Genomic DNA, 57671 nt, shown 5'->3' with positions numbered 1-57671 from the left:
CGACCGCGGCACGGATGTGGCCCTGGCGAACAAGGAATCGCTCATCATCGGCGGATCCATTGTGCTCGACGCCGCTCGTGCCTCCGGCGCACGACTCGTACCGGTCGACAGCGAGCACTCCGCCATCGCCCAGGCGCTGCGCGCCGGCACGCACGGAGAAGTCAGCAAACTCATCATCACCGCCTCGGGCGGGCCCTTCCGCGGCATGACCCGTGATGCCCTGCGTCGGGTCACTCCCGCTCAGGCGCTCAACCATCCCACCTGGTCGATGGGGTCGATGATCACCATCAACTCCGCAACGCTGGTCAACAAGGGCCTCGAGGTCATCGAGGCCCACCTGCTCTTCGACATCGACTTCGACCACATCGAGGTCGTCGTCCACCCGCAGTCGCACATCCATTCGATGGTCGAGTTCAGTGATGCCTCGACGATCGCGCAGATCTCACCACCGGACATGCGCCTGCCGATCTCCTATGCTCTGGGCACGCAGGATGACGGGACGACGAAGCGTCTGACCTCAGGTGCCGTGGCCAACAACTGGGGCCAACCCATGCACTGGTCGTTCGAACCCGTCAACCATCTCGCCTTCCCGGCCCTCGGCCTGGCCATCGAAGCCGGGCGGAAGGCCCGCAGCTTCCCGGCCGTGCTCAATGCCGCCAACGAGGTGCTCGTGGCCGCGTTCATCGCCGGCGACATCCCCTTCACGGGAATCGACAAGGGACTGGCCCGAGCGCTGTCGGCTCATCAGCCGGCCGCCGAACACACCGTGGACACGGTGCTCGCCGCCGATGCGTGGGCGCGCGAATTCGCCGCCGCCGATGCCGCGGAACAGAAGGCCGCCCAGAATTCCGGACAGAAGAGGGGCCGCGCATGACCGTTGTCCTCTACATCATCGGGATCATCCTCTTCCTCATCGGCATCTCGATCTCCATCGGCCTCCACGAGCTCGGCCATCTCACCCCGGCGAAGAAGTTCGGTGTCAAGGTCACCCACTACATGGTCGGCTTCGGACCCACCCTCTTCTCCTTCCGCCGCGGGGAGACCGAGTACGGGGTCAAGGCGTTCCCGCTCGGCGGGTTCATCGCGATGCCCGGCATGTATCCGCCGGAGGAGGCGACGACGAAGCGCGTCGAGAAGGTCGGAGCCGCAGCGAACGATTCCGGCAGTCTCGACGGAACGGCGGGCCGCCTCGGTGAGGGTGAGCCTGACGCGGACGGCGGCGTCGACGGCACGGCGGGCCGCCTCGGCGAGGGTGAGAGCGCTGCTCCGCGCCGATCGCGGGGCAGGCAGCGCAAGGGTCGCCTGTTCGAGAACACGATGGCCGATGCCCGGGAGTTCTCGAATCAGGAGATCGAACCGGGGGAGGAGCACCGGACGTTCTACGCGCTCAGCGTGCCCAAGCGCCTCGTCGTCATGTTCGCCGGGCCCTTCGTCAATCTCATCCTCGGCATCCTCATCATGGCGATCTCACTGCTTGGCATCGGCGTGACGACACCGACGACGACCGTGCAGACCGTCGTCGAATGCGCCGTGCCCGCCTCCGAGGCGCAGCAGCGTCCTGCTTCGGAGCAGAACACGTGCCGCGACGACGATCAGCTCACCCCCGCCTGGGAGGCGGGAATCAAACCCGGCGACGAGATCACCGCGATCGCCGGCGTCGAGACGAAGGACTGGGACCGGCTGTCCGCGGTCATCAAGGACCATGCGGGTGAGCGGGTCGAGGTCGACTTCATCCGCGACGGCAAGGCCGAATCCGTGACAGTGCCGATCATCTCCAGCGAACGGCAGAAGTTCGACGAGAACGGCAAGGCGCTGATGAATGCCGACGGCACACCGCAGACCGAGAGCCAGGGGTTCCTCGGCATCGGACCCGTGCAGGAACGCCAGCCCCTGCCGATCGGCGAATTCCCCGGAGCCGTCTGGGATCAGGTGAGCGGCGTCTTCCATGCGATCATCACCCTGCCGGTCAAACTCGTCGACATCGGCGAGGTCGCCGTCGGCACGAAGGACCGCGACGCGGAAGGCCTCGTCGGCATGGTCGGCGTCGGCCGCATCGCCGGCGAGATCGTGTCCACCGACAAGATCGACGTCCTCGACAAGGCGCAGATGGGGCTGGGCATGCTCGGCTCGCTCAACATCTTCCTCTTCGCGTTCAATATGATCCCGCTGCTGCCGCTCGACGGCGGGCACATCGCCGTCGGACTCTACGAAGGCGCGCGTCGCCGCATCAACCGGTGGCGCGGACGCGGACTCATCGGCCCCTTCGACACGGCGAAGCTGCTGCCGCTGACGTACGTGTGCATCGGGCTGATGCTGTGCATGACGGCGCTGCTCGTCTACGTCGACCTCGTCAAACCCATCACGCTCGACGCGATCTTCAACTCCGGCGGGTAGGTGCGCGGGCCGGTCAGGGCCGGCCAGGTTCGCGGACCGAGGTTCGCGGGCCGATGCGCGGTTCGGGGATGTTCAGTCGCTGAGGCTGATCGTCTGCACCTCGCCGAGGTGGTTGAGCGCAACCGTGATCGTGGCCTTCGCGTCGCCGGCAGACGTGGACTCCGCGTCGCCTGAACCTGGCACCGTCGCCTCCGCCATGTCCGAGCCGACTGTGAGCTTTCCGCGCAGCGGGGAGACCATGGTCAGGTCCGCCTCGGTGAGCGGGGCCGTGACCTCGTGTGCCGCCCGCCACCGGGCGAAGCGCTCACGCCGTTCGTTCCGGGGTTCGTCGAGGTCCATGTTCATCGAGAAGATCTCATCGGCGGTCTCGTCGTCGAAGTCGGTGACGAGGTTCGCTGCGGCCAGGACCGTATCGATCTGGGCCTGCTGCGCGGCAAAGCGGGGCACCGGCGCCGAGGTGGTCGTCCGGCTGAGATCGACATCGTTGCGTCCCGTGGCTGCCGCCCATCCGATATCGAGTGCGTCCTGCACCAGGCGCTGCGCCGGATAGTACGTGGTGTTGCCGAGGACGACGATGCTCAGTCCCAGTTCGGGGAACCAGCGCATATGGGAGCCGTACCCGGGGTAGCCGCCGGAATGGCAGACCACGCGCCCGAACCGGGTGTCCAGGCGCGTCTCGAGACCGAAACCGTAGCTGAGCGCCTCAGCATGGTGGGCCGAGGTCTGGATCTCCATGGACCGGTGGGTCTGCTGGTTGTCGGCCAGGATCCGCGACCACGAGCCGGGAGCATAGGTGTCGAAATGGTCGAGGGCATCGAGGTGCGTGTTCATCCAGGTGCCGATGTCTCGGACCGTGGAGATCACCCCACCGATGGGGGAGAAGACCCCGGGCCCGGTGAGTTCGGCCGGATGCAGCCCGCCGTCGAGGTCGACGCGGCAGCCCGGTGCCAGGTCGGGGAAGTCGGCGTGGTCGAAACCGGTGCGCGTGAGTTCGAGGGGTTCGAGGATCTCCGTGGTCACGATCTCGATGAACGAGCGGCCGGTGACCGCCTCGGCGACCATGCCGAGCACCGCATACCCGAGGTTCGAATACTCGTACCCGGTGTCTGCGGGCGCCGTGGCGATGGCGCCGCGGCGCAGCCAGGCGGTGAGCTCGTCCGGAGTCATCGCCTCCATCCGGTCCGCCCACGGGTCATCCTTCGTGAACCCGGTGCCCATGGTCAGCGCCTGCCGGCATGTGCGATCAGCGATCGCGGTGTCGGCGAGTTCGGGCACAAGACGCCCGAACGGCATGTCGAGGTCGAGGCCGTTCGCGGCGAGGAACCCGATGGCGGCGGCAGTGAACGATTTCGTCATCGACGCGATCCGGTACGGAACATCGGCATTCACGGCTCGCGCGGGGCCACCTCGGCGAAAGATTCCCCAGGCCAGGGACCCACCCTTCTCGGCCAGGGAATTCGCTTCCGCATCCAGGGCCGCAGTCATCGCATCGATGTCGGGGAATGCGCCTTCGCTCACGGGTCCGCTCCTTCTCACAGTCGGCAGGTCACCTTCACACTACCGGTCAGATGCGGGCTCGAGGGGCAGGGCGGGCCCGACGGCGACGGCCCCGACGGACAGGGCGGACAGGAATCGGGGACGGAACACGCAGCCAGGACCCACCGCTGAGGACCTACAATGGTCGTGGTTTGCACAATCCGGCCGCAACGAAGGGCCACCTCGGCGTCGGCAGGATCATCGTGGCTGGTCACCAGCCCGAATGAAGGGATCGTCTCAGTGACAGCAGTCAACCTCGGAATGCCCGCCCCACCTCCTCCCGTGCTTGCGCCCCGGCGGAAGACCCGGCAGATCGGGGTCGGCAAGGTCGGGGTCGGCTCCGAATCTCCGGTCAGCGTGCAGTCGATGACGACGACACCGACGACCGACATCAACGCGACCCTGCAGCAGATCGCCGAGCTCACCGCCAGCGGCTGCGATATCGTGCGCGTCGCCTGCCCGACGGCCGACGATGCCGCAGCCCTGCCGATCATCGCCGGCAAGTCCCAGATCCCCGTTATCGCCGATATCCACTTCCAACCCAAATACGTCTTCGCCGCGATCGATGCCGGGTGTGCGGGAGTCCGCGTCAACCCGGGCAACATCCGCAAGTTCGACGATCAGGTGCGGGAGATCTCGAAGGCCGCCGCCGAGGCGGGAGTGTCCATCCGCATCGGCGTCAACGCCGGCTCCCTGGACAAGCGGCTGATGGAGAAGTACGGCAAAGCCACCCCGGAAGCGCTCGTCGAATCCGCGCTGTGGGAGGCCTCCCTGTTCGAAGAGCACGGGTTCTACGACTTCAAGATCTCCGTCAAACACCACGACCCCGTGATCATGGTCCGCGCCTATGAGCTGCTCGCCGAACGCGGCGACTGGCCGCTGCATTTGGGCGTCACCGAGGCGGGGCCCGCCTTCCAGGGCACGATCAAATCCGCGACCGCCTTCGGCCATCTGCTCGCCGAGGGCATCGGCGATACGATCCGGGTGTCCCTGTCCGCGCCTCCCGCCGAGGAGGTCAAGGTGGGCAACCAGATCCTCGAATCGCTCAACCTCAAGCCCCGCAAGCTCGAGATCGTCTCCTGCCCGTCGTGCGGGCGCGCACAGGTCGACGTGTACACCCTCGCCGACGAGGTCACCGCAGGGTTGGAGGGCATGGAGGTGCCGCTGCGGGTCGCGGTCATGGGCTGCGTGGTCAACGGTCCCGGTGAAGCCCGGGATGCCGACCTCGGCGTGGCCAGCGGCAACGGCAAGGGACAGATCTTCGTCAAGGGCGAGGTGATCAAGACGGTGCCCGAATCCGAGATCGTCGAGACCCTCATCGCCGAGGCGAACCGCATCGCCGAGGATGCCGAGAACGGATCGGACGGAGCCTCAGGGACTGTGTCGGGGCCGCCTGAGGTCGTCATCGGGTGAGTGCGATACCTTGAGACGTACGAGTTCATCGTCCGGGTCTCCACCGTGTGAAGGGTGAGACCACGGACAGCGTCAGGGAAGAGTGCACGGTCAGATGGTGCTGAGAATCGCGCGACTGGAACATCAGCATACGCAGTGGCTGACGGACCTGCTTGCGCGCAGACCCTGTGAGAACGTCTACCTCATCTCCCTGCTCGAGGTCACCGGAACCGCACGCCTGGGCTCACCGGCCGGGACTCTCTACGGGATCTTCGACGGCGACCGACCCGTCGCCGCCTACTGGGTGGGCGGGAACATCATCCCGGTCGCCGCAACACCGGCGACGAACGAAATCCTTGCCCGCAAACTCAATGCCGACGGCCGTGTCTCGTGTTCGCTCATCGGGGACCGGGCCGTCATCCTCGACCTCAACAGTCGCCTCAACTGGGGGCAGCCACTCGGGATGAGGGACCGTCAGCCGCTGCTGGCGATCAGTTCGGATCCGCTCGTGGCCCCGGACGAACACGTTCACCGGGTGACCCTCGATGACCTCGGGGCGGTGTTTCCGGCCAGTGTGGACATGTTCACCAAGGAGGTCGGGTTCTCTCCCATCGAGGACGGCACCGCCAGCTACCTGTCTCGGGTGCGCGGGATCATCCGCGGCAAGAACTGCTACGCCAGGATCTCGGCGACGCTGCCCGGCGGTGCCGCAGTGCCGAGGTGGCCGGCCACGGAACAGGACGAGCAGGTGCTGTTCAAGGCCGATATCGGCATTCGCGCCCGCCGCATCGTCCAGGTACAGGGAGTGTGGGTCCACCCCGAGGTGCGCAACCAGGGACTCGGCGCCGCCGGAATGGCCGCCGTCGTCAAACGCACCCGCGACAAGGGCCACTCCACCGTGAGCCTCTATGCCAATGACTACAACGAGACGGCGCTGCGGATGTACGCCCGCGTCGGCTTCGAACAGGTCGGAACCTTCGCCACCGTCATGTACTGAGGTTGGGCCGAGTATCAGTCGCGGCGGTTGCGTGACTGGGGTTTGGCCAGATCGCCGAGGAACTTCTCCATCTCCCGACGGTCCTTCTTCGTCGGACGGCCCAGCCCCTTGTCGCGCCTCGGCACGAACCCGCGCAGCGCCGGATCCGGTGGGGGAGTGAGATCCTCGTAGCACTGCACGGCGATGGAGGCCTGCATCCTCGTGGGGATGAAGCCGGTGATCTTCCAGATGAACTCGGAACCGGCCTTGCGCACCCGCACCTCCTGGCCGATCGTCACCTTCTGCGCGGCCTTGACCCGCTGCCCGTCGACCTGCACATGCCCGCCGCGGCACGCCTGCGTGGCCAGGTTGCGGGTCTTGAACATCCGGGTCGTCCACAGCCACACATCGACGCGCATGTGTTTGCCGGCGTCTCGGTTGATCTCGGTCATCTCATCACCCTCATCACCGTGCTCATCACTGCGGGCCTTCGGGCGCCTGGATGCGGGAGTCGGCGCGCAGGGCCAGCTCGGACCGGCGCGTGAACGTCTGCGCGGGGCGGCCCCGTCCCTGGGTCACCGCCTGCCCGGTGGGATCGAGCAGCGGCAGCATGGTGCGGCGGAACGTATCGGCCTGCAGGCTCTCCCCGGCGACGACCTCGTGGAGTTCGCGCAGCTGACGCAGGGAGAACTCGGTCTCGAGCAGACCGAAGGGGTCCGGGGTGCGTTCGTGCAGCGCCCGCAGCCGGTGGACGGCGACGCGGACGATCTCCCGATGCTCCTCACTGAGCTCATGGACCTCGTGCACGGGCACGAGCTTGCGATGATGGGCGGGGGAGTCCGCGTAATCGGAATCCCGGGCGGAGGATGAGACGTCGTCGGCTTCCTCGGCGGGGGAAGCGTCATCGGTGAGGGACGCGTCCTTGGTGGGGGAGGCATCCTCGGTGAGGCCGACGTCGGCGGCCGAGAGCACATCGAGGTGGGCCACGGAGATCACCCACCCGCGATCGTCACGGTCGGGCTGGTCGAAGACATGCAGCTGCACCGGGGCCCGGTCGACGAGCCGAGCCTTCTCCCGCAGGCACCGGGCGACCGCCTCGGCGAGGCGTTCCTGCGGACGCAGAATCGACCCGGGCAGCTGCCATACCCCGTCTCCGGGATGGGTCATGAGAACATGCAGACCGCGGCCGGGCACGGGGCAGAGGACCGCGGTGTCGACCGCGACCGAGGGCCGCGGGAACTGCGTGAGTTGGCTCGGATCAGGCATGCTCTTCGTATCGTTCTGGCTGGACTTCTGACTGGTGGTCTGGCTGGTGTTCTGGCTCTGTTTCGGTGGCGTCTGTGCTGGTGGAGGGCGAGGATCCCAGGGGACCCGCGCGGTGCTGGACGTGTGTGGCGCAGGCACCAGTCTAATTCTCTTCCGCCGGGTGACGAATCCAGGTCCGCACCGATTCCCTGACCCTCGCCCGCGTGCGATAGTGTTCGAGCAGAGTCCTGACAAGTTGAGGAGAAACACCCATGGCCCTGCGCATGTCGTCCCTGTTCGTGCGAACCCAGAAGGAGGACCCGGTCGGCGCCGAGGTGGCCAGCCACAAACTGCTGCACCGCGCCGGCTACATCCGCCGGTCCGCCCCGGGGATCTACACGTGGCTGCCGCTGGGCCTGGCCGTGCTCGGCAAGATCGAGGCCATCGTGCGCGAGGAGATGGCTCTCGCCGGCTCCCAGGAAGTGCACTTCCCCGGCCTGCTGCCCGCCGATCCGTACAAGACCTCCGGCCGGTGGGAGGCCTTCGGACCCGACCTCTTCCACCTCAAGGACCGCCGCGAGAACGACTACATCCTCGCGCCCACCCACGAAGAGGTCTTCACCCTCCTGGTCAAGGACCTCTACTCCTCGTACAAGGACCTGCCGCTGTCGATCTACCAGATCCAGACGAAGTACCGCGACGAGGCTCGCCCCCGCGCCGGACTGCTGCGCGGACGCGAATTCATCATGAAGGACGCCTACTCCTTCGACGTCGACGATGCGGGACTCGACGCCTCCTATGAGGCCATGCGCGTGGCTTACCTGCGTGCCTTCGCCCGCCTCGGTCTGCCCTGCCTGCCGGTCAAGGCCACCCCCGGTGCGATGGGCGGATCCGGCACCGAAGAGTTCATCTACCCCTCCGAGGTCGGCGAGGACACCTTCGTGCGCTCGCCGGGCGGATACGCCGCGAACGTCGAGGCCGTGACATCGATCGTGCCCGAGGCGATCCCGTACTCGGCCTCCCCGGCCGCCCACGTCGAGGACACCCCCGACACCCCGACCATCGACACCCTCGTCGCCGCTGCGAACGCCGCGCACCCCCGTGAGGACCGGGAGTGGACGGCTGCGGACACCCTGAAGAACGTCGTCTGCGCCGTCACCCACCCCGACGGCACCCGCGAGATCATCGTCATCGGACTGCCCGGCGACCGCGAAGTCGACCTCGACCGGGCCGCCGGCACCGGGATGCTCGGCGACGGCGAGGTCGACCTCGAAGCCGCCACCGCTGAGGATCTCGCCGCTCACCCGGAACTCGTCAAGGGCTACATCGGACCCGGCAACTCGCTCGACGCGCCGGTTCTCGGCCTCGAAGCGCCGTCGAAGATCCGCTACCTCCTCGACCCCCGCGTCGTCGACGGCTCCCGGTGGATCACCGGCGCGAACGAACCCGGCCGCCACGTCTTCGACCTCGTCGCCGGACGTGACTTCGCGGCCGACGGCACGATCGAGGCCGCCCAGGTCGTCCTCGGCGATCCCGCTCCGGACGGTTCGGGACCGCTGGAACTCGCCCGCGGCGTCGAGATCGGTCAGATCTTCAAGCTCGGCCGCAAGTACGCCGAGGCACTCGACCTCAAGGTGCTCGACCAGAACGGCAAGACCGCGACCGTGACCATGGGCTCCTACGGGCTCGGCGTCACCCGCGTCATGGCCTGCATCGCCGAGGAGTACCACTCGGAGAACGGGCTGCTGTGGCCGCAGCACCTGGCCCCGGCCGACGTCCACATCGTCGTCGCCGGCAAGGGCGAGGAGATCGCCGAGGCGGCCGAGACCATGACCGCTGAACTCGAGGCCGAGGGCATCAGCGTCCTCCTTGACGATCGGAACAAGGTCTCCCCGGGCTTCAAGTTCGCCGACGCCGAACTCATCGGCATCCCCACCGTCATCGTCGTCGGCCGTGGACTCGCCGACGGAGTCGTCGAGGTCCGTGACCGTCTGGCCGATGCCAAGAGCGACGTCCCCGTCGCCGAGGTGGTCCCTTCCACCGTGGCCCGCGTCCGTGAGGCGTATGCGAAGGCGAACGCCGCAGCCGATGCGGCTGTGGCAGCCGACGGCGCGGACTCCGGCGCTGCCGCTGCGAACGTCTGAGCCACCTCGGTGTTCGAAGCACTCACCGGCGGCATCGATGTCACCGTGTCCATGGTCCTGTGGCTGCTGGCCGCGGGAGTCCTGGCCGGCTGGATCGATGCCGTCGTCGGCGGGGGCGGGCTGATCCAGCTGCCCGCGCTGCTGCTCGTGCCGGGCATGACCCCGGTGCAGGCGGTCGCGACGAACAAGATCGGATCGATCGCGGGAACGACCGCCTCGGCGATCACCTACCTGCGCAAGATCACCCCGGACAGGTCGGCGACGATCCCGGCGGCCGCCTCGGCGTTCCTCGGTGCGGTCATCGGGGCGAAGCTCGCGACCCTCGTGCCCAGTGAGGCCTTCACCCCGATCATCCTGCTCGCGCTCATCGGAGTCGGCATCTTCACCGTCCTCAACCCCAGCCTCGGCGCGGATGCCACGCTGCGGTTCGGGGAGTCATCGAAGCGCCACCATGCGCTGTCATGGCTCATCGGCCTCGTCATCGGCGTCTACGACGGGGTGCTCGGACCGGGCACCGGATCGTTCCTCGTCATCGCGTTCGTCTCGCTCATCGGGTTCTCGTTCCTGCAGGCCTCGGCCACGGCGAAGGTCATCAACTGGGCGACGAACTTCGGAGCCTTGGTCTACTTCGTCCCCGACGGGCAGGTCGTGTGGCTGCTGGGCATGGTCGTGGCGGTCGGCAACGTCGCCGGCGGCATCTTCGGAGCCCGCACCGCGCTGGCGAAGGGTTCGGGATTCGTCCGCGTCATCTTCGTCGTCGTGGTCTCGGCGATGATCCTCAAACTGGGCTACGACGTGATCTCCAGCCTCATCCACTGACACTTGCTACCCGACGGGTCCCCAACAACCCGGCGCCACCACGCTGGGGGTCCGTCAGGTAGCAATAACTAGCCGATGGGTTTGAGGGCGTGGGCGTTGACTCCGGCGACGTCGGCACCCGACAGCGCGCGGGCCACCCACAGGGACCTTGCCGCATCGGCCAGCCCCGACGTCGACCCGCCGGTCGCCGACCGCAGATACCAGAACATGTTCGTGATCTCCCGCGCCACCGTCGCACCCATCCCGTACTGCGGGTCGATGCCCGCGCACAGGGCCAGATCAGTGGCGAAGCCGCGCAGCCAGGCCGCCTGCGCCTGCGGATGATCCGAGGGGATCTCCGCCAGTCGATTCCACAGCACCGGAGCCAAGGTGTAGGCGGTCGGCCCGGCCAACGGCTGCGGGTCGATGGCCTTCCAGGTCGAAATGCCCGTGGGATCCGGGTTGCCGGCGAGGATGTTGTAGTAGTGCAGGTCGGCGTGGATGAGCCAGTTCTCGTCTGAGGCGGCCAGAGTCTGCATCCAGTTGCGGGCGAACGACAGCAGCAGCGAGTCATGCGGGCCTGCCTCCGACCAGCCGTTGAGCAGGCCGGCATCGGCTTCGAAGCTGTTCAGCCACCCGGCGACGACGTCTTGGACGCGCAGGAACTCCGCACTCGCGGGAATCTCCAGGGACCGCTGCAGGGCACCCCAGACGGGCGGCACATCGGCCAGGGGCAGCACCGAGAGATTGTCCTTCGTGCGCAGCCGCTCCTGCAGTGTCACCCGGAAGCTGCGATCATCGCGGATGACCCGGACGGCACCGTGCCCGTTCCACATCTTCAGCGCCCGCAGCACCTGCGCATGCGCGGCCGTATGCGCCGAGGTCGGCGCGGCGAAGCGCAGCACACCCTGATAGTTCTCCTGCGTGAGCACCGGAATGACCAGTGATTCGCAGCCGGCCCACGGGGACCCGGGCACCTCGTCGAAGCGCAGCTTCCACCGGTCGAGGAGCTCATTGGCCATGAAATCCAGTGCCGCGACCCAGGCATCGGTGCGATATTCGCCGATGATGTCGCGCGTGGCCCGGTAGAGAACCGGTGGAACCTTCACTTCGTCGCCTCCGCCTGTCCGGAATCGTCATAGGTGAACCGCAGCGGCTGCGGGGCTGCGAAGCCCGAACGCGCCCGCGCCGATTCCCACAACCGCAGGATCGCCGCAGGTTCCCCGTCCAGCCACGGCAGCACCGAGGCGGCCACGCCGTCCTCGAGATTGAGCGCGAGTTCCTTCGCCGAGGCGGCATCGACCGGTGTGGGATCGAGCTTCCATGCCGAGGCGTTCGGATCCGCTCCGTCCTCGCCGAGGAGTTCGAGCATCTCCCCGGACAGTGATCCCAGGGATTCGATCCGGTCCAGCGCTCGCGTGCGTTCGGGGGACTTCGTCTCGAAGTTCACGGCGAGACGCTCATAGCCGTAGGCCGCCGCCCGGGACTGGTTGAGGATCGCGTTGAACATGGCCTGGCGATCCTGCGTCCCGTCGTCCGAGCCGTCGCCGTCGGAGCTGTCCGAGCCGCCGGAACTGTCTTTGGACGAGTTGTCGGCACCGGCCATGTCCTCACGGCCGGTGCGGATGAGGTCATCAGCGGTGGTGATGAGCTCGGGCTTCTTCGTCCCCGCGGTCAGCGTCAGCCCCACTGCCACATCGGACAGCACCGGGATGAGACCCGAACCGAGCTGGGGCGCAGCCTCGAACACGGCCTTGAGCACCACCTCGGCGGCCTCGACGAACGTCCGCTCCTCCGCGGTCGGGGGAGGTTCGGTGGCGAACTCGGCCGGCGGTGCCCAGACCGGGCCGATCGCCGCCGTGAAATCAGCAAGGTCCTCACCAGCCGTCGCAGGGTCACCGGAACCGGGGGAGGTGGCGTCGAGGATGCGTGCGATGCGATTGCGCAGCTGCTGCGTGGAATCGAGGGTGGGAATGTCCGGATCGGAATCGATGCGCAGCCCACAGGCGGTCAGCAGCCCCAGACTGACCCCGCCGACGCCGGCGGTCAACAGGACGCGGCGACTGACGGGAAAACGCATACGGCAATCCTATCGGATGCTGTCCCGCCTGCACGGACGCTCAACCCGCGGCCCGGATGCTTAACGTCGGGCGATGGTGTCGCTTAGGGTGGGGTGAAACGGTCGCCCGGGCACCTGCACGGACCACCGCACCCACCTCAGCCGCCTCGGCGAGGGGGCCGCCCAGCGAAGAGGAGGAGATATGGACGAGGACGTCGATCGGATCAAGGGTCTGCTCGCCCCGCCCCTGCAAGCGGCGGGATACCACCTGGAGAACGTCAAGGCCGTCGCCGCAGGGCCCCGCCGGACCCTGACAGTCGTCGTCGATCTCGACGAATCGAGCACCGATCCGATGTCGATGGAGAAGATCGCGGAATCGACGAAGATCGTCGGAGACGCCCTCGACGAGGTCGAGATCTTCCGGGACAAGCCCTACCAGCTCGAGGTCACCAGCCCCGGCGCCACCCGGAAGCTCGAGACCCCGCGCCACTTCCGGCGGGTGATCGGTCGACGGTTGGAGATCACAACGAAGAAGGACACGTTCAAACTCGACCTCGCCGAGGTGGGGGAGACGTCGATCACGGGAACGAACCCTCAGAGCAGGGAAATCACGCAGGTGCCGCTCGACGATATCCGCAAGGCGCAGGTGGAGCTGAAGTTCCGCTGAGGTGAAGCTCACGTCCCGCGAACGCCGTCGGTGAGGCATCGCGGGCCGACAGTGAGGCATCGCCGGCCGATCGTGGGGAATCACTGACAGAATGCGGGCTGGGACTGGGATAGACTGTTACGCCTGCATAAGTGAACACAGACAATTCAATGCTCGAATGAGCCGGAGAGGACATAGGCATATGGACATCGATCTCAATGTTCTGCGCATGATCGAACGAGAGCGGGAGATTCCGCTCGGCACCCTCATCGAACTCATCGAACAGGCACTCTTCCTCGCCTACCAGAAGACCGAGGGCGCCTGGCCCGACGCCCGCGCCGAACTCGACACCTCCACCGGCGAAGTGCGCATCCTCGCAGTCGAATTCGACAACGACGACAATCCGATCGGCGAATTCGACGACACTCCCACCGGCTTCGGCCGCATCGCCGCCCAGACCGCCCGACAGGTCATCCATCAGCGCCTGCGCGATGTCGAGGACGAAACCCTGCTGGGCGCGTTCAAGGGCCGTGAGGGCGAGATCGCCTCGGGCACCATCCAGCAGGGCAGGGACCCGCAGATGGTCCAGGTCGACCTCGGCGATGTCGAGGCCGTCCTGCCCCCGCACGAACAGGTCCCCGGCGAGGAGTACACCCACGGCACCCGCCTGCGTGTCTACATCGCCGATGTCCACAAGGGGCAGAAGGGCACCTCCGTCACCGTCTCCCGCACCCACCCGAACCTCGTGCGCCGCCTCTTCGCCCACGAAGCCCCGGAGATCGCCGACGGCACCGTCGAGATCGTGTCCCTGGCCCGCGAGGCCGGCCACCGCTCGAAGCTCGCTGTCCGCGCCACGAAGCCCGGAGTCAACGCGAAGGGCTCCTGCATCGGCGAGCTCGGCTCTCGGGTGCGCGCGGTGATGAACGAACTCGGCCAGGAGAAGATCGACATCGTCGACTACTCCGACGATCCGGCGAAATTCATCGCCCACGCCCTGTCGCCGGCGAAGACGAAGCGCGTGGAGATCCTCGACGCCGCAGCGCAGGAGTCCCGCGCGGTCGTGCCGACCGATCAGCTCTCCCTGGCCATCGGCAAGGAAGGGCAGAACGCCCGTCTGGCCGCGAAGCTCACCGGCTGGAAGATCGACATCGTCGCAGGCGACTGACTCGTATCGTCGAGGGCGACTGATGCACATCGTCGCAGGCGAGTAGCCCGACGCAGTGATTCTCACCACTGGCCCCCTGGCGCGCGTCGGGGTGCTGGTGCTGTAGAATCATTCATTGTGAATGTTGGCGATGGACCCGTAAGGACGTGCATCGCCTGTCGGCAGAAGGCCGATCGGAGCGAGCTGACACGGTTCGTGTTCCGCCCCGATCAGCACCCCGCCATCGTCCACGACGTGTCAGCGACACTGCCAGGACGCGGCGCCTGGGTGCACCCTGTTGAGAAGTGCCTGGCCAAGGCGCGGACCGCTGCCCCCTTCGCTCGAGCGTTTCGAACGAAGATCACCGCCTCGGACCTCCCGAGGCAGGACACCGAACCCAAAGAGAACGGGTAAGCCGAATGGATGACAAGTTGTGAGTGTCGCACGATGACACCCAAACGGAATTCGAGAGAGCAGTGAAATGAGTACTGCTCTTCATTGATGAGGTTCTTTCCTGACCGGGAAAGAACCCGGACAGGAGAACTGTGGCAAAGCCCCGTGTCCATGAGCTCGCAAAAGAGCTCGGCACAACAAGTAAGAACGTCCTCGAGAAGCTCCAGGACATGGGCGAATTCGTTCGCTCCGCTTCCTCGACGCTCGAAGCGCCCGTCGTGCGCCGAGTGAGGGAAGCTTTCGCCGATTCCGCACCTTCTTCCGGCGAGAAGTCCGCCGGCGGTGCCGCGAAGAAGTCCGCAGCCAAGCCTGCGGCGAAGCCCGGAGCCCCGAAGCCCGGTGCGAAGCCCGCACCCAAACCCGCCGCGAAGTCGACGCCCAAGTCGAGCCCGGCGAAGCCCGAAACCCCGGCGAAGTCTGCTACCCCGGCGAAGACCGAACCCGCCGAGGCGGTCGCCTCCTCAGCGAAGTCGGCTCCCAAGCCGGGCGCCAAGCCCGCAGCATCGGCTGCCCCCAAGGCCGAGGCTCCCGCCGAAGCCCCTGCTGAGGCACCTGCTGCCGAAGCGGAGTCCGCAGGCACTTCCGCTTCCAAGCCCGGAGCTCCGAAGCCGGCCGCTGCACCCAAGCCGGGTGCACCGAAGCCCGGAGCTCCCAAGCCCGGCGGTGCCGCCAAGCCCGGTGCCCCGAAGCCCGGTGGACGTTCGGCCCGCCCCGGCAACAACCCCTTTGCTCCCTCGCAGGGAATGCCGAAGCCCGGTCGCGGTCCCAAGCCCGGCGGTCGTTCCGGCGGCCAGGGTGGTCAGGGCGGCCAGGGCGGACGCCCCGGCAACAACCCGTTCGCTCCTTCGCAGGGAATGCCGAAGCCCGGTCAGAAGCCGCGCGGCACCGGTGAGGAGTCCTCGGGCGGTCCTCGTCCGGCACCGCGTCCGGGCGCACCTCGCCCGAACCCGTCGATGCTGAAGAACTCGGCCCTGAACAAGCCCGCTCCCGGCCGTGGTCGCGGCGGCGGACGCGGAAACGCTCCCGGCGGAGCACCCGGTGCACCGGGCGCTGCTCCCGGCGGCCCGCGTCGTGGTCCCGGCGGCGGTCCCGGCGGTCGCGGTTCAGGTCGCGGTCGCGGAAGCACGCAGGGCGCATTCGGCCGCGGCGGCGGTCCCCGTCAGAAGGGACGCAAGTCGAAGCGGGCGAAGCGCGCAGAGCTCGAGCAGATGCAGGCTCCGTCGGTCGGCGGCGTCAGCGTTCCGCGCGGAGACGGCAATACGCCGCTGCGCCTGCGTCGCGGCTCCTCGCTGGCAGACTTCGCCGAGAAGATCAACACGGATCCGACGAACCTCGTGACCGTGCTCTTCCACCTCGGTGAGATGGCGACGATCACGCAGTCCCTCGACGAGGCGACCTTCGAGGTCCTCGGTGAGGAGCTCGGCTACAAGATCGAGATCGTCTCACCCGAAGACGAAGACCGTGAGCTGCTCGAGACCTTCGACATCGACCTCGACGCCGAAGCCGCCGAGGAAGACGACGAAGACCTGCAGGCTCGTCCGCCGGTCGTCACCGTCATGGGTCACGTCGACCACGGTAAGACCAAGCTGCTCGACGCCATCCGCTCGGCGAACGTCGCCTCTCGCGAGGCCGGCGGCATCACCCAGCACATCGGCGCCTACCAGGCCGAAGTCGAACACGAAGGCCAGGATCGCAAGATCACCTTCCTCGATACCCCGGGTCACGAGGCGTTCACCGCCATGCGTGCCCGCGGTGCGAAGTCGACGGACCTCGCGATCCTCGTGGTCGCCGCCGATGACGGTGTCATGCCGCAGACCATCGAAGCTCTCAACCACGCCCAGGCGGCCGATGTGCCGATCGTCGTGGCTGTGAACAAGATCGATAAGGACGGGGCGAACCCGGCCAAGGTCATGCAGCAGCTGACCGAATACAACCTCGTGGCCGAAGAGTACGGCGGCGAGACCATGTTCGTGCCGATCTCCGCGCTCAAGCGCGAGGGCATCGACCAGCTGCTCGAATCCGTGCTGCTGACCACGGACGCCGCGCTCGACCTGCGGGCCAACCCCGACAAGTCCGCTCGCGGCATCGCGATCGAAGCCAAGCTCGACAAGGGCCGCGGCGCCGTCGCGACCGTGCTCGTCGAGTCCGGCACCCTGCGTCAGGGCGACGCGATCGTCTGCGGCACCGCCTACGGACGTGTGCGTGCGATGTTCGATGAGAACGGCGCCCTCGTCGAGGAGGCTGGTCCCTCGCGTCCGGTCCAGGTGCTTGGTCTGTCGTCCGTGCCGCGTGCCGGTGATTCGTTCATCTCCACCGATGACGATCGCACGGCCCGTCAGATCGCTGAGAAGCGCGACGCCATCGAGCGCAACGCCGCTCAGGCCCGCGGTCGCAAGCGCATCAGCCTCGAGGACTTCACGAAGGCTCTGGCTGAGGGCAAGGTCGACATGCTCAACCTCATCCTCAAGGGCGACGTCTCCGGTGCTGTCGAAGCACTCGAGGATTCGCTGCTCAAGATCGATGTGGGCGACGACGTCGACCTGCGGATCATCCACCGCGGCGTCGGTGCGATCACCGAGAACGACATCAACCTGGCCACGGTCGACAACGCGATCGTCCTCGGCTTCAACGTCCGTCCGGAAGCGAAGGCTCGCGACCTGGCCGACCGCGAAGGCGTCGATGTCCGCTACTACTCGGTCATCTACCAGGCGATCGACGATATCGAGTCCTCGCTCAAGGGCATGCTCAAGCCCGAGTACGAAGAGGTCCAGACCGGTACCGCCGAGATCCGCGAGGTCTTCCGGTCCTCGAAGTTCGGCAACATCGCCGGTTCGATCGTCCGCGATGGACACATCAAGAGGAACTCGACCGCACGCGTCACCCGCGATGGAGTCGTCGTCGGCAACAACGTCAGCATCGAGTCGCTGCGCCGGTTCAAGGACGATGCCACCGAGGTCCGCGAGGGCTACGAGTGCGGTATCGGCCTCGGCAAGTTCAACGACCTGCGCGTCGGAGACATCATCGAGACCTTCGAGATGCAGGAGAAGCCGCGCGACTGAGACAGTCGCAGGCTTTCGACGTGAGTCGGATTCGTCGGCTCCGGTCGGACCCCGGTACAGGGGACCGGCCGGAGCCGGTTCGATTCCACGTCTAAAATAGGGCCAGAAGAGAAGCTTCGGCCCCGAACCAGAAGGACAGCACCATGGCAGACCCCACCAGGGCTCGCAAGATCGCCGACCAGATCAAGGTCATCGTCGCCAGCACGATCGAGCGTCGGCTCAAGGATCCGCGCCTCGGCTTCGTCACCGTCACGGATGTCCGGGTGACCGGAGATCTGCAGCACGCCGACATCTTCTACACCGTCTACGGCGATGACCAGGACCTCATCGGCACCGGCAAAGCGCTGGAATCCGCGAAGGGATTCATCCGCTCCGAGGTCGGCAAGGGCCTGACGATCCGGCTGACACCGAGTCTCGAATTCATCGCCGACGCCGTCCCCGAGGCGGCCGCACGACTCGACGGACTGCTCGCTCAGGCTGCCGCCGACGATGCGCGTGTGGCCGGTCTGGCCAAGGACGCACAGCACGCGGGTGAGGCCGATCCGTACAAGAAGAGCGAGACCCCTGACGACGAGTGACCCTGGACTTCGTCACGATGGTCTTCGTCACGAATTCAGAAAAACTTCTCGTAACAGTTTTGTTATCTTTCCGAGATGTCGTAGACTTTTTCCGGTAACGAAACGATTACGACTCTGTTAAGGGAATTCTGCATTGGGTAAGCACTCTTCACCGAAGCCGTCGTTCGCGAAGCAGCTCGTCCGGGATCTGACTCCCGGCAAGCGCCCCGCGGGCCGACGCGCAGCGACCTCGCCGTCGACGGCGACCTCTGTGCTGGCGACCGTCAAGCAGCGTCCCGTCGTTGCCGCCATCGCCGTTCCGGCGGCAGCGACCGCGGCCGTGGTCGGTTCGACCGTCGTGATGGGTCCGCCGGAATCCGGCACCGTCACCAGCGAAGCCGCGAGCACCACTCCTGAGCAAGCGACCCCGTCGTCGGTGAGCCAGGACGAGATCGACGCGCAGCGGGAGAAGGCCGGCGAAGAGTACCTCGAGAAGGTCAAGGACGACCCGAAGTACAAGAACAAGTCGTCGAAGACCACGCTTGAGGTCAAGGCTCCGCCGAAGCCCAAGCCCACCGCCGAATCCTCGGCCGAGAGCAGCGAGGACTCGTCCTCGGGTTCGTCGGACGAGAAGTCCTCGGATGACTCGTCCTCGAAGGACGAAGGCGCCTCGAGCGACACCTCCGCACCGCCGTGCAGCGTGTCGTCGTCGATCGAATCCGGTCTGCTGCCGAACGCCGTCAACGGCTACCGTGCCGTGTGCGCGAAGTTCCCCGAAGTCAAGACCTTCGGCGGACGCCGCCCCGGCACCGGTTCCGATCACAACACCGGTGAAGCCATCGACATTATGATCAACCGTGCGACCGGCGACCGCATTGCCGAGTACCTCATCAAGAACCAGGGCAGCCTCAACGTCAAGTACGTCATCTGGCAGCAGCGCATCTGGATGCCCGGTCAGGGCTGGAAGAGCATGGAGGATCGCGGAGACGCGACGGCGAATCACATGGATCATGTGCACGCCTCCTTCAACTGATCCCTGCCTTCGTGAGTGATTCTTCCCCGCAGGGCATCCTCGTCTGCGACAAGTCGCAGGGTCTGAGCTCCCACGGCGTGGTCTCACGCATCCGCCGCTGGTTCGGCACCAAGAAGGTCGGCCACGCCGGAACGCTCGATCCCATGGCCACGGGAGTGCTGGTGCTCGGCCTCGGCCGCGGTACCAAGCTGCTCACCTACATCACCGGGGTCTCGAAGACGTACTTCGCGACGATTCGTCTGGGCTCGTCGACCCCGACCGATGATGCTGACTCCGAACCCGATCGCTTCGCGGATCCGGCCGATCTCTCCGGCGTGGGCGCCGCCGCCATCGAAGCCGCAGTGGCCAAGCTGCGCGGTTCCATCGACCAGGTGCCCAGTGCCGTCTCGGCGATCAAGGTCGACGGCAAGCGCTCGTATGCGCGCGTGCGCGCAGGCGAGAACGTCGAACTGAAGGCCCGCCGCGTCGAGGTCTCGGCGTTCGAGATCATTGACATCCGCTTCGCCGCAGACGAAGGCTTCATCGACGTCGATGTCGAAGTCGACTGCTCCTCGGGCACCTACGTGCGGGCACTCGCCCGCGACATCGGCACCGACCTCGGCGTGTTCGGTCATCTCACGGCGCTGCGCCGCACCCGAGTCGGCGCCTTCGACATCGACCAGGCCGTGACCCTGCCCGAGGATCTCGACGTCGCCGCACCGGAACTCATCACCTTGGCCGAGGCGGCCCGCACCCTGCTGGCCGTCGTCACCGTCACCCGCGACCAGGCCACCGCCCTCATGCAGGGCAAGACCGTCGAGGCCGATGACTGGTCCGCCGGTATCGGCTCGGAGGACGTGACCGGCAGGGAAGTCGCCGTGGTCTGGGAGAACGAACTCGTCTCCGTGGCCGAGGTGCGATCCGGCGGCGGCCTCAAGTCTGTCACGGCTTTCGCCATCGACCTCGCATAAACAATCTGTTTCGTTGTAATTGACAAATACAATCAAAACACTTGTATTGCAGTCTGCGATCTGCTGTACTGGTCCCATGTTCGTCTTGACCATCGACCAGCAGGATTCGCGCACGAGCAACGATGCCGTGCCCGAGGCCCTCGCTGTTCTGTCATCCATCCCGACGCTCGTGCCCTTCGCCCGGACGATCGGCGATGAGGTCCAGGGCGTCCTCGATGATGCGCATGCCGTCGCCGAGGCGGTGCGCCGGCTCGCGGTCGAGGCCGGGTGGCACATCGGCATCGGCATCGGCGCCGTCGACGAACCGCTGCCCGAATCGACGACCGAGGGTCGCGGCCCCGCCTTCTACGCCGCCCGCCAGGCCGTGGAAGCCGCAAAGACCGCTCCCGCCAACCTCATCGTACGCTCTGACCCGAGCGCCGGGCAGAGTGCGGCGTCGGAGGCTGCCGTCAACCCGGGGTCGGTTGACCCAAGCGCCGAACAGAGCACCGCACCGGACGCTCACCGTCGTCTCGCCGAGGCGAGTCTGCGCCTGCTCGTGAGCACGCTGGCAGAGCTGCGCGTCCACTCCCGCGGCTACGTCAACTACCGTCTCGACCACCCCGAGGCGACCCAGAACGAGATCGCTGCCCGCTTCGACGTCTCCCAGCAGGCAGTGTCCCGGGTGCTCGCTCCCGGCATCGCCGAGATCGTCGCCGGCGCCGAGGATCTCGCCCGCCATCACCTCGGGCTGGCAGAAGGAGCAGACAATGTGGACTGACGTGCTCATCGCCGTCGCAGCGGCCGTCGTCGCAGCACTCATCGGCTGGCCGCTCGTGCCTGCTTTCCTGCGGCTGACCCATGCGGGCCCCGGAAGCAAACCCGAGCGCACCGGGGCCGAAGACGTCGAGGTCCTGCGCGGGGGAATGTGGATCGGCATCGTCGAACGCGCCCTCATCGCCGGAGCGATCGTCCTCGGTCGTCCCGAACTCATGGCCGTGGTCATCGCGGTCAAGGGGCTCGGCCGGTTCGCCGAGATCAAATCCTCTGCAGCGGCGGGGGAGCGGTTCATCATCGGCACCTTCGTCTCCATCGCCTTCGCCTCCCTCATCGGGATCATCGGGTGGGCGATCATCACCTGAGATCGGGGTGGACCGCCTCGGCGAGGTGCGGGTTAGGAGGCGCGAGGTCTCTGCGATAATCTGAATCGGTGCACGGAAGGAGCGAACGTCTGGTGGAGCTGTATCACGGACTCGATGAGGTCGAGGTCGACGCTGTCGGCACCGTCGTCACCCTCGGCAACTTCGACGGCGTGCACCGCGGACACCAGACCGTCCTGACGACCGTCGCCGAACTCGCCCGCCAGAACGGGCTGCGCTCGATCGCGATGACCTTCGACCCGCATCCGCGCACCGTCCACCGCCCCGCGGAACCGACCGTGATGATCACCTCCACCCGGCAGCGCGCCGACCTCATCGCGGCCACCGGCATCGATGCGCTGCTCATCCAGCCCTACGACCTCGACTTCGCCGCTCAGACGGCCGAGGAATTCGTGCGCACCTACTTCGTCGAAGCCCTGGCCGCGAAGATCGTCGTCGTCGGCGACGACGTCCGCTTCGGCCGTGACAACGAAGGCACCATCGACACGCTGCGCCGCCTCGGCGAGGTCTACGGCTTCCGGACCGAGACGATCGACGAAGTCGGCCGCGGAGGACGGTATTCGTCCTCGCGCATCCGCGAACAGCTCACGGCAGGCGACGTCGCCGAGGTGGCCGATCAGCTTGGCCGCTACCATGCCCTCCACGGCACTGTCGTCCACGGCGACGCCCGCGGACGCGACCTCGGATTCCCGACGGCGAACCTCTCCGAGAACCCCGAAGGGCTCGTCCCCGCCGACGGCGTCTACGCCGGCTGGGCGACGTTCTCCGGCGAGGGCCAGCCGTACCCGGCGGCGATCTCCGTGGGCACGAACCCGACATTCAAAGGCAGCGAACGCCGCGTCGAAGCCCATGTGCTCGATAAGGAATTCGGCGCATTCGACGTCTACGACCGTGAGATGACTCTCGAATTCGTCGCCCGCATCCGCGGCCAGGTCGCGTTCACCGGGATGGACGACCTCATCGTGCAGATGCATGAGGACATCGCCGATGTGCGCGAGGTCCTGCACACCTGATAAGCTGATCTCTGCCGTTTTCACCGGCCGCGGTCCCATAGTGCGAAGACTTCAGGTCTTCGCGCCGCGCAACGATACGAAGGAGAACTCCATGGCTCTCGATACCGCTGTGAAGCAAGAGATCATCAAGGAATATGCAACTCATGAGGGCGACACCGGTTCTCCCGAGGTTCAGGTTGCACTGCTGACCCGCCGGATCACCGATCTGACCGAACACTTCAAGGATCACAAGCACGACCACCACTCGCGTCGTGGCCTGCTGCTCCTCGTCGGCCAGCGTCGCCGCATGCTCAAGTACCTGCAGAAGGTCGACATCGAGCGTTACCGTTCGCTCATCAAGCGCCTCGGCCTGCGCCGCTGATCCAGCCCTGCTGATCGGCTTACGCTGATTCGACCGCATCGAATCGCTTCGACCGCGTCGGATCTGCTCGGAAGCGTCCCACCACTCGGTGGGGCGCTTTCGTGCTTCTGCGGTAGACTCATGCGTGGACGCACATGCCATGGACGTTTCGGTCTTCGGTAGTGGCCTCCGGAGGATTGTGCGCTGACACCGGCTTGCAGAGGCAAGCGGCTGGCAGCTCCGGTTCCGTGGGCCCCGATCGATGACCGGCGTGGATCCATGCATCGTCCACAGCCAATATCCCGCCGGAAGGGCGCGGGGCCTCGCGCTGCGCAATGCAGAGCGATGCCTCCTGGCGTCGAGGGACCTTCCTCGAGCGCTGCAGGCCTTGCGAGAGCCGCCGCGCACCGGCACAACAGAGGAGACTACGTGGGACTCAACCCTGAATCCGCCGTTGCCCATATCGACAACGGCAGCTTCGGCAAACACACCATTCGCTTCGAAACCGGACGACTTGCCCAGCAGGCCGCCGGATCCGCCGTCGCCTACCTCGACGACGACACCATGCTGTTCTCGGCCACCTCGGCCGGAAAGAACCCCCGTGAGGGCTTCGACTTCTTCCCCCTGACCGTCGACGTCGAAGAGCGCATGTACGCCGCCGGCCGCATCCCCGGCTCGTTCTTCCGCCGTGAGGGACGCCCCTCGACCGACGCGATCCTCACCTGCCGCCTCATCGACCGCCCGCTGCGCCCGTCCTTCGTCAAGGGCCTGCGCAACGAGGTCCAGGTCGTCGTCACCGTGATGTCGGTCAACCCCGACCACATCTACGACGCCCTGGCCATCAACGCCGCCTCGATGTCGACCCAGCTCTCGGGTCTGCCGTTCTCCGGCCCCATCGGCGGTGTGCGCATCGCGCTCATCGACGGTCAGTGGGTCGCCTTCCCGAACCACTCACAGCTCGCTGACGCCGTGTTCAACATGGTTGTCGCCGGTCGCGTGGTCGGTGACGACGTCGCCATCATGATGGTCGAGGCCGAAGCCACCGACAACGCCATCGACAAGATCAAGACCGGCGCTGCGGCCCCCACCGAGGAGGTCGTGTCCGAAGGTCTCGAAGCTGCGAAGCCGTTCATCGCCGAGCTCTGCCGTGCGCAGTCCGAACTCGCCGATCGCGCCGCGAAGCCGACCGTCGAATTCCCCGTCTTCCGCGACTACGAGGACGACGTCTACGAGGCCGTGAAGGAACTCGCCGAAGCGAAGCAGACCGAGAACTTCCAGATCGCCGACAAGCAGGAGCGCGAAGCCGCAGGTGCCGCCCTCCTCGACGAGCTCTTCGAGAAGCTCGGGGAGCGCTTCGAAGGCCGTGAGAAGGAGATCGCGAACGCGCTCAACGCGCTGACCAAGCAGGTCGTGCGCAAGCGCATCCTCACCGAACAGATCCGCATCGACGGTCGCGGTCTCAAGGACATCCGTCCGCTCACCGCCGAGACCAACGTCATCCCGCGCGTGCACGGTTCGGCCATCTTCGAACGCGGCGAAACCCAGATCCTGGGTGTCACCACGCTGAATATGCTCAAGCTCGAGCAGACCATCGACTCGCTCTCACCCGAGACGTCGAAGCGCTACATGCACCACTACAACTTCCCGCCCTATTCGGTCGGTGAGACCGGTCGTGTGGGCAGCCCGAAGCGCCGCGAGATCGGCCACGGCGCACTGGCCGAACGTGCCCTCGTGCCCGTTCTGCCCAAGCGCGAGGACTTCCCGTACGCGATCCGTGAGGTCTCCGAGGCCCTCGGTTCGAACGGTTCGACCTCGATGGGCTCGGTCTGCGCCTCGACGCTGGCCATGCTCTCGGCCGGTGTGCCGCTGCAGGCGCCCGTCGCCGGCATCGCCATGGGTCTCGTCTCCGACGTCATCTCCACCGACCAGGGCGAGCAGACCGCATACGCGGCTCTGACCGACATCCTCGGTGCCGAAGATGCCTTCGGCGATATGGACTTCAAGGTCGCCGGTACGCGTGACTTCATCACCGCGATCCAGCTCGACACCAAGCTCGACGGCCTCCCCGCCTCGGTGCTCGGTGCCGCACTCAAGCAGGCCCGCGAAGCACGCATGGTCATCCTCGACGTCATCGCCGAGGCCATCGATGCCCCGGCCGAGATGGCTCCGACGGCTCCGCGGATCATCTCCGTGAACATCCCCGTCGACAAGATCGGTGAGGTCATCGGGCCCAAGGGCAAGATGATCAACCAGATCCAGGAGGACACGGGCGCGGATATCAGCATCGAAGACGACGGAACCGTCCTCATCGGTGCCACCGACGGACCGGCCGCCGAGGCCGCCCGCTCGATGATCAACGCGATCGCGAACCCGCAGGTCCCCGAGGTCGGCGAACGCTACCTGGGCACCGTCGTGAAGACGATGAGCTTCGGCGCCTTCGTCTCCCTGACCCCGGGCAAGGACGGTCTGCTGCACATCTCCGAGCTGCGCAAGCTCAATGACGGCAAGCGTGTCGAGGACGTCGAGGACGTCGTCGGCGTGGGCCAGAAGGTCCAGGTCGAGATCACGAAGATCGATGACCGCGGCAAGCTCTCGCTGGCCCCGGTCACCGATGAAGACGAGAAGTCGGACGACGAGGGATCAGACAACTGATACTGAATAGTTCACACACCGGGGAGGGCAGCCGAATCGATCGGTCTGTCCTCCCCGGTGGTTTGACGCTGACCACCGAATTCATGCCGGGCCTGGCCTCGGAGACGATCGGGATCTGGGTCGCTGCCGGGTCCCGCGACGAATCCGCCGAGACCGCAGGCTCGACGCACTTCCTCGAGCACATGCTGTTCAAGGGCACAGGCACCCGAGATGCGAAGTCGATTGCCGCGGCCTTCGACCGCACGGGCGGGGACTCGAACGCGATCACCGCGAAGGAGCTCACCTGCTACTACTCCCGGTGTCTGGTGACCGATCTGCCGGACATCACCGGGCTGCTCGTCGACATGGTCTCGAACTCCCAGCTCGATGTCGAGGAGTTCGAACGCGAGCGCGGCGTCATCATCGAAGAGCTCGCGATGTCGGCCGATGACCCCGGCGATGTGCTCTTCGACGACTTCGATGCGCTCGTCTTCGGGCAGCACTCGCTGGCACGGCCGGTGGGAGCCACGAAGGACCAGATCCGGGTGCTCGGCCATCACACGGTCATCGACCACTACCAGTCGACATATATTCCGCCGCGGCTGGTCATCGCTGCCGCAGGTGGGGCGACTCATGAAGAAGTGCTCGCGATGGTCGAGGAGGCCCTCGCCGAGGCGGGGCTCGGGTCCCGTGCCGACGTCTGGTCGGGCGCCGGGAACAGTGTTCACGGTCCGGGCCCGGTGGGCACGGGCGACTCGAACGACGGAGCCGCCTCGGTGGCGAAAGGCTCGCACCTGGCTGGGGCCGCACGTGTGCGTCCGGACTTCCAGGCGGGCGTCTCACACACCGTCAAGGACATCGAGCAGCTGGGCATTCTGCTCGGCTGCGAAGGCCTGCCAGAAGGGGACGATGACCGGTTCATCTACTCGGTCATGCTCACCATGCTCGGCGGCGGAATGTCGTCGCGGCTGTTCCAGAGCGTGCGTGAGGAACGGGGACTGGCCTATGCGGTCAACTGCGTGGCCAGCCAATTCACGGATACCGGCACCTTCGGCATCTACGCCGGCTGCACGGCGGAGAATGCTCAGGCAGTAGTCGATCTGGCGCTGGAGGAGTGGGCCCGGTTGGCGCAGGAGACCCCGAGCCAGTTCGAACTCGATGAGATCGTGTCTCAGTTGGCGGGGTCGATGGTGCTCGGGCTCGAATCCTCGGCAGCGCGCATGAATCGTCTCGCCCGGTCGGAGATCTTCGGTCTGCCGCTCGAATCGCCGATGGACCTCATCGACCGCGTCCGTTCGGTCACGGCTGAGGAGGTCAGTGCGATGGCCGGCCGTCTGCTCGAGCGTCCCAAGGCTCTGGCCATGGTCGGACCGGCCGCCGAGATCGTCCTGCCCTGAGTTCTCCTCGTCATGCCGGGGCTGTGTCCCGGGGCGTGGGATGCTGGAGGACAGGGCGCTGAAGGGAGGCTGGGGAGATGGCACGAAAGAATGCAGCCGTGCGTCGGGAGGAGATCCTGGCGGCGACGGTCGAGGAGATCGACGCATCCGGACTGCGGGCCCTGCGCGTCTCCGACGTCGCGGCACGGCTGGGCTTGAGCGCCAGCCTCGTCATCTACCACTTCGAGACGAAGGAAGCCCTCGTCTCCGCGGCCTTCGACTATGCGGGACGTCAGGACATCGAGCATTCCCGTGAGATCGCTGCAGGGCGGGTACGGAACAGTGCTGCGGAACGGGCGTGGGACGGTGCAGCCGGTATGGACGGGGCGTCACCACTGTCACCTGCACGCAATCGCCTGCGGGACGTCGTCGGCTGGTACATGCCCAGCGGGTCCTCGCGCAGTTGGAAGATCTGGATCGACGCATGGTCGGCCGGTCTCTTCGATGAGGCCGTTTCGTCGACCTACGCCGCGCTCGACCGCGAATGGAAGTCCGTGCTGCGCGGACTCATGGACGAAGCGATCGCGGCAGGGGAGTGCCGGACCCCGACCGGCGGCACCGAGGCGTGCGCGACTCGGATCCTCGCCTACCTCGACGGTCTGGCGATCCAAGTGATGGTCAACCCTTCCGCGGTCGACACTGCCGTGCTCGCGACCTGGGTCGACGACTTTCTCAGCCACGAACTCGGGTGAGGGCTCTGCCAGGACTGCCTTTCGGGCGTCAAGGTGGATTCTCCGGGCCTCGGTGACCTGGGGCAGCGCGTGCCCTTGACGCGGTGTCCCGGCCCCGTCAGACTGGAAGCACACCGTTACTGAACCACGATTCAGTAAAGGACGAATGCTCCGCCTCAACGCCCCTCCTGGAGGCCCCATGTTCATGGACATCACGTGGCAGGACCCTGTCACCGGCGCACACGGCTATGTCGTCATCGACACCCTCGTGCGCGGCACGGCCTCCGGCGGACTGCGCATGCGCAAAGGCTGCACCCTCGAGGAGGTACGCGGACTCGCCCAGGGCATGACCCGCAAGGAAGCCATCCACCTCCGCGACGGCCGGGCCTACGTACCCGTCGGCGGCGCCAAGGGCGGCATCGACTTCGATCCCCGCGCACCCGGCGCGAAAGACGTCCTCGAACGCTTCCTCGTCGCGGTCAACCCGATCATGCACGCCTACTGGGCTCTCGGCGAAGACCTCGGCGTCCGCCAGGACGACATCGACGAAATCCTCGCCCGCCGCGAACTCGGCTCCGGACTCTCCGCCGTGGCGAAACTCGTCGATGACTCGGACGCCGTCGAAACCCGCGCGCAAACCGCGTTCTCCACCATCGTCGACGGAATCGCCCAGGACGAACTCGTCGGCGGACTCGGCGTGGCCACCTCGGTGATCGCCGCCCTCGACGCCGGCGGACGCAAGCCCAGCGAATCCACCGCCGTCATCCAAGGCTTCGGGTCCATGGGCGGAGCCACCGCCCGCTACCTCGCCGAGGCGGGACTGCGCATCGTCGGCATCGCCGATGCCGACGGGTTCGTGACCAACCCCGACGGACTCGACGTCGAAACCCTGCTCGCCACCCGCGACCCCTTCGGCGGAATCGACCGCTCCTCGCTGCGACCGGACGACCACGTTGGTGACCGCGACGATTGGCTGGCAGCCGACGCCGATGTCCTCGTCCCCGCCGCCGTCAGCTACGCGATCACTCCGGACAATTGCGACCGCGTCCAAGCCTCACTCATCGTCGAGGCAGCGAACATGCCCGTCCTGCCTGCCGCCGAAGAGACGCTGCGCTCCCGCGGGGTCACAGTGGTCCCGGACTTCCTCGCGAACTCGGCAACGAACGCCTGGTGGTGGTGGGTGACCTTCGGCGACGTCGACGGCAGCTGGGAGGACAGCCGGACCATCGTCACCACGACCCTTCGCGAACTCACCGCCGAGGTGCTCGCCACCGCGCGCGATGACGGCATCAGCCCACGTGCGGCCGCCCAGGCGAAGGTCGATGAGAACCTCGCCCGACTTTCCGACCTCGCTGCAGATCCCGCCTCGGCGCCGGAAAGCTAGCGACATGGATGCGTTCTTCGATCCCGGCAGCGTGGCCGTCCTCGGAGCATCGAACGATTCCAGCAAATGGGGCTTCTGGCTCGCCGCCGGAGCCCTGCGCGGAGCCGAGCGCCGCCGCGTCTATCTCATCAACTCACGTGCCGCCTCGATCCAAGGCCAACCGACGTTCACGCATCTGCGCGAACTGCCCGAGGTGCCCGAACTCCTCGTCATCTCCGTGCCCGGCCCCACGGTGGCAGGCGTCGTCGCCGAGGCGCTCGATCTCGGGGTGCGTGCCTTCCTCATCATCTCCGCCCGCGTCCCCGATGCGCCGGATCTGGCCGCCGCCATCCGGTCCGCCGGGGGACGCCTCATCGGCCCGAACTCGCTGGGCCTCGTCGACTCAAGCAATGAGCTGCTCCTGGCGTGGGGCAATTTCACGCCCGGGACCCTCGCGGTGGTCACGCAGAGCGGTCAGCTCGGCACTGAGATCGCGACGCTGTCGGCGCGCAGCGGACTGGGCATCTCCCGTTTCGCCTCGATCGGCGGCCAGTCCGATGTCCGCGCCGCCGAGGTGCTCTCCACCCTCGTCGACGATCCTGCCACCACTCAGGTCGCCCTCTACCTCGAATCGTTCACCGGCGGCACCGCCCTCGTCACCGCGCTCAAGGCCCTGCGCGCGGCCGGGAAGCCGACGATGATCCTCACCACCGGCGCCTCCTCTGCCGGGGCCCGACTCGCCAAGTCGCACACGGGTTCGCTGACCTCGACGATGGACACCGTCGACGCTGCCTGCCGCGCCGCCGGAGCCATTCGGCTCAACACTCCTGGTCAGCTCGTCGAACTCGCCGACTTCTTCGCCACAGGTTGGCTGCCTGCAGGCCATCGCGTCGCCGTGCTCTCCGACTCCGGCGGACAAGGGGCGATCGCCGCCGACACAGCCGAGAACTGGGGCCTCGGCGTGCCCGAACTCAGCCAGGACACCGGCCGACGCATGAGCGAACTGCTGCCAGAAGCTGACCACATCGACAATCCCATCGACCTCGACGGGGCAGGGGAGAAGAACCTCGACACCTACGCCGATGTCACCGAGGCGCTGCTGGCCGACCCCGCCATCGACGCCGTGATCCTCTCCGGATATTTCGGGTGCTATGGCCAAGACATCCCCGAACTCGGTGCGGCCGAGCTGGCCGTCGTCGAACGTCTCGGACAGGTCGTCGGGGAGGCGAAGAAGCCCGTCATCGTCCACTCCATGAGCGCGGACTCGCAGGCCGTGACCCGACTGTGGGAACTCGGCATCCCTGCCTACACCTCGATCGAAGCCGCCATGCGCGTGCTCGCCCACTCCGGCTTCTACGCCGCCCACTCCGGTCGGCTCACCGACACCCAGGATCTCACCGGTCCAGTGACCCCGTGGGGGACCGGCTACGCGGCCGCCCGCGACGTCGTCTCCCGGGCCGGTGTGCCCGTTCCCGCCGCGGTGAGCCTGGGGAAGGGACGCGAACCCGCCGAGGCGGTCCCGGACTCCGGACTCAAGCCCCCGTTCGCGCTCAAGGCCGGATGGCCGGCGCACAAGACCGAGGTCGGGGGCATTGTCCTGGGGTTGAACGATCTCGCCGCGGTCGACACTGCCTATGCGGACATGGTCGGCCGCCTCGGCGAGGGTGAATACATTCTTGAGGAGATGGACACACGCGATCATGTCGTCGAGATCCTCGTCGGTGGGCGGCAGGATGAGAACTTCGGACCGGTGGTCATGGTGGCGGCCGGCGGCACGGAGACCGAGCTCTTCGCCGATACCTGGCTCGAACTCGCGCCCGTGACCCATGTCGAAGCTCTCGACATGATCGCGCGACTGAGCTGCGCGCGGCTGCTCACCGGGTGGCGCGGTCGGCCAGCCGCGGACGTCGACGGACTCGCCGAGGTCATCGTCGCAGTATCGCGACTGGTGGCGGCGAACAACGATATCGCCGAGATCGAGATCAACCCGGTGCGTGTCGCTCCTGGTGGGGCGGTTGCCGTCGACGCGCTCGTCGTGACCGGCGAGAACGTGAAGAGCGCAGAATGAGAAGTGAGGAATGAGAATGGAACCAACGACCGTCACCGGCGGTGCCCACCTGGCCCGCGGGCTCAAGGCCGAGGGGATCACCCGCGTCTTCGGGATCCCCGGCACCCACAATCTCGAGATCTTCGCGCAGCTGTCGGCTCAGGGAATCGACATCGTCTCGCCCCGCCACGAACAGGGTGCCGGCTATATGGCCGATGGTGCCGCCCGCGTCACCGGCGAGGTGCAGGTGATCGTCACGACCACGGGACCGGCCGCGCTCAACGCACTGACCGCGCTGCTGCAGTCGTTCACCGACTCGGTGCCCGTCCTCCTCATCACCCCCGGCATGCCGCTGACCCATCCAGGCCGCGGCAACGGACTCCTCCACGAAGTCCGCAACCAGTCCGCCGCGCTGTCCGCGGTGCTCACCGAAGTCATGCGGGTCACCAGTCCCGGTGAGGTATCCCTGGCCGTCGGGCAGACCCTGTCTGCCATGCGTTCGGGCAGGAAGAGACCGGCCGCGATCGAGATCCCCCTCGACCTCATTGAAACCGAGGGTCCTGGCCGGCTGCACCCGTCCGTGACCCGGGCCCTGCCCGGTCCGGTCACCGAGCAGATCGACAGCGCCGCCGAGGCGATCGCCGCCTCCCAGCGTCCGCTCATCATCGCCGGGGCCGGGGCGCTCGGTGCGGGTGCCGCGGGTGTCGGCCACGGCGCGGGGGACGCGGGTGGTGCAGGGGAGGAGATCACAGCTCTGGCGGAGACGCTCGGGGCCGGGATCGTCCTGTCCTCGAACGCGAAGGGACTCGTCGATGACCGAGCCGAGACCACCATCGGAGCGATCGGAGTCCTCGAACTCCTCCCCGAACTCACCGGTGATGCCGATACGGTCATCGCGATCGGCACGGAACTCGCGCCCAGCGACTTCTGGCCCGAACCGCTGCCCCTGCCTGAGACCGTCGTGCGCATCGACATCGACGAGGTGCAGATGCTCACGAACGCGACAGTGACCCACCCGATCCTCGCCGACGCGCAGGCCGCGACTGCGGAGCTGAACGAACGAGTGACTGCGATGGGGGCGCAGTCTGCGACTGCCGCCGCACGGGACTGGACGGCGGGCTGGAAGTCAAGGGCCGCCTCGGCGGGGGAATCCGATGGTCGGCCCTGGGCCGAGCTCACCGACGCACTCACCGCCTTCGGGGACTCGGCGGAGACGCCGCTCATCGTCGCCGCGGACTCGACGATGGCCTGCTACTACGGTGTGCAGACCGGGTGGAAGGCGCGCCCCGGAGACCGGTTCCTCTACCCGGCCGGGGCGGGAACCCTCGGGTACGGGCTGCCCGCCGGAATCGGAGCGAAACTCGCATCACCGCAGGCCAGGGTGGTTGCTGTCGAAGGTGACGGCGGGTCGATGTTCACCATCGCCGAACTTGCCGCGGCCGTGCAGGCGGGCGTGCGGATGACGCTCATCATCGTCGACAACGGCGGGTACGGCGAGATCCGCAATGAGATGGAAGACCGCGGGGACACTCCCTCGGGCGTGAAGCTCACCGGCCCGGACTTCCCGGCACTCGCACGCGCGATGGGTGCCCGCGGGGTCCACGTCGATGGTCGGGACGCGCTGCTGGAGGCACTGAATGAGGCGGAGGCAGGGGAGGGGCCGACGCTCATCCACATCGTCGAGGACTCGCGAGCCGGAGCGGACATGCTTCGCGGCTGAGGATCGCCAATCGTCGGTCGGGCGCAAAGGCGCGCCCGACCTCCACACGAATCAGAGTCCGGGCTCTGTACCCATCAAAGGAGATCATCATGAACTACACACCGTGGCCGCTGTCGGACGAGCAGCACGACATCCTCGACCTCGTGCGCGGATTCGCAGCAAGCACGATCCGGCCCAATGGTCGCCGCGTCGACGAAGCCGACACCGAATCTCCCGTCGGCATCTTCAGGGCCGCCGCGAAGCTCGGGATCACGGACTTCATGATCCCCGAGGAATTCGGCGGCGGAGGATTCACCGACGTCTTCACCCAGTGTCTCGTCCAGGAGCAGCTGTGCTTCGGCGACCCCGGAATCGGAAACTTCGTGTGCTCGAACGGCTTCTTCGCCGACCCGATTCTCGCGCTCGGCACTGATGAGCAGAAAGAGGAATGGCTGCGCCCGCTCACCGGTGCCGACCCGAAGATCACTGCTTTGGCGACGACGGAACCGGGATCAGGATCGGACTCGGCGTCGATCATCACACGGGCGGACCCTGTCGAGGGCGGTTACGTCCTCAACGGGCAGAAGGCGTGGATCTCCAACGCCGGGCTCGCGGACTTCTACGTCGTCTTCGCCAAGACCGACCCGACTCAGCGCTCCCGCGGAATCAGCGCCTTCCTGCTGCCGCGGGACACCGAGGGGATGGAATTCGGGGCGCCGATGAAGAAGATGGGCCAGCGGGCGATCGTGTGTCGGGAGATTTTCTTCTCCGACGCGTTCGTGCCGGTCTCGGGCCGCCTCGGCGAGGAGGGGCAGGGTTTCTACGGACTCATGCGCACCTTCGACGTCTCTCGTGTCGTACTCGGGGCGGCGTCACTGGGCACGGCACGGGCGGCATTCGAATATGCGCGCGACTATGCGCGGGAGCGGACCCAGTTCGGGACGACGATCATCGACCATCAGGCAGTGGCCTTCCGCCTGGCCGATATGGCCTCGCGCATCGATGCTGCCTGGCTGCAGGTGCTCAACGCCGCGCGGATGCTCGACGCCGGGGATGCCGTTGACCGGCAGACGATGACGTCGACGGCGGCGATGGCGAAGCTGACCGCCTCGGAGACGGCGATGTTCTGCACGTGGGCTGCGGTGCAGACCTTGGGCGGGTGGGGATATTCGCGCGAGCATCCGGTCGAGCAGTGGATGCGCGATGCCAAACTCGAGGAGATCGAGGAAGGCACCTCGGACATCATGCGCCTGCTCATCTCCCGCAACCTCGGATGAGCACACGTTTCGGTCTTTTCGGTGGACGAGCTCGGGAGGTTCGGCGAACGAGCGCGGGGCGGTCTGATGGGATGACCGGAAAGGTTCGGACAAAAGGGAATAGGACTTGCGGACCCCTTGTTGTTCGAGATGAGACCCTGGGATAGGGTCGAAATGAAGCCACCGATGTGGTGGTCATCAAATCTGATCAGGAGGAATCTCATGGCTGAGCAGTACACACTTCCGGAACTGCCCTACGACTACTCCGCTCTTGAGCCGCATATCTCGGCTCGCATCATGGAGCTGCACCACGACAAGCACCACGCCACCTACGTCAAGGGCGCCAACACCGCCGTTGAGCAGCTGGCCGAAGCCCGCGAGTCCGGCAACCTCGCCAATGTGCCGAAGCTGACCCGCGACCTCGCGTTCAACCTCGGCGGACACGTCAACCACTCGATCTTCTGGAACAACATGTCCCCGGACGGTGGAGACAAGCCGGTCGGTGAACTCGCCGCTGCCATCGATGACCAGTTCGGTTCCTTCGACAAGTTCCGCGAGCACTTCACCACCGCAGCCACCACGATCCAGGGCTCCGGCTGGGCCGTCCTCGTCTACGACCAGCTCGGCGGAAACCTCTTCATCGAGCAGCTCAAGGACCAGCAGTCCGACATCCAGCTCGGCGGCACCCCGGTTCTGCAGCTCGACATGTGGGAGCACGCCTTCTACCTCGACTACCAGAACGTCAAGCCCGACTACGTCAAGGCTTGGTGGAACATCGTCAACTGGGCAGACGCCGGCGCACGCTTCGACCGCGCAGTCGCTCAGACGAAGGGCCTCCTCCTCGGCTGACCCCTCCTTATTGCTACCCGACGGCGCCCCAGCAACGTCTCGCCAGGTTGCTGGGGCGCCGTCAGGTGTTTTGGGGCGCGACCGCAGCACAGACGGTGCACGGTCGTGGATCGAAACCATCACCGTCGCCGAGGCGGAGGGCAAGGTCTGCGCCTTCGCCATCGTTGATGAGTCAGGCGGACCGCGTCTCCCGCTCCGAGCTACCTGACGGCGCCCCAGCGTGGTGGCGCCAGGGTGTTGGGGCGCCGTGAGGTAGCAAATGGGGTGTTCGGTGGGTGACTGGATGTGAAGAGACCTGCTGGGGGTCGCTAGACTGGCCTGCGGAGAGCTGAGATCATCACACCTCGCAGGGATCAGCACACTAGGAGTCACAGACATATGAGCATTCGCGTAGCCGTCATCGGAGCCAAGGGCCGGATGGGGTCCCACGCCGTCGAAGCGATCAACGACGCCGAGGGACTCGAACTCGTCGCGGCACTCGGCAGCAGTGATTCCCTCGAGACCCTGCTGGAGAAGAACATCGACGTCGCCGTCGAACTCACCGTGCCGAAGTCCACCGAAGACAACGTCACCTTCCTCGTCGAGAACGACATCGACACCGTCGTCGGCACCACCGGCTGGGACAACGACCGCCTGGCTCGCCTCGAAGCCACTCTCAAGGACTACCCGAAGACCGCGGTCCTCATCGCCCCGAACTTCTCGATCGGCGCAGTCCTGGCGATGCGCTTCGCCGAACTCGCAGCCCCCTACTTCGACTCCGCCGAGGTCGTCGAGACCCACCACACCCGCAAACTCGACGCCCCGTCCGGCACCGCGAACCACACGGCCCTGCGCATCGCCGCAGCCCGCAACTCAGCCGGACTGCCCGCCGTTCCCGACTCGACGGAATCCGATCCGCTCGGTGCCCGCGGCGCCGTCATCGACGGCATCCACGTCCACGCGATCCGCCAACAGGGCATGAACGCCCACGAGGAGATCCACTTCGGCTCCGACGGCGAAGCCCTGACCATCCGCACCGACTCGCACTCCACCTCGGCGTTCATGCCGGGAATCGTCACCGCGGTGCGCTCGATCGCCGACTGCACGGGGCTCATCCACGGCCTCGAGAACATGCTCGACCTCTGATGTCGAAGGCTAAGATCGGGGCGATCATCGTCTCCGTCGTCCTCATCTTCTACTTCGTCCTCATGGGGCAGCGGGCATGGATCCTCGTCCGCGAACCCGACCTGATCCCCAAGATCATGGGCATCGCCCTGTTCGTGCTGCCGATCATCGGCGCATGGACGCTCATCGTCGAACTCAGCTTCGGGGCTCGGACGGAGAAGCTCGCACGCATCCTCGGCGAAGAAGGCGGACTGCCCGTCGACGATCTGCCCAGGACCCCCGGCGGGAAGATCATCCGTGAAGCCGCTGACAAGGAATTTGTGAAGTACGAGGCCGAAGCCGAGGCCGCGCCCGAGGACTGGCGGTCCTGGTTCCGCCTCTCATGCGCCTACGATGCCAGCGGAGACCGCAAACGCGCCCGCGCCACGATGCGCAAATCGATCAGCCTCTTCCGCGAAGGTCAGACGCAGGGCGCCTGAACGCGTTCACGCGGAGTCCGGCCGAACTCACGTTGAGACGGGCCGAACTCACACGGAATCGTCGCCCCGCCTCGGCGAGGGTGAGCGCGTGGACGAAGGTGAGCGCGACGTCGAACGGATGATGGCCGCGATCCCACCTTCCAAGGGCCCGCGCGGGCTGACGAACAGTTTCCACAGCAGCGGCACGAGTACGAAGATGAGCGCGTGTACGAGAAATTCGGTGGACTGTTCGGCCACGGTTCCAGCACCGTCCCTCGGATCCCCGACCAGGGCCGGCCGGGTGATCTCGAGCAGCACGACGTGCGCGGCGTAGACGCTCAGCGGCATCGATCCCGGTGCCGACAGCGGCGCGAGCAGCCACGAACGACGACCCAGCAGCGTGGCCACGGCCTGGCATGCGGCAATCGCCATCACCGCGGTTCCTCCGGTGGAGAGCAGATCGAACGGCGTCCCCGAATGCGGTCCCGCGATCGCCAACCACCACCACGAGGTCGCCGGGCTCACCCCATAGCTGCCGGTGAACAGGGCCGCGGTGAGATCGATGCCCCACATCTGCGAATCCTGCACGAGCGCGGCATCCCCACCGAAGACGTTGAGCAGCAGCCATGAGCCGCCGCGACCGACGACGAAGAGTCCGAGCCCGAAGGTGAACAGGCCGAGCAGATGCTTGCCGATGTCGACCTTCACCACGGCCATGCCCAGCAGAATATAGGACATCCACTGCAGCACCGGGTAATAGCCGGTGAGGAAGAGGTCCGTGAGCATCGTGGCAGGGGTCGCGAAGTCGAAGAAGCCCATCGGCAGGTAGTTCGGCTCGAGGAGGAACGTCGACCGCGCCCACATCGACACCACGGGGGAGACCAGCATCCACAGCCCGGCGATGACGAAGAGCGCAGGCGCCCGCAGCCGCAGGAAGAACAGGGCGAGGGCGAACATGATCCCGTAGTTGACGAGGATGACCGCCAAGAGGCTGGAGACCGATCCGAGGCACAGACCGATGAACACGATCGCCGCCGCCCGGATGAGCACGCTCGGCGCCGCATCGCGCAGCCGTCCGTACGCCGCCAGCCGGGAGTGAGTGGACAGCACCAGCGAACAGCCGGCGAGGACCGCGAACAGCGCCGAGGCGCGACCCGCGAAGACCGCCGCCCACGTCGGCATCCCCGCATCGTCGGCGAGTGCGAAGATATGCGTGACCATCATCGCCAGCAGGGCGATCACACGGGCGACATCGAGTCCGATGAGCCGCCCGGCAGGGCTGAATCGGTCGAACACCGTCGCCGAGGTGGCCGTGGAGTTCGCGTCGTACGCTCGGTGGGAGTCCGCCGGGTGAGAGCTCATAGAACGATTCTCACACGACTTCACTTCCGCCCGCCCGAACGGGTACGCCGCCGGGGTATCTTTATGCCGTGACCTTCAACCCGAACGCCGACATCAGCGGCAACAGGACGAGCAAACGCGGCCGCAACACCGCGATCGTCGGCGGTGGCGGCGTGGGCATCATCGGTCTGCTCGTCTTCCTCATCGGACCTCTGCTCGGAGTCGACGTCACCGGGCTGATGGGCGGCATCACCCCGGACGGCGGCGGCAGCCAGAACCAGTCGAGCGGGACGAGCATGTCCCAGTGCGATACCGGTCAGGACGCGAACGAGAACATGGACTGCCGCATGGCCGGTGCGCAGGTCGTACTCGACGACTACTGGGCGCAGAAGGTCGACGGCTACCAGCCGCCGGAGATGACGATCGTCGACGGGCAGACCTCGACGGCGTGCGGCACCGCCTCGAACCAGGTCGGTCCCTTCTACTGCCCGTCCGACCAGGGCGTCTACATCGATCCGAGCTTCTTCGACCTCATGCGCCAGCAGTTCGGTGCCTCGGCCGAGGAACTCGCACAGCTCTACATCGTCGGTCATGAGTGGGGCCATCACATCCAGAACATCACCGGAGTCATGCGCGAACACCCCAACGACGGCACCGGGGCGGACAGCAACAGCGTGCGCACCGAACTCCAAGCCGACTGCTATGCCGGCGCATGGCTGGGCGACGTCACGACCCTCACCGATGACAACGGCACCCCGTACCTCGAAGAGCCCACCCAGGAACAGCTCGATGACGCCCTCAACGCGGCCTTCGTCGTCGGCGACGATCACATCCAGGAGCAGTCCGGGTTCTCCAACCCCGAATCCTTCACCCACGGATCGAGCAAGCAGCGCCAGAAATGGTTCACCTCCGGCTACAACGAAGGTTTGAACAGCTGCGACACGTTCGCAGTCTCCGGCGACCAGCTCTGAGTCCGCCCCTTGCCCCAGTTAGTCATACGGTGATATGAATAACGGAGTCAGCAGTACCCCGAGTGATCAAGGACGATCATGTCTCAGCTGTTCCCGCACCTCTTCGAACCCATCACCTTAGGCTCCACGCTGATTCGCAACCGCATCGTCTCCTCCGGTCATGACACGGTCCTCGACGATCACGGCCACATCGGCGACGACCTCGTCGCCTACCACGAAGCCCGCGCTGCCGGTGGTGCCGGACTCATCGTCCTCCAGGTCTCCGGCGTCCACGAATCCGCCCGCTACACCAGCCACGTCCTCATGGCCACCGACGACTCCTCCGTTCCCGGGTATGAGGCCGTCGCCGAGGCGGTCCACCGTCACGGGGCGACGATCTTTGCGCAGCTCTTCCACCCGGGCCGCGAAGTCATGGACGGCGAGCACGGCATGGCACCGCGGGCCAAGGCCCCGAGCGACGAACCGCAAGAACGCTTCAAGGTCGTCCCGGAAACGCTGACCACTGCCGAGATCAAGGACATCATCGCCGGCTACGGGCATGCGGCGAAGCGGATCACCGATTCCGGCATCGACGGCGTCGAGATCGTCGCCAGCCACGGCTACCTGCCCATCCAGTTCTTCAACTCCACCGTCAACACCCGCACCGACGAGTACGGCGGCAGCCCCGAAAACCGTCGCCGGTTCCTCGCCGAGGTGGCCCAAACCGTCCGCACAGCCATCGGCCCTGACATCGTGGTGGGCGTGCGGATCTCCGGTGAGGAGAAGACCGAGGACGGTCTCGTCGCCACCGAGATCCTCGATCTCATCGAACACCTCGACTCCCTCGAGGCGAGTGGTGTCGACTGCCTCGACTATTTCTCCATCACCGCCGGAGACTCCTCGACCCTTCAGGGCGCAGTCCACATCGTGCCGTCTATGCAGATCGACCCCGGCTACGCGACGAACCTGTCCGAACAGGTTAAGAAGATCACCGACAAGACCGTCATGGTCGCCGGACGCATCAACCAGCCCCATGAGGCCGAGGCCGCCATCGCCGAGGGCCGCACCGATATGGCGATCATGACCCGCGCCATGATCTGCGACCCCGAGATCGCGAACAAATCCCACGCCGACAAGGTTGACGAGATCCGCGCCTGCATCGGCTGCAACCAAGCCTGCATCGGCCACTTCCAACAGGGCGTGCCGATCTCGTGCATCCAGTACCCCGAATCCGGGCGAGAGCTCACCTTCCTGCCCCGGCCACGGGTGCGCGCCCGACGAAAAGTCCTCGTCATCGGCGGGGGACCGGCCGGACTCAAAGCCGCCGCAGTCGCCGCCGAACAGGGCGATGACGTCGTGCTGTGTGAGAAGGAGCCCCACCTCGGCGGGGCTGTGCTGCTGGCTCAGGAACTGCCGTACCAGACCGAATTCGGGGGAGCCGCGACGAATCTGATCGCCGAGGCGACCCGAGCAGGAGTCGATATCCGCAGGTCCGCACCGGCCACCCAAGACCTCGTCGACGCCATCGACCCCGACCATGTCATCGTCGCCACCGGTGCGATCCAGCGCATGCCGGGACTGGAGATCGCCGATGATGCGCTCGTTCTCGGAGCCCGCGACTATCTGCGGGAGAGCCTGGACCTGCCGGCCGGGCGTGTCCTCGTCACGGACTGGAAGGGCGACTGGATCGGACTCGGCATCGCCCTGCGCCTGGCCGAAGCCGGCCGCCAGGTGAGCCTGGCGACGGCCGCGAACTTCGCCGGTGCCGCCATCCAGCAGTACACACGGACTCTGCTCGTCTCGCAGGCGCTGCGCATGGGACGTATCAATTTCATCAATGACGCCCGCCTCGTCGGCGTCGATTCGGACACCGGGTACCTGCAGTCCACACTGTGCGAAGTCGTCCACGAGGTCGAGGGAGTCGCCGCGACGATCGTCTCCGCGGCCCCGCGATCGGTCACTCCCGACCTCGTCTTCGGGACCGCCTCGGTGACGGTGATCGGGGACGCGCTGGCTCCGCGCACCGTCGAGGAAGCCGTGTTCGAAGGCCTCACCGCGGCCACCGCGGTGGCCACGGGGGAACGGGGCGGCGGTCAGCCGACAGGGGAGCAGGCCGTGGGAGAACGGGAGGTCCGCGCATGAGCCCGCGTCCGGCTCAGCCGCCCGAGCAGGCCGAGGCGAAGAAGTTCGCGATCATTCAAGCGACCCTGGATGCCATCGTCGCGAAAGGTCCTGCCGCCGTCCGGCTCGGGGATGTGGCGAAAGCGGTCGGGATGTCGATCGGCACTGTCCAGTACTACTTCGAGTCGCGGGACGAACTGCTCGCCCAGTCGTTCTCCTTCCACACCGCGACGGTGCTGCTGCACCTCGAGGAGATGGCGAAACCCGGGGCTGACCTGCGGCGATCGTCGGCTCGCTCTCGTCTGGACAACGCGTTCGCCGCGGTCCACGGGGTGGGCATGCACGAACAGCGATCTCGGATCTGGATCGAACTCGTCACCGCCGCCCGGACAGATGACGGCCTGCAGAACTGCGTCGATGCCGTATTCGCCGGATGGCGGAAGCTGTTTCGCACGATCGTCGACTATGGGCTGGAAAGGTACGAATTCTCACTCTTCGACCTCACCGCCGCCGAAGTGGTCGACACGTTCATCGCCATCATCGACGGCTTCGACCTCGCCACGGTCGCTGGCCACGGACCGCAGCCGGAGACGATGACGCGGATCCTCAGCGAAACCGCCGACCGCCTGCTCGATGGCTGAGAGGACGAACACCGAAATGAATGAAGACGTGCTCAGCTCCGCGCGGATTGCACGTGCCGGACTCGACGATTGGCGCCAGCTGGCCGGACCCATTCGCGCACGCTTCCTCACCGCGAACTTCGCGCAGGCACACGAATTCGCGGGAGCCGTCGGAGCGGCCGCAGAATCGGCGGGGCTCGCACCCGAGATCACCCTGACCGCCTCGAATGTCATCGTCACCGTGAGCAGCGCTGACGAGCGAGGGGTCACCGCAGCTGACGTCGACCTCGCGCGCACCATCAGCGAACTCGCCGCAGAGGCGGGACTGCAGGCCGCACCCGCGAGCCTGCAGCAGGCGGAATTCGCTCTCGACACCGCCTCGAGCGCTCGGATCGCAGGGTTCTATGCAGCCGTCCTCGACGCAGAATCCGACGCGACCCACTCAAACGGCGGCCTCATCGACCCGACCGGGCAGGTGAACACAGGGCTGTGGTGGCAAGAGCCGCGGACGAACAGCCGCTTCCCACTGCCCGAACCCGAGACCCCGCAACGCTGGCACCTCGACGTCTGGGTCGGACACGACGAAGCGCAGAATCGCATCGCCTCCGCTCTCGCCGCCGGCGGGCGCCTGGTCAGCGATGCGGCGGCACCGTCGTACTGGGTGCTCGAGGATCCCGACGGCAATCGGGTCTGCCTCTGCGCACCGATGGTCGAGTGAGGTTTCACAGCCGCGCGATCGTCTCCACGTCCTCTTCGAATTCCCGGGCCGTCTCTTCGGACACCGTCGCGCGCGTCGCCCGCAGCGCCTCGAGGTAGTCGTCAGTGGAGAGCACCTCCGTGCGCGAAGCGATGTCGACCTGCTGCTGACGCAGCGATGACGCCAACGCCTCCTGCGAAGCGCGTCTGGCCGCATACTCGATATCGGCCGGGGTCAGCCCGTCGCTGGCATTCACGAGCACCGCGAGATCGACCCCGGAGACCGTGTGCTCGGGAATGTAGCGCGACCAGATCGCCTCCCTGGCCGTGGCATCAGGCAGACCGATGGGAATGACATAGTCGAAGCGCCCATGCCGCAGGAACGCCGCATCGAGGGCGCGGACGAAATTCGTCGCACAGATGAGCAGCCTGCCTTCCCGGTCCCGGAACTCCGCGACCTGCTTGAGCAGCTCGTTCGTCACTCCCTGCGTCGGCGAGGGCGGCTCACCTCCGCGCTTCGACGCGATCTCCTCGACCTCATCGATGAAGACCACAGCATGCTCGAGCTCGTTGATCTGCTCGAACGTCGACCTCAGCCCTGCCGCCACACCACCGGGCTCACCGGACAGCCGCGAGGGGAAGACCTCGACGAACGGCCAGTCCAGACGGGAGGCAACCGCCTTCGCAAACGTCGTCTTCCCTGTCCCCGGTGGACCGAAGAGCATCACCGCCCGAGGCGGGACGACCCCGAAATGATCCGCCAGATCCGGTTCGGCCAAGGGCACGACGAGGCGGTCCTCGAGCATGTCCTTCTCCTCCTGCATCCCGCTCACCCCGTCCCACAGGTGACGGGGCAGGATCCGTCCGCCCACCGTCTTGAGGCGGTCGAGTTCCCGACGTTGGACGGGCAGGTGCCGCTCGACGTACTTCAGCCCGGACCGGGCTTCGAAGCCATTGGCCACCAGGCCGTCGCAGGCCGACGTTCCAGCGGGCACGAGCATCGACAGCTTGCCCAAGCCCAGCGGCATGAGACGGCGTTCGAGCGCATCGAGCAGCCCCGCCTCGGCGCGGGTGCCCTGCTCCGGATCGGTGCGGACGGATTCGAGGACATGGAAGAACACGAGAATCCCCTGTCCGTGGGCGGCACGACCCACGGCGGCGCCGACGATCTCCTCATCGCGGACGGCGATGACAGCCTGATTGCGCTGGCAGGCGGCGAGCACCTCGGAGAGCGGATAGAGCAGCGGCGCGGGTGAGGCGGCCGCCCCTGGGAGGGCAACCTCGGTGAGCGTTGCCGCGGAGGAGGCGGCCGCCTCGGGGAGGCCGGAACCGGGATCCGCAGATTCGGCTGCGGCTGCCTCGAACAGACAGATGATTCCGTCGAGATCGTCATCATGGAAATCGCGGATGCGGGTGCGGGTCATCGAAAACTCCTTTGTTTCGGTGGCGGGCAGGGCTACAGAGTAGACGATCGAAGCGAATCCGCTGTGATCTGTCTCTCAGGACGGCCGCATATGCGCCGCAGTCGAGGCGAATGACACCCGCAACGCGGGAGGTCCACTGCACTCGTGAGACGACGTGGGCGGTATCCTGGGACCATGGCGATTCTCGGTGACCAGGCAGCAGCGACTGCCATTGACGCATTCGGTACTGTCGGCACGGCAATGGTGACCCCATTCAAGCGCGACGGAAGCATCGACTATGCGGCCGTGGAGAAGGTGGCGAACCACCTCGTCGAGCTCGGCAACGACATGCTCGTCGTCTCCGGCACCACCGGCGAATCACCGACGACGACCGACGATGAGAAGGTCGAACTGCTGCGCGTCGTGCGCGGAGTCATCGGCAAGCGGGCGAAGATCATCGCCGGCACCGGCAACAACGTCACCGCCCACACCATCGAACTCTCCAGGCGTTCGGCCGATGCGGGAGCCGACGGCATCCTCATCGTCACCCCCTACTACTCGAAGCCGACGCAGCCCGCGATCGAGGCGCATATGCGCGCGGCCGCGGACTCCACCGACCTGCCGGTGATGCTCTACGACATCCCCGGACGCGCCGGCGCCCCGATCATCACGGACACGCTGCTGCGGCTCTCGGACCATCCGAACATCCTCGCGGTCAAGGACGCCAAGGGCGACCTCTTCGCCTCCTCGTTCGTGATGAACAACTCCTCGCTGGTCTACTACTCCGGTGAGGACGCGCTCAACCTGCCGCTGCTGTCCCTCGGTGCGCTCGGACTCGTGTCCGTGGCCGGGCACGTGTGCTCCGACCGCTTCGCGACCATGGTGGCCGCAGTGGCGAACAACGATCTCAATACCGCACGCATCCTCTCCCGCGAGACCGCGGACGTCGTGGATGCGCTCATGAACCACATGCCGGGCGTGATCTCGGCAAAGGCCGCCTTGCAGGCCCAAGGAATACTCGACAACCGCGATGTGCGGATGCCGCTGCTCCCAGCAGATGAGGACCAGCTGGCGTTCGTCACCGCCCAATTGACCAGGAGTGGTTACCTCAGTGAATAATGCATTGACCCAAGAACTGTCCCGCCCGCCGAGGATGGACAAAGAAGCCGTCCGCATCGTCGCACTCGGCGGACTCGGCGAGGTCGGACGCAACATGACCGTGTTCGAATACCACGGCAAACTCCTCATCGTCGACTGCGGCGTGCTCTTCCCCGAAGAGGACCAGCCCGGCGTCGACCTCATCCTCCCCGATTTCTCCTACCTCGACGACCGCCTCGACGACATCGTCGGCCTCGTCCTCACTCACGGACACGAGGACCACATCGGCGCCGTGCCCTACCTGCTGCGACGCAAGGGCGACATCCCGATCCTCGGCTCGAAGCTGACGATCGCCCTCATCGAAGCCAAGCTCAAGGAACACCGGATCAAGCCGATCACCCGCGTGGTGGCCGAAGACGATCTCGACCAGCTCGGCCCCTTCGACCTCGAGTTCGTCGCCGTCAACCACTCGATCCCCGACGCACTGGCCGTGTTCATCCGCACCGGCGCCGGCAACATCCTCCATACCGGCGACTTCAAGATGGACCAGCTGCCGCTCGACGGCCGCATCACCGACCTGCGCGCCTTCGCCCGCCTCGGTGAAGAAGGCGTCGACCTGTTCATGACGGACTCGACGAACGCCGAGGTCCCCGGCTTCACCGCGCTGGAGAAGGACATCGGGCCCGTGCTCGAGAACCTCTTCGGCACCGCCGAGCGCCGCATCATCGTCGCTTCCTTCTCCTCCCACGTCCACCGCGTGCAGCAGGTGCTCAACGCCGCGACCGCCCACGGCCGCAAGGTCGCCCTCGTCGGCCGCTCCATGGTCCGCAACATGAAGATCGCCGAAGACCTCGGCTACCTCAACGTGCCGGCCGGAACCCTCATCGACATCAAGAAGGTCGACGACTACCCGGAGGACCAGATCGTCCTCATGTGCACCGGGTCCCAGGGCGAGCCGATGGCCGCCCTGTCCCGCATGGCCAACCGCAGCCACCGCGTCGACGTGGGCGACGGCGACACCGTCATCCTCGCCTCCTCGCTCATCCCCGGCAATGAGAACTCCGTGTTCAAGGTCATCAACGGCCTCATGAAGCTCGGTGCCCGCGTGATCTCGAAAGCCGATGCGAAGATCCACGTGTCCGGCCACGCCTCCGGCGGCGAGCTGCTCTACTGCTACAACATCGTCAAGCCCCGCGGCGTCATGCCCGTCCACGGCGAATGGCGCCACCTGCTGGCCAACGCCCGCCATGCCGAGGCGACCGGGGTCGACCCGAACAACATCGTCCTCGCCGACGACGGCTGGGTCGTCGACCTCAAGGACGGCCACGCCGAGGTCGTCGGAGCCGTCGACTGCAACTACGTCTTCGTCGACGGTTCGTCGGTCGGTGAGATCACCGAGGCGGACCTCAAGGACCGACTCGTCCTGTCCGGTGAGGGCTTCGTGACGATCTTCATGGCCGTGAACTCGCAGACGAAGTCGCTCATCGCCGGACCCGAGATCCACGCCCGCGGTGTGGCCGAATCCGATGATGTCTTCGACTCGATCGTCCCGAAGGTCCAGAAAGCCGTCGAGGATGCTCTGCGCGACGGCACGACCGACCAGTACCAGCTGCAGCAGGTCGTGCGCCGCACCGTCGGCCGCTGGGTGTCCTCGAAGCTGCGCCGCAAGCCGATGATCGTCCCCATGGTCGTCATCGTCTGAGGTAGCTTCGCCTGCGGCTGCTATCAGCTCGGTGAACCGACAAAAACTTGGTCCATGTGCCAAGCCAGTGTCGGTTCACCGAGCTGTTGCCATTCACAGGCTTCGGCGGAGGCGTCAGGCGCGGGTGGTGGCCTCCGGTTCGTCATCGTCGACTGCGGAGTCGGTGCCGGGAGCTGTGCGTCCGCCGGCCGAGGCAGGATCGGCAGAGCCGTCTCCTCGGGCCACCCCATCGCCAGCACCATCCGACAAGCCCGGCAGGGGTTTGCCGGGGGAGCGCCGGGCGAGGATGACGACGACGGCGAGACCGACGATGAGTGCCGTGAGGACGACTGTGCCGGCGTTGAAGCCCAGTCCGTTGAGGCCGATGAATGCCATGGCACCGGCTGCCAGCGAATAGACGAGCATCGGGATCGACGTGCGGCGGATGAGCTCACCCTCTCGACCCACGAGCCCCACAGTCGCCGAGGCGGCCACGACATTGTGCACCGCGACCATATTGCCCGCGGCACCGCCCACGGCCTGCGCCGCCACAACCGTCTCCGGGCTGCCCGCACCGATCGCGACACCGGTCGAGAACTGGAACTGCGAGAACATGATGTTCGAGACAGTGTTCGATCCCGCGACGAATGCGCCCAGGGCACCGACGAATGGGGCGAGCAGCGGCCAACCCTCTCCTACAGTGGAGGCGGCCGCCTCGGCGAGGGTGACCGGCATCGAATCGAGGCCGGCTCCGTTGTAGTCGGCACCGGAGTTGATGAACACCCGCACCAGCGGCAGCGAACACAGCAGCGCCACGGCTGCGCTGGCGATCTGCGATCCAGCGATCTGCCAGGATCCGGCGATCTGCTTCTTCGTCATCCGGTGGATGAAATAGGTCAGTCCGCAGGCGAGGACGAAGATCGCTCCCGGCGACCACAGCAGGTCCATGTTCTGATTGATCGGCGTGCCGAAGATGCCCTCGATCTTGATCACCGCGGGACCGTTGAGGAACTCCTTGATGGCGGGCACGTTGCGGGTGATGAGCAGTAGTGCGACGACGATGAGGTAGGGCGACCATGCGCGGACCAGCGACATCTTCTTCTGGATCTGCGCCTTCTCCCGGTTCGGGTCGACGGTGCCCATCCAGAACGCCGGCCACTTCTCACGCGGGGCGAAGTCCCATGTCTTCTTCGGCATGAGGAAGCCCATCCGCGAGGTGGTCACGACGATCGCCAGTCCGATGAGGCCGCCGAGCAGTGATGGGAACTCGGGTCCGAGCAGGTTCGCGACGATGAGGTAGGGTACGACCATCGCCAGCGCCGAATAGATCGCGAAGGGGGCGACGGCCAGTCCGTCGGCGAAACGACGATTGGCACCGAAGAACCCGGTCATCAGACAGGCCAGCAGCAGCGGGATGAAGATCCCGCAGATCGCGTGGATGAGCGCGACCTGCGTGGCGGTGTGGGCGACGAACTCGGCCTGACTGAGGCCGAGCTGCCCGGCTCGTTCGGCGACGTCGGCCGACATCGATCCATCCTCCTGCGACAGTCCCGAGCCGATGCCCAGCACCATCGGGGTGCCCACTGCGCCGAAGCTCACCGGTGTCGACTGGATGATGAGGCCCGCGAGCACCGCAGCGATGGCGGGGAAGCCCAGGGCCAGCATGAGCGGGGCGACGACGGCCGCCGGTGTCCCGAAGCCGGCCGCACCCTCGATGAAGGAGCCGAAGAGCCACGCGACGATGATGACCTGCACGCGCCGGTCCGGTGAGATGGCGATGAAGCCGGAGCGGATCGTCTCGATCGCGCCCGACCGGGTGATCGTGGCCAGCAGCAGAAGTGCGCCGAAGACGATCCACAGCAGACCGATCGCCACGAGGATGCCCTGGACGACCGACGCTCCGATCGTCACCCACTCGATCTTCCACGCGAAGTTCGCCACCAGCGCGGCGGCGATGAGTCCGACCGGCATCGCATATTTGGCCGGCCAGCGGAACCCGATGAGGAGGATCCCCGCAAGAAGGATGGGGGACAGGGCCAGAAGAGCTGCAACAGCGAGGTTGTCCATCGCCAGTCCGATCCGCGGCACCTTTGCCGCATTGATCCAAGGACGTCACCTGCGGCGGCGATGAACCTCACCGACCGAGAACTTCGGGTGGTCGATGACGGTCAGCCGCCTCGGCGAGTCCACGAAAGTTGTTCCTCAGATCATCCTCTCCAGCCTGCGACGATGAGTCAATGAACACACCGTCTCGAATCCGGGATAGGGTTTGACGAGACGTGCATCACCTCCTATTCTTTCGTTGTGTGAACATAAATTTTCACGATGTGGAAGTTTCGCAGGCTAAACCCCGTTGACCAGCGAAAACGACGCACCTGCTGGTGCGGACAAGAACGCAGCACCTGTGTGCTGACTAAGGAGAACCATCGATGACCGCTCATATCGAAAACCTGGACATCCCCGCCGGGATGGAGATCACCGGTGAGCTGCCGGACGGGGCTGAGAAGGTCCTCACCCCGAAGGCGCTGGAGCTCATCGTCGACCTGCACCGGAAGTTCAACGGCGAGCGGCTCGGCCGTCTCGAGGCCCGCAAGGAACGTCAGGCCGAGATCGCCGCAGGCAAGGACCTCGACTTCCTCGCAGAGACCGCCGAGATCCGCAACGATCCCTCCTGGCAGGTCGCACCCCCGGCACCGGGACTCGAGGACCGCCGCGTCGAGGTCACCGGCCCCACCTACAAGAAGATGACGATCAACGCGCTCAACTCCGGAGCGAAGGTGTGGCTGGCCGACCAGGAAGACGCGAACACCCCGCAGTGGGACTCGGTCATCCAGGGACAGATCAACCTGCTCGACTCCCTCAACCGCGAAATCGACTTCACCTCGCCCGAGGGCAAGGAATACAAGCTCGCCCCCGATGACGAGCTGCCCACGATCGTCGTGCGCCCCCGCGGCTGGCACATGCCGGAGAAGCACATCCGCATCGACGGTGAGGAGACCTCCGGCTCGCTCGTCGACTTCGCTCTCTACTTCGCCACCGCCGGTCAGGTCCAGATCGAGAAGGGCCGCGGCCCCTACTTCTACCTCGCGAAGATGGAATCCCACCTCGAGGCGCGCCTGTGGAACCAGGTCTTCGAACACGCTGAAGACGCCTTCGGCCTGTCCCGCGGCACCATCCGCGCCACAGTGCTCATCGAGACCTACCCCGCGGCGTTCGAGATGGAGGAGATCCTCTACGAACTGCGCGAACACTCCGCCGGCCTCAACGCCGGTCGCTGGGACTACATCTTCTCCGTGATCAAGTACTACCGCTCCCGCGGCTCCGAGTTCCTGCTCCCGGACCGTTCGGACGTGACGATGACGGTGCCGTTCATGAACGCCTACACCGAGCTGCTCGCCCGCACCTGCCACAAGCGCGGAGCCCACGCGATCGGCGGCATGTCAGCGTTCGTGCCCTCGAAGGACGAAGCCGCGAACAAGGCCGCCTTCGACAAGGTGCGCGAAGACAAGTCCCGCGAGGCCGGCAAGGGCTTCGACGGCTCCTGGGTCGCCCACCCCGGCATGGTCTCCCTGTGCAAGGAGGTCTTCACCGAGACCCTCGGCGACAAGCCGAACCAGATCGACAACAAGCGCGAAGACGTCAACGTCACCGCAGCCGATCTCCTCGACGTGAAGTCGACCCCGGGGTCGATGACCGAGGCGGGCCTGCGCACCAACGTGTCCGTGGGCATCCAGTACCTGCGCGCCTGGCTCGAAGGCAACGGCGCGGTCGCCATCAACGGACTCATGGAGGACGCCGCGACCGCGGAGATCTCCCGCTCCCAGGTATGGCAGTGGCTCGACGCCGGCATCACCCTCGACTCCGGTGAGAAGGTCACGAAGGACCTCGTCGAGCGCATCGTCGCCGAGGAGGTCGCCAAGCTGCCCGGTGACGACGCCGGTTGGAAGGACGCGACCGACACCTTCGTCTCGGTCGCGATCGCTCCCGACTACGTCGACTTCCTCACCCTGCCGGCCTACGCCCGCATGCCGTGATCGGCCCGCCGGTCCGCTCGAGACGCGGTGCCCGACCGGTGACCCCGTGACCTCCCCAATCCGAGGAGAACCGGTGTGACCACGCCGAATGCCCCCGAAATCTGTGCCGTGAGCACCGATTTCGGGGGCATTCTTCGCTAAGCTCTGAACACACGCCTCTTTGCCGGTGCGCGGATCGAGGTGCACGTGCACGTGCACGGAACGCCACGCACGTGCTCGGATCGACCTGCTGCCGGGGAGGCACCGATGACGGATGGACACACGGAGGTGGGGATGAGCCGGACCACAGACGAACTGCCCCGTTTGGCCAGCCCCGAGACCATCGCTGAACTCTCGGAGCTCATGGCCCGCGCCCACACCGAACGCCGCACCGTCGCCGTCTTCGGCGGCGGCACCGCCTTCGACGACCATCCGCCGGTTCCCACCCCGGGGCTGCTCATCGACCTCACCGGACTCGCCGAGGTGGCCGAACGTTCCAGCGCTGACCTGAGCATCCGTGCCGGGGCGGGAGCGCGGGTCTCCGCGCTGGACAGGATCGCCGCCCGTACCGGGCACGAGATCCTGCCCGATCTGCCGGCCGACCGCATCGAGGCGGGGTCCAGCCTCGGCGGGATGATCGCCACCGCAGCACTCGGGCCCCGCCACCTCCGCCGTCCGCGCATCGTCGAAACCGTGCTGTCGGTGACCACGGTGGGTGCCGACGGGACCATCGCCCGCACCGCGGACGGTCTCTCGTCTGCCCTGGCGGGCCGGAGCCTGCCGTCCGTGTTGAGCGGATCGTGGGGAACCCGTGCCATCATCGTCGAGGCTGAGATCCGGCTGACACCGCGACCCGCATCTCAGGATTTCGTCTGGATTCCCGGCACCGAGGCGGCCGCGGACCTTCTCATCGCCCGCAGAGGTCCGGATGCGGTCGTCATCGAACGTCCGCCCGGGTCTCCGGCGGCGACGATCGCCCTCGTCGAGGGGGAGTCGGCCGAGGTCGAGGCGGAGATCGGATTCCTCACCGAACAGATCCCCGGCGCGAGGCCATGTGCGCGCCCCGAATGGTGGGCTCGGCGGGCACGAATGCCCGTGACGATCAGCTTGTCCGTGGCTCCGGACTTCCTGCCCGGCCTGCTGGAGACGGTCTCACGCCTCGAGGACGCGATCGGCTATCCGCTGCAGCTGCGGGGGAGTGCGAGCGGACGCTTCGAACTCGGACTCGGCGCCCCGGAGACCGAACCGGGTGTGGCCGCGCGTGTGGTCCTCGAACATCTGAGGTCCTTCGGCCTGCACCGCATCAGCGCCCGACTGCTCCACGCACCCGCGGCGCTGTGGGACGAGCTCGACGCCTGGGGACCGTTGGTGGGCCGTCGGAACCTGCAGGAGACCAAGGACGACCTCGACCCGCACGGTCTGCTCTCACCGGGCCGCGGCCTCGGCGGGATCTGAAGAAGACTCCTACTTCACCTACAGCGTCTCGGTCCCGCGCGCAGTGTCGTTACTTCACCAACAGCACGGGGCACTCGGCTTCGAGGATCACCTGCTGCGCACTCGACCCGAGCAGCAGCTTGACCACGGGGGAGCGGCGCTTGGCGGCCATGACGATGAGCGCCGCGCCGTGTTCCTCGGCCAGAGCCAGGATCTGCTCAGCCAGATCGGGACCGGCACGGTGGACCTCGTACTCAAGCCCCGCCTCGGCGAGGGCGGCACCCAACCGGGTGCACTCGGCCAGGGGAGACGTGGACGGGGCCGTCGTCGTGTCGGTGCCGAACACGACGGCCCGCACCGCCGCGTTCTCACGCCGAGCTGCGGCGATCGCCTGGTCGAGCACGGCCGGGGACGCATCGGTGCGCAGCGCGAGCACCACGGTCGCCGCAGCCGAATCGATGCCGCTCGACGCCGTGACGCGCAGGGACGGGGCTGGGAAGCGGCTCTGCGGAGCCGAATAGAGATGAGTCATCGTCGGCCTCCGCTCAGCCGATTCCGATGACGCCGATGGCGACACCCACGGCGAGCATGACCAAGGCGACGATGAGCGCACGCCACAGCACCTTCTTGTGGTGGTCGCCGAGTTCGACTCCGGACAGGGACACGAGCAGCAGGATCGCGGGCACCAGCGGCGACTGCATGTGCACGGGCTGGCCGGTGATCGAGGCGCGGGCCATGTCGGCTGCGGAGATGCCGAAGTGGGAGGCGGTCTCGGCGAGCACGGGCAGGATGCCGAAGTAGAAGGCGTCGTTGCTCATGAAGAACGTCATCGGGATCGACAGCAGGCCGGTGATGACGGCCATGTAGGGGCCCATCGCGTTCGGGATGACGTCGACGAGCCATTCGGCCATCGCATCGACCATTCCGGTGCCGGACATGATTCCGGTGAGCACGCCGGCGGCCATGACCATGGCGACGACGGAGATGATCGCGGTGGCGTGGGAGGCGAGCTCCTCCTGCTGCTCTTTCATCTTCGGGAAGTTGACCATGAGTGCGATGACCGTGCCGATCATGAACAGGTACGGCAGCGGCAGGATGTCGATGATGAGCAGGACCATCACGGCCACGGTGAGGCCGAGGTTGAACCAGAACAGCTTCGGTCGCAGCGTCGCCCGGTTCGGGTCGAGCGCGGTGTTCGCCAGTCCCGTGCCGGAACCTGACACGGAGTCTGCATCGTTGTCAGAACCGGTCGAACCCGTCGCCGAGGCGGCCGATCCGTGACCGTCATCGTCGCCGGTCGTGGTCGCTCCGTATCCGGAGCCGGTGGCGCCGTGTCCGGGGCCGGTGGCAGTGCTTCCCGTCCGTGCGGATCCGCCTGCGGTGGTCGCGCCGGCGACGGCGCCGACGAGGTCCTTGCGACTCTTCGACCCGTGTCCCTTCGACCCGTGGCCCTTCGATCCGCGGTCCTCGACCCAGGCGACGCCGTTCTTGGCCAGGCGGCGACGCTCGGAGAGGCCGAGCAGGTAGGCGAAGAGGAGGCAGACGAGGAGGCCGGCGATGAGGGAGGGCACCATCGGGGCGAAGATCTCGTTGGCGTCGATCTGCAGCGCCGAGGAGGCGCGTGCGGTCGGTCCGCCCCAGGGGACGATGTTGAGGGTGCCGTTGATGAGGCCGGCCACGCAGGTGAGTACGACCGGGGACATTTCGAGGCGCTGGTAGATCGGCAGCATTGCCGCGGTGACGACGATGAACGTCGTCGATCCGTCACCGTCGAGGGAGACCGCACCGGTGAGCAGGGCAGTGCCGAGGACGACCTTGACCGGGTCGTTGCCGGCGACCTTGAGGATGAACTCGACGAGCTTGTCGAAGAGGCCGACGTCGATCATGATGCCGAAGTAGATGATCGCGAACAGCAGCAGCGCGGCCGTCGACGACATCGAGGCGATCGCATCCATGACCATCTCCCCGATGCCCAGACCGGCCCCGGCGAAGAGGCCGAAGATCGTGGGCACGAGGATGAGGGCGAGGATTGGTGAGAGACGCTTCGTCATGATCAGCGTCATGAAGACGAGGATCATCGCGAAACCGAGAATGACAAGCACGAGCTTCTCCTTCGAAGGCGAATGTGAGGCTCGAAACACCGTAGGGCCCAGATCACGTGCCGCGCGCGTTTGTGTGCACTGATGGCGTTTAGATCATTGACCACCTTTTGCGCATTGCGCTCAAACGCGGCTACGCTTGCCGCGTGCCCCGGCCCCGCCAATCCTTCTCCCGTCGTGTGCTGATCACTCAGCTCGCGCTCGTCGTCGTGATCCTCACGCTGGTCACCGGCGCGTTCGCGTGGATGGGTGCGCGCTCCGTCACCGAGGTGACCGAAACCAAGGCGCTGGCCACTGCCCGCACGCTGGCGATCGATCCGGATGTCCGGGCGGCCGCGACGCAGGCCTCGGCCGAACACGCCGAGAAGCCCGATGCTCAGATCGTGGCAGCGATGCTGGCGATCACCGATGATCTGCGCGACCGGTCGGGCATCACCTTCGCCGTCATCACCGACGACCGGGGAATCCGGCTCACCCACCCGGACCGGTCGAAGATCGGACACAAGGTCTCGACGTCTCCGGATGAGGCGCTGGCCGGACGCGAGAACGTCTCCCACGAATCAGGCACGCTCGGAGAGACCGTGCGGGCGAAGGTGCCGATCTACTCGAGCGAGGACGGATCCACCGTCGTCGGTGAGGTCTCGGTCGGCATCTTCGCTTCGGTGCTCGATGCTGATGTGCGCAGGGAGATGCTGCTGCTGGGCACTGTGGCCGTGCTGGCTCTCGCTCTCGGCGGCGGTGTCTCCTACTGGCTGGGGCGCAGACTGCGGCGGGAGACACTCGGCGTCGGGCCCGAAGAGCTCGCCGAGATGGCCCGCGATCAGGGAGCCGTGCTGCGCGGACTCGATGACGGGGTGCTGGGATTCGGCACCGACGGGAAGCTCACCCTGAGCAATTCGAACGCGAAGGAGCTGCTCGGAACCGCCTCGGCGGGGGATTCCGACGATGACGGGAACCGCGCACTCGCAGGCGACGGCGGCGCCGCCTCGAAGGAGGTCAGCGTCGTACGGAAGGGCAGGGCCGAATCGAAGAGCGGTGCCGCCTCGGCGAGGGACAACGGCGCAGCCGACCTGATCGACGTGCCCGAGGAGATCACCGCGATGATGGCCGAGGCCCCGGCCGAAGGCGCCCTGCGCCGGCGGATCACGATCGGCGAACGCATCCTGCTCGCCACGGCAGTGCGGGTCCAACGCGACGGGGTGTCCGTCGGCGGGGTCGTGACCTTGCGCGACGAGACCCAGATGCTCGCGATGGCTCGCCAGCTGGAATCGGTGACCGCGATGGCTCGGGCGCTGCGCACTCAGCGCCACGAGTTCGCCAACCGGCTGCACACGGTGCTCGGGCTCGTCGATACGGGAGCCACCGACGAGGCGCATACCTATCTGTCCTCGCTGCTGGGCACCGGGCCGATCACCACCCCGGTCCAGGACATCGAGCTCGTCTCCGACCCGTACCTGCGTGCGGTCCTCGAGGCGAAGGGGACGACGGCCGCCGAGGCGGGGGTGACCCTGGCAGTGACCCCGGACTCCCTGGCCATGGGCACCGTCCGCGACCCGGAAGCGGTCACGCTCATCCTCGGCAACCTCATCGACAATGCGGTGCGCGCCGCGGTCGCCGGGCACCGGTATTCGGGCGATGGGGGACATGTCTCTGACGGGGAACGATTCTCTGACGATGTGAGCCGGTTCTCTGACGATAGGGACAGGTTCTCCGCGGGAGGCCGGGTCGAGGTGCAGGTGCTCAGCGCTGGAGCCGAACTGCACGCGGTCGTCACTGACACCGGGGACGGTGTCGATGAGGAGGTGGCGGAGAAGATCTTCGACGAGGGATTCTCCACCGCGCGGGCCGCCTCGGCGCCGGATTTCGGGATCGGACTGACCTCAGGGACCGGCACCGGGGACGGTCACGGACTCGGCATCGGCCTCGCGCTCAGCCGGCGCGTGGCGCAGCAGGGAGGTGGCCGAGTGTGGCTCATCGACGGCCACGACCCGGACCTCGGCGGGGCGAGCTTCGGAATGGTCCTGCCCGAGGCGCTCGACGATTTTTCGCAAGATGAGGAGACATGATGGTCAACGTTCTCGTGCTCGACGACGACTTCTTCGTCGGGCAGATCCACGCCCGCTACGTCGACGAGGTGCCCGGATTCACGGCACTCGAACCCGTGCGCGACCTGGGAACGGCGCGCGAGGTCATCGCCTCCGGCGGTGTGGACCTGCTGCTCGTGGACTATGTGCTGCCCGAGGGCACCGGCGTCGACCTCGTCCGCGAGTCCGATATCGATGCGATCGTGCTCTCGGCGGTCACTGACCCGCAGGTCGTGCGGGCCTCGCTGCGCGCCGGGGCGATGACGTACATCGTCAAACCCTTCGCCGCCGAGGTGCTGCAGAACTTCCTGCGCCGCTACGCCCGGTTCCGGCGGTACTGGGAGAGGGAGAAGGTCGGACAGGCTGACCTCGAACGACAGCTGCGCAACCTCCACGATGCGTCCGCCACAGGCGGGTCCGGGGCGAGCCCGGCAGGTTCTTCGACGACGACGCGGATCCTCGCCGCGCTCGAGGAAGCTCACGGTCCGATGACGGCCCTCGAAGTCGCCGAGGCGGTCGGAGCCTCCCGTGCGACCGCCCAGCGGCATCTGGCGAAGCTCGCCGAGGCCCGCACGATCACGGTTTCCCTGCAGTACGGCAACACGGGCCGCCCCGAGCACCTCTACGCGACCCGCTGAGGCGGGGCACGGGGCGCGGGGCGCGCAGATTCTGCGTTGGACGGACTGATTCTGCGGCGAACGGACGGACTCTGCGGCGAACGGACCGATTCTGCGGCGAACGGACTGATTCTTCCCCGGTCGGCAAGTTAAGTGTGCGCAGATTGCCAAAATGGCGAGGCAAATGTGCACTCTGGACCCACTTAACTCCCTCAGCTCTCCCTCTGCGCCGGGAAACCGTCCTGTCCGGGCCGGCCCAGCCACGCTGATCATTCAGAGCGTTCGTCTCTCATTCTTGATCGGCCGTTTCGCCGCTGCTCAAAAGATCGAGTTCGCGCGGGAGCTTCCGCATCCGCAGCAGCGGAGAGATTAGTACCGGCAATGAGCCGAGCAACGCACAGACCGCGAGGATCCACATCGTCGTCGTCACCCCGAGACGGTCGCCGAGGATTCCGGCGAGGAAGGCGCCCAGCGGCATCGGCCCCCACACAAGGAATCGGATCGAGGCGTTCATCCGCCCGAGCAGCGGCTTCGGGCACAGGCGCTGGCGGAAGCTGACCTGCGCGATGTTGTAGACGACGACCGCCCAGGTGACGAGAAACCAGCCGACGAGAAGCGTGGGAAGCGCGGGCAGGAGCGTTGCGAGCGGAACGCCGAGGAAGCACAGGCCGCTGATCAGCGCGGACACGGCGATGCTCGTTCCCTCACCAAGGGTCTTCTGCACCCAGGCGGCACTGAGCGCACCGAGGATGCCGCCCGCGGAGGCGACGGACATGATGATGCCGAGTTCGACCTGGTGGAGTCCGAGAGTGGTGAGGGCAAACAGCACGAGGAGGGCGAAGACGCCCGAGGAAGCGAAGTTCGTCAGTCCCGTGCAGGCGGTGATGCGGCGCAGCAGGGGGTGACTGAGGACGAAGGCGAGGCCCTCGCGGACCTCGGCGACGAAGCCGGCACGATTCTCGACCGGCTGTGGTTTCTCACGGTGCCGGATGAGCCCGACGAGGATGCTGGACAGTCCCATGCAGATGCTCGTGAGTCCTACAGTGAGCGGCGCGCCGAGAATCGTCACGAGTCCGGAGGCCAAGGTCGGGCCTGCGACTCCGGCGGTCTGCTGGCTGGCTT

The 57671-nt window shown here is 66.6% G+C and carries 48 protein-coding genes (2 of these 48 cut by a window edge); 37 read left to right on the top strand and 11 right to left on the bottom strand.

Features of this window, described 5'->3' with window-relative positions; all coding sequences use genetic code 11:
* Together dxr and L1F31_RS12075 are read left to right on the top strand one after the other, a co-directional pair.
* Positions 1-874 carry the 3' portion of a 1-deoxy-D-xylulose-5-phosphate reductoisomerase gene (dxr, locus tag L1F31_RS12080; RefSeq protein ID WP_265417531.1) on the top strand. 371 nt of this gene lie to the left of the window's left edge, so the window shows 874 of its 1245 coding nt (coding positions 372-1245); the start codon falls outside the window, past its left edge; its stop codon occupies positions 872-874.
* Entirely contained in the window at positions 871-2394 is a 1524-nt protein-coding gene (locus tag L1F31_RS12075; protein WP_265417530.1) for a M50 family metallopeptidase, read from the top strand. Before dxr ends, L1F31_RS12075 begins: the two co-directional genes overlap by 4 nt.
* A gap of 72 nt (positions 2395-2466) precedes the next feature.
* Here the strand turns inward: L1F31_RS12075 and L1F31_RS12070 are convergent, their stop codons facing one another.
* A complete protein-coding gene (locus L1F31_RS12070; RefSeq protein ID WP_265417529.1) occupies positions 2467-3912 on the bottom strand; it encodes a serine hydrolase domain-containing protein in 1446 nt (481 codons plus the stop codon).
* Positions 3913-4170: 258 nt separating this feature from the next.
* Here L1F31_RS12070 and ispG point away from each other — a divergent pair, with 258 nt between their 5' ends.
* Entirely contained in the window at positions 4171-5343 is a 1173-nt protein-coding gene (gene ispG, locus L1F31_RS12065) for a flavodoxin-dependent (E)-4-hydroxy-3-methylbut-2-enyl-diphosphate synthase (protein ID WP_265417528.1), read from the top strand.
* A gap of 94 nt (positions 5344-5437) precedes the next feature.
* The gene (locus L1F31_RS12060) at positions 5438-6319 is read left to right on the top strand and encodes a GNAT family N-acetyltransferase (protein ID WP_265417527.1); all 882 of its coding nucleotides are present in this window, start codon (positions 5438-5440) and stop codon (positions 6317-6319) included.
* 14 nt (positions 6320-6333) lie between these two features.
* Here L1F31_RS12060 and L1F31_RS12055 read toward each other — a convergent pair whose 3' ends face one another.
* Both L1F31_RS12055 and L1F31_RS12050 read right to left on the bottom strand, forming a co-directional pair.
* Positions 6334-6750, bottom strand: coding sequence for an RNA-binding S4 domain-containing protein (locus L1F31_RS12055; protein ID WP_265417526.1), 417 nt, complete (start codon positions 6748-6750; stop codon positions 6334-6336).
* A 25-nt stretch (positions 6751-6775) separates the two neighbouring features.
* On the bottom strand, positions 6776-7564 hold the full coding sequence (locus L1F31_RS12050; protein ID WP_265417525.1) for an NUDIX hydrolase: 789 nt from the start codon (positions 7562-7564) through the stop codon (positions 6776-6778).
* A gap of 251 nt (positions 7565-7815) precedes the next feature.
* Here L1F31_RS12050 and L1F31_RS12045 point away from each other — a divergent pair, with 251 nt between their 5' ends.
* On the top strand, positions 7816-9687 hold the full coding sequence (locus L1F31_RS12045) for a proline--tRNA ligase (RefSeq protein ID WP_265417524.1): 1872 nt from the start codon (positions 7816-7818) through the stop codon (positions 9685-9687).
* 9 nt (positions 9688-9696) lie between these two features.
* The gene (locus L1F31_RS12040; RefSeq protein WP_265417523.1) at positions 9697-10506 is read left to right on the top strand and encodes a TSUP family transporter; all 810 of its coding nucleotides are present in this window, start codon (positions 9697-9699) and stop codon (positions 10504-10506) included.
* Positions 10507-10574: 68 nt separating this feature from the next.
* On the opposite strand, the gene L1F31_RS12035 is transcribed toward L1F31_RS12040, so the two are convergent.
* Both L1F31_RS12035 and L1F31_RS12030 read right to left on the bottom strand, forming a co-directional pair.
* Positions 10575-11594: an aminoglycoside phosphotransferase family protein gene (locus L1F31_RS12035; RefSeq protein ID WP_265417522.1), complete on the bottom strand. Its 1020-nt coding sequence runs from the start codon at positions 11592-11594 to the stop codon at positions 10575-10577.
* The gene (locus L1F31_RS12030; RefSeq protein ID WP_265417521.1) at positions 11591-12565 is read right to left on the bottom strand and encodes a hypothetical protein; all 975 of its coding nucleotides are present in this window, start codon (positions 12563-12565) and stop codon (positions 11591-11593) included. The genes L1F31_RS12035 and L1F31_RS12030 overlap by 4 nt, the downstream gene beginning before the upstream one ends.
* A 181-nt stretch (positions 12566-12746) precedes the next feature.
* Between L1F31_RS12030 and L1F31_RS12025 the strand changes: the two genes are divergently transcribed.
* From L1F31_RS12025 to L1F31_RS11925, 21 genes are all read left to right on the top strand, one after another.
* A complete protein-coding gene (locus L1F31_RS12025; protein WP_265417520.1) occupies positions 12747-13211 on the top strand; it encodes a ribosome maturation factor RimP in 465 nt (154 codons plus the stop codon).
* Positions 13212-13392: 181 nt separating this feature from the next.
* Entirely contained in the window at positions 13393-14355 is a 963-nt protein-coding gene (gene nusA / locus L1F31_RS12020; RefSeq protein WP_265417519.1) for a transcription termination factor NusA, read from the top strand.
* Positions 14356-14472: 117 nt separating this feature from the next.
* Positions 14473-14748: a YlxR family protein gene (locus tag L1F31_RS12015; RefSeq protein WP_265417518.1), complete on the top strand. Its 276-nt coding sequence runs from the start codon at positions 14473-14475 to the stop codon at positions 14746-14748.
* A 131-nt stretch (positions 14749-14879) separates the two neighbouring features.
* Entirely contained in the window at positions 14880-17846 is a 2967-nt protein-coding gene (gene infB / locus L1F31_RS12010) for a translation initiation factor IF-2 (protein ID WP_265417517.1), read from the top strand.
* 143 nt (positions 17847-17989) lie between these two features.
* Positions 17990-18424 carry a 30S ribosome-binding factor RbfA gene (gene rbfA / locus L1F31_RS12005; RefSeq protein ID WP_265417516.1) on the top strand — a complete coding sequence of 145 codons (435 nt, stop codon included), beginning with the start codon at positions 17990-17992 and terminating at the stop codon, positions 18422-18424.
* A 133-nt stretch (positions 18425-18557) separates the two neighbouring features.
* Positions 18558-19436 carry a VldE C-terminal domain-containing protein gene (locus L1F31_RS12000; RefSeq protein ID WP_265417515.1) on the top strand — a complete coding sequence of 293 codons (879 nt, stop codon included), beginning with the start codon at positions 18558-18560 and terminating at the stop codon, positions 19434-19436.
* 11 nt (positions 19437-19447) lie between these two features.
* Entirely contained in the window at positions 19448-20386 is a 939-nt protein-coding gene (gene truB / locus L1F31_RS11995; protein WP_265417514.1) for a tRNA pseudouridine(55) synthase TruB, read from the top strand.
* Between the two features lie 76 nt (positions 20387-20462).
* A complete protein-coding gene (locus tag L1F31_RS11990; RefSeq protein ID WP_265417513.1) occupies positions 20463-21146 on the top strand; it encodes a MarR family transcriptional regulator in 684 nt (227 codons plus the stop codon).
* Positions 21136-21507, top strand: coding sequence for a hypothetical protein (locus tag L1F31_RS11985; RefSeq protein WP_265417512.1), 372 nt, complete (start codon positions 21136-21138; stop codon positions 21505-21507). The genes L1F31_RS11990 and L1F31_RS11985 overlap by 11 nt, the downstream gene beginning before the upstream one ends.
* 92 nt (positions 21508-21599) lie before the next feature.
* The gene (locus L1F31_RS11980) at positions 21600-22538 is read left to right on the top strand and encodes a bifunctional riboflavin kinase/FAD synthetase (RefSeq protein WP_265417511.1); all 939 of its coding nucleotides are present in this window, start codon (positions 21600-21602) and stop codon (positions 22536-22538) included.
* 91 nt (positions 22539-22629) lie between these two features.
* The gene (rpsO, locus tag L1F31_RS11975) at positions 22630-22899 is read left to right on the top strand and encodes a 30S ribosomal protein S15 (protein WP_135539384.1); all 270 of its coding nucleotides are present in this window, start codon (positions 22630-22632) and stop codon (positions 22897-22899) included.
* A 408-nt stretch (positions 22900-23307) separates the two neighbouring features.
* Complete coding sequence (locus L1F31_RS11970) at positions 23308-25530, top strand: polyribonucleotide nucleotidyltransferase (protein ID WP_265417510.1); 2223 nt, start codon at positions 23308-23310, stop codon at positions 25528-25530.
* Between the two features lie 68 nt (positions 25531-25598).
* A complete protein-coding gene (locus tag L1F31_RS11965; protein ID WP_429860966.1) occupies positions 25599-26906 on the top strand; it encodes a M16 family metallopeptidase in 1308 nt (435 codons plus the stop codon).
* Between the two features lie 77 nt (positions 26907-26983).
* A complete protein-coding gene (locus L1F31_RS11960) occupies positions 26984-27637 on the top strand; it encodes a TetR/AcrR family transcriptional regulator (RefSeq protein WP_265417508.1) in 654 nt (217 codons plus the stop codon).
* Positions 27638-27815: 178 nt separating this feature from the next.
* Positions 27816-29000, top strand: a complete 1185-nt coding sequence (locus tag L1F31_RS11955; RefSeq protein WP_265417507.1) for a glutamate dehydrogenase — start codon at positions 27816-27818, stop codon at positions 28998-29000.
* A gap of 4 nt (positions 29001-29004) precedes the next feature.
* Positions 29005-31047 (top strand): acetate--CoA ligase family protein, encoded by a 2043-nt coding sequence (locus L1F31_RS11950; RefSeq protein ID WP_265417506.1) that lies wholly within the window; start codon positions 29005-29007, stop codon positions 31045-31047.
* A gap of 16 nt (positions 31048-31063) precedes the next feature.
* Positions 31064-32746 (top strand): thiamine pyrophosphate-dependent enzyme, encoded by a 1683-nt coding sequence (locus tag L1F31_RS11945; protein ID WP_265417505.1) that lies wholly within the window; start codon positions 31064-31066, stop codon positions 32744-32746.
* An 89-nt stretch (positions 32747-32835) separates the two neighbouring features.
* Complete coding sequence (locus L1F31_RS11940; protein WP_265417504.1) at positions 32836-34002, top strand: acyl-CoA dehydrogenase family protein; 1167 nt, start codon at positions 32836-32838, stop codon at positions 34000-34002.
* Positions 34003-34203: 201 nt separating this feature from the next.
* The gene (locus L1F31_RS11935; protein ID WP_135539373.1) at positions 34204-34830 is read left to right on the top strand and encodes a superoxide dismutase; all 627 of its coding nucleotides are present in this window, start codon (positions 34204-34206) and stop codon (positions 34828-34830) included.
* A gap of 378 nt (positions 34831-35208) precedes the next feature.
* Positions 35209-35955, top strand: coding sequence for a 4-hydroxy-tetrahydrodipicolinate reductase (dapB, locus tag L1F31_RS11930; protein ID WP_265417503.1), 747 nt, complete (start codon positions 35209-35211; stop codon positions 35953-35955).
* Positions 35955-36413: a tetratricopeptide repeat protein gene (locus L1F31_RS11925; protein ID WP_265417502.1), complete on the top strand. Its 459-nt coding sequence runs from the start codon at positions 35955-35957 to the stop codon at positions 36411-36413. The genes dapB and L1F31_RS11925 overlap by 1 nt, the downstream gene beginning before the upstream one ends.
* Positions 36414-36461: 48 nt before the next feature.
* Here L1F31_RS11925 and L1F31_RS11920 read toward each other — a convergent pair whose 3' ends face one another.
* Positions 36462-37754: a heparan-alpha-glucosaminide N-acetyltransferase domain-containing protein gene (locus L1F31_RS11920; RefSeq protein ID WP_265417501.1), complete on the bottom strand. Its 1293-nt coding sequence runs from the start codon at positions 37752-37754 to the stop codon at positions 36462-36464.
* Positions 37755-37822: 68 nt separating this feature from the next.
* Here L1F31_RS11920 and ypfJ point away from each other — a divergent pair, with 68 nt between their 5' ends.
* The 4 genes from ypfJ (at position 37823) to L1F31_RS11900 (ending at position 42142) form a co-directional block, all read left to right on the top strand.
* A complete protein-coding gene (gene ypfJ / locus L1F31_RS11915; protein ID WP_265417500.1) occupies positions 37823-38704 on the top strand; it encodes a KPN_02809 family neutral zinc metallopeptidase in 882 nt (293 codons plus the stop codon).
* A 78-nt stretch (positions 38705-38782) separates the two neighbouring features.
* Entirely contained in the window at positions 38783-40825 is a 2043-nt protein-coding gene (locus L1F31_RS11910; RefSeq protein ID WP_265417499.1) for an oxidoreductase, read from the top strand.
* Positions 40822-41445 carry a TetR/AcrR family transcriptional regulator gene (locus tag L1F31_RS11905; RefSeq protein WP_265417498.1) on the top strand — a complete coding sequence of 208 codons (624 nt, stop codon included), beginning with the start codon at positions 40822-40824 and terminating at the stop codon, positions 41443-41445. Before L1F31_RS11910 ends, L1F31_RS11905 begins: the two co-directional genes overlap by 4 nt.
* Positions 41446-41461: 16 nt before the next feature.
* Positions 41462-42142, top strand: coding sequence for a VOC family protein (locus tag L1F31_RS11900; protein WP_265417497.1), 681 nt, complete (start codon positions 41462-41464; stop codon positions 42140-42142).
* A 4-nt stretch (positions 42143-42146) separates the two neighbouring features.
* Here L1F31_RS11900 and L1F31_RS11895 read toward each other — a convergent pair whose 3' ends face one another.
* Positions 42147-43544: an ATP-binding protein gene (locus L1F31_RS11895; protein WP_265417496.1), complete on the bottom strand. Its 1398-nt coding sequence runs from the start codon at positions 43542-43544 to the stop codon at positions 42147-42149.
* Positions 43545-43718: 174 nt separating this feature from the next.
* Between L1F31_RS11895 and dapA the strand changes: the two genes are divergently transcribed.
* Together dapA and L1F31_RS11885 are read left to right on the top strand one after the other, a co-directional pair.
* On the top strand, positions 43719-44642 hold the full coding sequence (gene dapA / locus L1F31_RS11890; protein ID WP_265417495.1) for a 4-hydroxy-tetrahydrodipicolinate synthase: 924 nt from the start codon (positions 43719-43721) through the stop codon (positions 44640-44642).
* Positions 44643-44676: 34 nt separating this feature from the next.
* Complete coding sequence (locus L1F31_RS11885; protein ID WP_265420433.1) at positions 44677-46323, top strand: ribonuclease J; 1647 nt, start codon at positions 44677-44679, stop codon at positions 46321-46323.
* Positions 46324-46437: 114 nt separating this feature from the next.
* Here the strand turns inward: L1F31_RS11885 and L1F31_RS11880 are convergent, their stop codons facing one another.
* Positions 46438-48390 carry an L-lactate permease gene (locus tag L1F31_RS11880; RefSeq protein WP_265417494.1) on the bottom strand — a complete coding sequence of 651 codons (1953 nt, stop codon included), beginning with the start codon at positions 48388-48390 and terminating at the stop codon, positions 46438-46440.
* A 341-nt stretch (positions 48391-48731) separates the two neighbouring features.
* Between L1F31_RS11880 and aceB the strand changes: the two genes are divergently transcribed.
* Together aceB and L1F31_RS11870 are read left to right on the top strand one after the other, a co-directional pair.
* Positions 48732-50336, top strand: coding sequence for a malate synthase A (gene aceB / locus L1F31_RS11875; protein ID WP_265417493.1), 1605 nt, complete (start codon positions 48732-48734; stop codon positions 50334-50336).
* Positions 50337-50609: 273 nt separating this feature from the next.
* Complete coding sequence (locus tag L1F31_RS11870; protein ID WP_265417492.1) at positions 50610-51770, top strand: FAD-binding oxidoreductase; 1161 nt, start codon at positions 50610-50612, stop codon at positions 51768-51770.
* 49 nt (positions 51771-51819) lie between these two features.
* On the opposite strand, the gene L1F31_RS11865 is transcribed toward L1F31_RS11870, so the two are convergent.
* Both L1F31_RS11865 and L1F31_RS11860 read right to left on the bottom strand, forming a co-directional pair.
* Positions 51820-52281 carry a universal stress protein gene (locus tag L1F31_RS11865; RefSeq protein ID WP_265417491.1) on the bottom strand — a complete coding sequence of 154 codons (462 nt, stop codon included), beginning with the start codon at positions 52279-52281 and terminating at the stop codon, positions 51820-51822.
* A 13-nt stretch (positions 52282-52294) separates the two neighbouring features.
* A complete protein-coding gene (locus tag L1F31_RS11860) occupies positions 52295-53851 on the bottom strand; it encodes an SLC13 family permease (RefSeq protein WP_265417490.1) in 1557 nt (518 codons plus the stop codon).
* A 143-nt stretch (positions 53852-53994) separates the two neighbouring features.
* On the opposite strand from L1F31_RS11860, the gene L1F31_RS11855 reads away from it, so the two are divergent.
* Together L1F31_RS11855 and L1F31_RS11850 are read left to right on the top strand one after the other, a co-directional pair.
* On the top strand, positions 53995-55914 hold the full coding sequence (locus tag L1F31_RS11855; RefSeq protein ID WP_265417489.1) for an ATP-binding protein: 1920 nt from the start codon (positions 53995-53997) through the stop codon (positions 55912-55914).
* Entirely contained in the window at positions 55911-56570 is a 660-nt protein-coding gene (locus L1F31_RS11850) for a response regulator (protein WP_265417488.1), read from the top strand. The genes L1F31_RS11855 and L1F31_RS11850 overlap by 4 nt, the downstream gene beginning before the upstream one ends.
* A gap of 268 nt (positions 56571-56838) precedes the next feature.
* On the opposite strand, the gene L1F31_RS11845 is transcribed toward L1F31_RS11850, so the two are convergent.
* Positions 56839-57671: the 3' portion of an MFS transporter gene (locus L1F31_RS11845; RefSeq protein ID WP_265417487.1), read on the bottom strand. The gene runs 400 nt beyond the window's last position; 833 of the gene's 1233 nt are visible here — the last part of the coding sequence; the start codon falls outside the window, past its right edge — the gene reads right to left on this strand; its stop codon occupies positions 56839-56841.

The organism is Brevibacterium spongiae, assembly GCF_026168515.1.
GTDB lineage: Bacteria > Actinomycetota > Actinomycetes > Actinomycetales > Brevibacteriaceae > Brevibacterium > Brevibacterium spongiae.
The sequence above is the reverse complement of the archived record's forward strand: the minus strand, read 5'-3'. Positions and strand labels throughout refer to the sequence as shown.

Excerpts from the sequence above, each read along its gene's own strand:
- L1F31_RS11940 (WP_265417504.1), top strand. The coding sequence starts at position 32,836 with ATGAACTACACACCGTGGCCGCTGTCGGACGAGCAGCACGACATCCTC.
- dapB (WP_265417503.1), top strand. The coding sequence starts at position 35,209 with ATGAGCATTCGCGTAGCCGTCATCGGAGCCAAGGGCCGGATGGGGTCC.
- L1F31_RS11935 (WP_135539373.1), top strand. The coding sequence starts at position 34,204 with ATGGCTGAGCAGTACACACTTCCGGAACTGCCCTACGACTACTCCGCT.
- L1F31_RS11945 (WP_265417505.1), top strand. The coding sequence starts at position 31,064 with ATGGAACCAACGACCGTCACCGGCGGTGCCCACCTGGCCCGCGGGCTC.
- rpsO (WP_135539384.1), top strand. The coding sequence starts at position 22,630 with ATGGCTCTCGATACCGCTGTGAAGCAAGAGATCATCAAGGAATATGCA.
- L1F31_RS11895 (WP_265417496.1), bottom strand. The coding sequence starts at position 43,544 with ATGACCCGCACCCGCATCCGCGATTTCCATGATGACGATCTCGACGGA.
- L1F31_RS11865 (WP_265417491.1), bottom strand. The coding sequence starts at position 52,281 with ATGACTCATCTCTATTCGGCTCCGCAGAGCCGCTTCCCAGCCCCGTCC.
- L1F31_RS12060 (WP_265417527.1), top strand. The coding sequence starts at position 5,438 with ATGGTGCTGAGAATCGCGCGACTGGAACATCAGCATACGCAGTGGCTG.
- L1F31_RS12075 (WP_265417530.1), top strand. The coding sequence starts at position 871 with ATGACCGTTGTCCTCTACATCATCGGGATCATCCTCTTCCTCATCGGC.
- L1F31_RS11900 (WP_265417497.1), top strand. The coding sequence starts at position 41,462 with ATGAATGAAGACGTGCTCAGCTCCGCGCGGATTGCACGTGCCGGACTC.
- L1F31_RS12025 (WP_265417520.1), top strand. The coding sequence starts at position 12,747 with ATGGACGAGGACGTCGATCGGATCAAGGGTCTGCTCGCCCCGCCCCTG.
- aceB (WP_265417493.1), top strand. The coding sequence starts at position 48,732 with ATGACCGCTCATATCGAAAACCTGGACATCCCCGCCGGGATGGAGATC.
- L1F31_RS11985 (WP_265417512.1), top strand. The coding sequence starts at position 21,136 with ATGTGGACTGACGTGCTCATCGCCGTCGCAGCGGCCGTCGTCGCAGCA.
- L1F31_RS11920 (WP_265417501.1), bottom strand. The coding sequence starts at position 37,754 with ATGAGCTCTCACCCGGCGGACTCCCACCGAGCGTACGACGCGAACTCC.
- L1F31_RS11850 (WP_265417488.1), top strand. The coding sequence starts at position 55,911 with ATGATGGTCAACGTTCTCGTGCTCGACGACGACTTCTTCGTCGGGCAG.
- L1F31_RS12045 (WP_265417524.1), top strand. The coding sequence starts at position 7,816 with ATGGCCCTGCGCATGTCGTCCCTGTTCGTGCGAACCCAGAAGGAGGAC.
- L1F31_RS11870 (WP_265417492.1), top strand. The coding sequence starts at position 50,610 with ATGAGCCGGACCACAGACGAACTGCCCCGTTTGGCCAGCCCCGAGACC.
- rbfA (WP_265417516.1), top strand. The coding sequence starts at position 17,990 with ATGGCAGACCCCACCAGGGCTCGCAAGATCGCCGACCAGATCAAGGTC.
- L1F31_RS11925 (WP_265417502.1), top strand. The coding sequence starts at position 35,955 with ATGTCGAAGGCTAAGATCGGGGCGATCATCGTCTCCGTCGTCCTCATC.
- L1F31_RS12030 (WP_265417521.1), bottom strand. The coding sequence starts at position 12,565 with ATGCGTTTTCCCGTCAGTCGCCGCGTCCTGTTGACCGCCGGCGTCGGC.
- L1F31_RS11910 (WP_265417499.1), top strand. The coding sequence starts at position 38,783 with ATGTCTCAGCTGTTCCCGCACCTCTTCGAACCCATCACCTTAGGCTCC.
- L1F31_RS11950 (WP_265417506.1), top strand. The coding sequence starts at position 29,005 with ATGGATGCGTTCTTCGATCCCGGCAGCGTGGCCGTCCTCGGAGCATCG.
- L1F31_RS11905 (WP_265417498.1), top strand. The coding sequence starts at position 40,822 with ATGAGCCCGCGTCCGGCTCAGCCGCCCGAGCAGGCCGAGGCGAAGAAG.
- L1F31_RS11990 (WP_265417513.1), top strand. The coding sequence starts at position 20,463 with ATGTTCGTCTTGACCATCGACCAGCAGGATTCGCGCACGAGCAACGAT.
- L1F31_RS11885 (WP_265420433.1), top strand. The coding sequence starts at position 44,677 with ATGGACAAAGAAGCCGTCCGCATCGTCGCACTCGGCGGACTCGGCGAG.
- L1F31_RS12050 (WP_265417525.1), bottom strand. The coding sequence starts at position 7,564 with ATGCCTGATCCGAGCCAACTCACGCAGTTCCCGCGGCCCTCGGTCGCG.
- nusA (WP_265417519.1), top strand. The coding sequence starts at position 13,393 with ATGGACATCGATCTCAATGTTCTGCGCATGATCGAACGAGAGCGGGAG.
- L1F31_RS12055 (WP_265417526.1), bottom strand. The coding sequence starts at position 6,750 with ATGACCGAGATCAACCGAGACGCCGGCAAACACATGCGCGTCGATGTG.
- L1F31_RS11955 (WP_265417507.1), top strand. The coding sequence starts at position 27,816 with ATGTTCATGGACATCACGTGGCAGGACCCTGTCACCGGCGCACACGGC.
- dapA (WP_265417495.1), top strand. The coding sequence starts at position 43,719 with ATGGCGATTCTCGGTGACCAGGCAGCAGCGACTGCCATTGACGCATTC.
- L1F31_RS11960 (WP_265417508.1), top strand. The coding sequence starts at position 26,984 with ATGGCACGAAAGAATGCAGCCGTGCGTCGGGAGGAGATCCTGGCGGCG.